General features: G+C 72.6%; 50 protein-coding genes (1 of these 50 cut by a window edge). 34 read left to right on the top strand and 16 right to left on the bottom strand.

Annotated features, from left to right (window positions below; all coding sequences use genetic code 11):
* Nucleotide 1: 1 nt before the first annotated feature.
* The 7 genes from AMK31_RS12405 (at nt 2) to AMK31_RS12375 (ending at nt 6,130) form a co-directional block, all read left to right on the top strand.
* Nucleotides 2-373, top strand: a complete 372-nt coding sequence (locus AMK31_RS12405; RefSeq protein ID WP_073940781.1) for a holo-ACP synthase — start codon at nt 2-4, stop codon at nt 371-373.
* Nucleotides 374-683: 310 nt separating this feature from the next.
* Nucleotides 684-989, top strand: a complete 306-nt coding sequence (locus tag AMK31_RS42300; RefSeq protein WP_073940513.1) for a hypothetical protein — start codon at nt 684-686, stop codon at nt 987-989.
* A 154-nt stretch (nt 990-1,143) separates the two neighbouring features.
* Nucleotides 1,144-2,580: a bifunctional ADP-dependent NAD(P)H-hydrate dehydratase/NAD(P)H-hydrate epimerase gene (locus AMK31_RS12395; RefSeq protein WP_073940512.1), complete on the top strand. Its 1,437-nt coding sequence runs from the start codon at nt 1,144-1,146 to the stop codon at nt 2,578-2,580.
* A gap of 217 nt (nt 2,581-2,797) precedes the next feature.
* Nucleotides 2,798-4,000, top strand: coding sequence for an alanine racemase (alr, locus tag AMK31_RS12390; protein ID WP_198948476.1), 1,203 nt, complete (start codon nt 2,798-2,800; stop codon nt 3,998-4,000).
* A gap of 47 nt (nt 4,001-4,047) precedes the next feature.
* Entirely contained in the window at nt 4,048-5,289 is a 1,242-nt protein-coding gene (locus AMK31_RS12385) for an alpha/beta fold hydrolase (protein ID WP_073940511.1), read from the top strand.
* Nucleotides 5,255-5,779 (top strand): tRNA (adenosine(37)-N6)-threonylcarbamoyltransferase complex ATPase subunit type 1 TsaE, encoded by a 525-nt coding sequence (gene tsaE / locus AMK31_RS12380; protein ID WP_073940510.1) that lies wholly within the window; start codon nt 5,255-5,257, stop codon nt 5,777-5,779. The genes AMK31_RS12385 and tsaE overlap by 35 nt, the downstream gene beginning before the upstream one ends.
* A gap of 168 nt (nt 5,780-5,947) precedes the next feature.
* The gene (locus tag AMK31_RS12375) at nt 5,948-6,130 is read left to right on the top strand and encodes a hypothetical protein (protein WP_073940509.1); all 183 of its coding nucleotides are present in this window, start codon (nt 5,948-5,950) and stop codon (nt 6,128-6,130) included.
* A 5-nt stretch (nt 6,131-6,135) separates the two neighbouring features.
* Here the strand turns inward: AMK31_RS12375 and AMK31_RS12370 are convergent, their stop codons facing one another.
* A complete protein-coding gene (locus AMK31_RS12370) occupies nt 6,136-6,690 on the bottom strand; it encodes a hypothetical protein (RefSeq protein ID WP_073940508.1) in 555 nt (184 codons plus the stop codon).
* Between the two features lie 121 nt (nt 6,691-6,811).
* On the opposite strand from AMK31_RS12370, the gene tsaB reads away from it, so the two are divergent.
* The 4 genes from tsaB to AMK31_RS12350 are packed head-to-tail and all read left to right on the top strand — an operon-like array spanning nt 6,812 to nt 9,354.
* On the top strand, nt 6,812-7,465 hold the full coding sequence (tsaB, locus tag AMK31_RS12365) for a tRNA (adenosine(37)-N6)-threonylcarbamoyltransferase complex dimerization subunit type 1 TsaB (RefSeq protein ID WP_073940507.1): 654 nt from the start codon (nt 6,812-6,814) through the stop codon (nt 7,463-7,465).
* Nucleotides 7,462-8,007 carry a ribosomal protein S18-alanine N-acetyltransferase gene (rimI, locus tag AMK31_RS12360; RefSeq protein WP_385312711.1) on the top strand — a complete coding sequence of 182 codons (546 nt, stop codon included), beginning with the start codon at nt 7,462-7,464 and terminating at the stop codon, nt 8,005-8,007. The genes tsaB and rimI overlap by 4 nt, the downstream gene beginning before the upstream one ends.
* On the top strand, nt 8,000-9,091 hold the full coding sequence (gene tsaD / locus AMK31_RS12355; RefSeq protein ID WP_073940506.1) for a tRNA (adenosine(37)-N6)-threonylcarbamoyltransferase complex transferase subunit TsaD: 1,092 nt from the start codon (nt 8,000-8,002) through the stop codon (nt 9,089-9,091). The genes rimI and tsaD overlap by 8 nt, the downstream gene beginning before the upstream one ends.
* Nucleotides 9,088-9,354 carry a hypothetical protein gene (locus tag AMK31_RS12350; RefSeq protein WP_073940505.1) on the top strand — a complete coding sequence of 89 codons (267 nt, stop codon included), beginning with the start codon at nt 9,088-9,090 and terminating at the stop codon, nt 9,352-9,354. Before tsaD ends, AMK31_RS12350 begins: the two co-directional genes overlap by 4 nt.
* A 103-nt stretch (nt 9,355-9,457) precedes the next feature.
* Here the strand turns inward: AMK31_RS12350 and AMK31_RS12345 are convergent, their stop codons facing one another.
* Genes AMK31_RS12345 through AMK31_RS12330 form a run of 4 tightly spaced genes read right to left on the bottom strand, consistent with a single transcriptional unit; the run spans nt 9,458 to nt 14,940 of the window.
* Nucleotides 9,458-11,770 carry a glycoside hydrolase family 3 N-terminal domain-containing protein gene (locus AMK31_RS12345; RefSeq protein WP_073940504.1) on the bottom strand — a complete coding sequence of 771 codons (2,313 nt, stop codon included), beginning with the start codon at nt 11,768-11,770 and terminating at the stop codon, nt 9,458-9,460.
* A 38-nt stretch (nt 11,771-11,808) separates the two neighbouring features.
* A complete protein-coding gene (locus tag AMK31_RS12340) occupies nt 11,809-12,711 on the bottom strand; it encodes a carbohydrate ABC transporter permease (protein WP_073940503.1) in 903 nt (300 codons plus the stop codon).
* Between the two features lie 4 nt (nt 12,712-12,715).
* Nucleotides 12,716-13,612, bottom strand: a complete 897-nt coding sequence (locus AMK31_RS12335; protein WP_073940502.1) for a carbohydrate ABC transporter permease — start codon at nt 13,610-13,612, stop codon at nt 12,716-12,718.
* A complete protein-coding gene (locus AMK31_RS12330) occupies nt 13,609-14,940 on the bottom strand; it encodes an ABC transporter substrate-binding protein (protein WP_073940501.1) in 1,332 nt (443 codons plus the stop codon). Before AMK31_RS12330 ends, AMK31_RS12335 begins: the two co-directional genes overlap by 4 nt.
* A 153-nt stretch (nt 14,941-15,093) precedes the next feature.
* Here AMK31_RS12330 and AMK31_RS12325 point away from each other — a divergent pair, with 153 nt between their 5' ends.
* The 3 genes from AMK31_RS12325 (at nt 15,094) to AMK31_RS12315 (ending at nt 18,809) form a co-directional block, all read left to right on the top strand.
* On the top strand, nt 15,094-16,149 hold the full coding sequence (locus tag AMK31_RS12325) for a LacI family DNA-binding transcriptional regulator (RefSeq protein WP_073940500.1): 1,056 nt from the start codon (nt 15,094-15,096) through the stop codon (nt 16,147-16,149).
* Nucleotides 16,150-16,320: 171 nt separating this feature from the next.
* Complete coding sequence (locus AMK31_RS12320) at nt 16,321-17,682, top strand: endo-1,4-beta-xylanase (RefSeq protein WP_079186814.1); 1,362 nt, start codon at nt 16,321-16,323, stop codon at nt 17,680-17,682.
* 77 nt (nt 17,683-17,759) lie between these two features.
* On the top strand, nt 17,760-18,809 hold the full coding sequence (locus AMK31_RS12315; protein ID WP_073940498.1) for an LCP family protein: 1,050 nt from the start codon (nt 17,760-17,762) through the stop codon (nt 18,807-18,809).
* A gap of 16 nt (nt 18,810-18,825) precedes the next feature.
* Here AMK31_RS12315 and AMK31_RS12310 read toward each other — a convergent pair whose 3' ends face one another.
* Nucleotides 18,826-20,046, bottom strand: coding sequence for a class I SAM-dependent methyltransferase (locus AMK31_RS12310; protein WP_073940778.1), 1,221 nt, complete (start codon nt 20,044-20,046; stop codon nt 18,826-18,828).
* A 102-nt stretch (nt 20,047-20,148) separates the two neighbouring features.
* Between AMK31_RS12310 and AMK31_RS12305 the strand changes: the two genes are divergently transcribed.
* The 4 genes from AMK31_RS12305 (at nt 20,149) to groL (ending at nt 24,135) form a co-directional block, all read left to right on the top strand.
* Nucleotides 20,149-21,081 carry a polysaccharide deacetylase family protein gene (locus AMK31_RS12305; RefSeq protein ID WP_073940497.1) on the top strand — a complete coding sequence of 311 codons (933 nt, stop codon included), beginning with the start codon at nt 20,149-20,151 and terminating at the stop codon, nt 21,079-21,081.
* Nucleotides 21,078-21,887: a polysaccharide deacetylase family protein gene (locus AMK31_RS12300; RefSeq protein ID WP_073940496.1), complete on the top strand. Its 810-nt coding sequence runs from the start codon at nt 21,078-21,080 to the stop codon at nt 21,885-21,887. The genes AMK31_RS12305 and AMK31_RS12300 overlap by 4 nt, the downstream gene beginning before the upstream one ends.
* A 188-nt stretch (nt 21,888-22,075) precedes the next feature.
* Complete coding sequence (gene groES, locus AMK31_RS12295) at nt 22,076-22,384, top strand: co-chaperone GroES (protein ID WP_043443103.1); 309 nt, start codon at nt 22,076-22,078, stop codon at nt 22,382-22,384.
* Between the two features lie 122 nt (nt 22,385-22,506).
* On the top strand, nt 22,507-24,135 hold the full coding sequence (gene groL / locus AMK31_RS12290; protein WP_073940495.1) for a chaperonin GroEL: 1,629 nt from the start codon (nt 22,507-22,509) through the stop codon (nt 24,133-24,135).
* Between the two features lie 82 nt (nt 24,136-24,217).
* On the opposite strand, the gene AMK31_RS12285 is transcribed toward groL, so the two are convergent.
* From AMK31_RS12285 to AMK31_RS12275, 3 genes are all read right to left on the bottom strand, one after another.
* The gene (locus tag AMK31_RS12285; RefSeq protein ID WP_073940494.1) at nt 24,218-24,925 is read right to left on the bottom strand and encodes an ester cyclase; all 708 of its coding nucleotides are present in this window, start codon (nt 24,923-24,925) and stop codon (nt 24,218-24,220) included.
* 108 nt (nt 24,926-25,033) lie between these two features.
* On the bottom strand, nt 25,034-25,822 hold the full coding sequence (locus tag AMK31_RS12280) for an SDR family NAD(P)-dependent oxidoreductase (protein ID WP_073940493.1): 789 nt from the start codon (nt 25,820-25,822) through the stop codon (nt 25,034-25,036).
* Between the two features lie 51 nt (nt 25,823-25,873).
* On the bottom strand, nt 25,874-26,554 hold the full coding sequence (locus AMK31_RS12275) for an MOSC domain-containing protein (RefSeq protein WP_073940777.1): 681 nt from the start codon (nt 26,552-26,554) through the stop codon (nt 25,874-25,876).
* A 79-nt stretch (nt 26,555-26,633) separates the two neighbouring features.
* Between AMK31_RS12275 and AMK31_RS12270 the strand changes: the two genes are divergently transcribed.
* The gene (locus AMK31_RS12270; RefSeq protein ID WP_073940492.1) at nt 26,634-27,530 is read left to right on the top strand and encodes a LysR family transcriptional regulator; all 897 of its coding nucleotides are present in this window, start codon (nt 26,634-26,636) and stop codon (nt 27,528-27,530) included.
* A 32-nt stretch (nt 27,531-27,562) separates the two neighbouring features.
* Here AMK31_RS12270 and AMK31_RS12265 read toward each other — a convergent pair whose 3' ends face one another.
* The gene (locus tag AMK31_RS12265; protein WP_073940491.1) at nt 27,563-27,892 is read right to left on the bottom strand and encodes a WhiB family transcriptional regulator; all 330 of its coding nucleotides are present in this window, start codon (nt 27,890-27,892) and stop codon (nt 27,563-27,565) included.
* A 380-nt stretch (nt 27,893-28,272) separates the two neighbouring features.
* On the opposite strand from AMK31_RS12265, the gene AMK31_RS12260 reads away from it, so the two are divergent.
* The 4 genes from AMK31_RS12260 (at nt 28,273) to AMK31_RS12245 (ending at nt 32,906) form a co-directional block, all read left to right on the top strand.
* Nucleotides 28,273-28,884 carry a response regulator transcription factor gene (locus AMK31_RS12260; RefSeq protein WP_003948568.1) on the top strand — a complete coding sequence of 204 codons (612 nt, stop codon included), beginning with the start codon at nt 28,273-28,275 and terminating at the stop codon, nt 28,882-28,884.
* Between the two features lie 545 nt (nt 28,885-29,429).
* The gene (locus AMK31_RS12255) at nt 29,430-30,017 is read left to right on the top strand and encodes a sigma-70 family RNA polymerase sigma factor (RefSeq protein WP_073940490.1); all 588 of its coding nucleotides are present in this window, start codon (nt 29,430-29,432) and stop codon (nt 30,015-30,017) included.
* A 152-nt stretch (nt 30,018-30,169) separates the two neighbouring features.
* Nucleotides 30,170-31,675: an IMP dehydrogenase gene (guaB, locus tag AMK31_RS12250; RefSeq protein ID WP_073940489.1), complete on the top strand. Its 1,506-nt coding sequence runs from the start codon at nt 30,170-30,172 to the stop codon at nt 31,673-31,675.
* Nucleotides 31,676-31,781: 106 nt separating this feature from the next.
* Nucleotides 31,782-32,906, top strand: a complete 1,125-nt coding sequence (locus AMK31_RS12245; RefSeq protein WP_073940488.1) for a GuaB3 family IMP dehydrogenase-related protein — start codon at nt 31,782-31,784, stop codon at nt 32,904-32,906.
* Nucleotides 32,907-32,975: 69 nt separating this feature from the next.
* On the opposite strand, the gene AMK31_RS12240 is transcribed toward AMK31_RS12245, so the two are convergent.
* Complete coding sequence (locus AMK31_RS12240) at nt 32,976-33,470, bottom strand: hypothetical protein (protein ID WP_073940487.1); 495 nt, start codon at nt 33,468-33,470, stop codon at nt 32,976-32,978.
* Between the two features lie 134 nt (nt 33,471-33,604).
* Nucleotides 33,605-34,813, bottom strand: coding sequence for a nucleotide sugar dehydrogenase (locus AMK31_RS12235; protein WP_073940486.1), 1,209 nt, complete (start codon nt 34,811-34,813; stop codon nt 33,605-33,607).
* A 277-nt stretch (nt 34,814-35,090) separates the two neighbouring features.
* On the opposite strand from AMK31_RS12235, the gene AMK31_RS12230 reads away from it, so the two are divergent.
* The 6 genes from AMK31_RS12230 (at nt 35,091) to AMK31_RS12205 (ending at nt 46,812) form a co-directional block, all read left to right on the top strand.
* A complete protein-coding gene (locus tag AMK31_RS12230; protein WP_073940485.1) occupies nt 35,091-36,797 on the top strand; it encodes a glycerol-3-phosphate dehydrogenase/oxidase in 1,707 nt (568 codons plus the stop codon).
* 244 nt (nt 36,798-37,041) lie between these two features.
* Nucleotides 37,042-39,060 (top strand): serine/threonine-protein kinase, encoded by a 2,019-nt coding sequence (locus AMK31_RS12225; protein ID WP_073940484.1) that lies wholly within the window; start codon nt 37,042-37,044, stop codon nt 39,058-39,060.
* 178 nt (nt 39,061-39,238) lie between these two features.
* A complete protein-coding gene (locus tag AMK31_RS12220; protein ID WP_073940483.1) occupies nt 39,239-42,076 on the top strand; it encodes a protein kinase in 2,838 nt (945 codons plus the stop codon).
* A 159-nt stretch (nt 42,077-42,235) separates the two neighbouring features.
* Nucleotides 42,236-43,822: a serine/threonine-protein kinase gene (locus AMK31_RS12215; RefSeq protein ID WP_073940482.1), complete on the top strand. Its 1,587-nt coding sequence runs from the start codon at nt 42,236-42,238 to the stop codon at nt 43,820-43,822.
* Nucleotides 43,823-43,909: 87 nt separating this feature from the next.
* Nucleotides 43,910-44,971, top strand: coding sequence for a serine/threonine-protein kinase (locus AMK31_RS12210; RefSeq protein WP_073940481.1), 1,062 nt, complete (start codon nt 43,910-43,912; stop codon nt 44,969-44,971).
* An 80-nt stretch (nt 44,972-45,051) separates the two neighbouring features.
* The gene (locus AMK31_RS12205; protein ID WP_073940480.1) at nt 45,052-46,812 is read left to right on the top strand and encodes a serine/threonine-protein kinase; all 1,761 of its coding nucleotides are present in this window, start codon (nt 45,052-45,054) and stop codon (nt 46,810-46,812) included.
* A gap of 16 nt (nt 46,813-46,828) precedes the next feature.
* Here AMK31_RS12205 and AMK31_RS12200 read toward each other — a convergent pair whose 3' ends face one another.
* Entirely contained in the window at nt 46,829-47,716 is an 888-nt protein-coding gene (locus AMK31_RS12200; protein ID WP_073940479.1) for an AraC family transcriptional regulator, read from the bottom strand.
* Between the two features lie 100 nt (nt 47,717-47,816).
* On the opposite strand from AMK31_RS12200, the gene AMK31_RS12195 reads away from it, so the two are divergent.
* The 3 genes from AMK31_RS12195 to AMK31_RS12185 all read left to right on the top strand — a co-directional run bounded on the left by AMK31_RS12195 (nt 47,817) and on the right by AMK31_RS12185 (nt 52,315).
* Nucleotides 47,817-48,764, top strand: a complete 948-nt coding sequence (locus AMK31_RS12195) for an MBL fold metallo-hydrolase (protein ID WP_073940478.1) — start codon at nt 47,817-47,819, stop codon at nt 48,762-48,764.
* Nucleotides 48,765-48,879: 115 nt separating this feature from the next.
* The gene (locus AMK31_RS12190) at nt 48,880-50,499 is read left to right on the top strand and encodes a succinic semialdehyde dehydrogenase (RefSeq protein WP_073940477.1); all 1,620 of its coding nucleotides are present in this window, start codon (nt 48,880-48,882) and stop codon (nt 50,497-50,499) included.
* Between the two features lie 40 nt (nt 50,500-50,539).
* Nucleotides 50,540-52,315 (top strand): GMC family oxidoreductase N-terminal domain-containing protein, encoded by a 1,776-nt coding sequence (locus tag AMK31_RS12185; protein WP_073940476.1) that lies wholly within the window; start codon nt 50,540-50,542, stop codon nt 52,313-52,315.
* Nucleotides 52,316-52,415: 100 nt separating this feature from the next.
* On the opposite strand, the gene AMK31_RS12180 is transcribed toward AMK31_RS12185, so the two are convergent.
* The gene (locus AMK31_RS12180) at nt 52,416-53,447 is read right to left on the bottom strand and encodes an LPXTG cell wall anchor domain-containing protein (protein WP_073940475.1); all 1,032 of its coding nucleotides are present in this window, start codon (nt 53,445-53,447) and stop codon (nt 52,416-52,418) included.
* Nucleotides 53,448-54,237: 790 nt separating this feature from the next.
* Complete coding sequence (locus AMK31_RS12175) at nt 54,238-54,519, bottom strand: chorismate mutase (protein WP_073940474.1); 282 nt, start codon at nt 54,517-54,519, stop codon at nt 54,238-54,240.
* Nucleotides 54,520-54,822: 303 nt separating this feature from the next.
* Here AMK31_RS12175 and guaA point away from each other — a divergent pair, with 303 nt between their 5' ends.
* Nucleotides 54,823-56,403 (top strand): glutamine-hydrolyzing GMP synthase, encoded by a 1,581-nt coding sequence (gene guaA, locus AMK31_RS12170; RefSeq protein ID WP_073940473.1) that lies wholly within the window; start codon nt 54,823-54,825, stop codon nt 56,401-56,403.
* A gap of 20 nt (nt 56,404-56,423) precedes the next feature.
* Here the strand turns inward: guaA and AMK31_RS12165 are convergent, their stop codons facing one another.
* Nucleotides 56,424-56,912: a pyridoxamine 5'-phosphate oxidase family protein gene (locus AMK31_RS12165; RefSeq protein ID WP_073940472.1), complete on the bottom strand. Its 489-nt coding sequence runs from the start codon at nt 56,910-56,912 to the stop codon at nt 56,424-56,426.
* A gap of 148 nt (nt 56,913-57,060) precedes the next feature.
* Here AMK31_RS12165 and AMK31_RS12160 point away from each other — a divergent pair, with 148 nt between their 5' ends.
* A protein-coding gene (locus tag AMK31_RS12160; protein ID WP_073940471.1) for a class II aldolase/adducin family protein crosses the window boundary here: on the top strand, nt 57,061-57,137 show its start. 727 nt of this gene lie beyond the right edge of the window; only the first 77 of its 804 coding nucleotides appear in the window; it begins with the start codon at nt 57,061-57,063; its stop codon lies off the right edge, out of view.

Here is a 57,137-nt window from a genome sequence, read left to right as displayed (position 1 = left end):
CATGAGCATCATCGGAGTCGGTATCGACGTCGCCGAGATCGACCGCTTCGCGGCGGCCCTGGAGCGCACCCCCGGCCTGGCGCAGCGCCTCTTCCGGGACAGCGAGTTGCTGCTGCCCGGCGGCCAGCGCCGCGGCATCGCCTCCCTCGCCGCCCGCTTCGCGGCCAAGGAGGCCGTCGCCAAGGCCCTGGGCGCACCGCCCGGCCTGCACTGGACGGACGCCGAGGTGTACGTCGAGGACAGCGGGCAGCCCCGGCTGCGGGTGACCGGGACCGTGGCGGCCCGCGCGGCGGAACTCGGCGTACAGAGCTGGCATGTGTCCCTCAGCCATGACGCGGGGGTGGCTTCGGCGGTGGTGGTGGCGGAGGGGTGAGGGCGGGGTAGGAACGTTTTTTCGGCCCTCGGAAGGGTGAACGGATCTCCGTTGCCCGGAATTCGCGTCGCGTGGCAACGCAGAGTCGGGCCCATGGTGACATCCACCCACGAGGCCTCCCACCGGATCTTTCAGGACCATCCGGAAGTCCTCGCACCCATCTTCGAGGCGCTGGGCCTGCCGCCGCCCGTGAAGGCGAACATCGAGGCCATCACCCCCGACACCACGGAACTGAAGCCGCTCGTCGGAACTGCTGGAAGTCGGCCTGGAGGACACTCCGGCCCGGGAGACGTGGAGAGAGCTGGAGAAAATGGTCATCAGTTACTTCCCCGGCAGGGGCACCCTCTTCGAGGAGACGTACCTGGAGGGCCAGGCCGAGGGCATGGCCGAGGGCATCGCCAAGGGCATCGCCACGGGCAAGGCCCAGGGCGTGGCTGAAGGCAGGGCCGTGGGTAGGGCCGAGGCCGTGCTGCGTGTCCTTCAGGCCCGCGGTTTCACCGTCTCCGACGCCGTACGCGATCGCCTGTTCGACTGCTCGGATCTCTCCCGCCTCGACGACTGGCTCGTACGTGCCGTGAAGGTCGAGCAGGCGGAGGACCTGTTCGGCGAGGACTGACCCTCTACGTCGCCGGTCGCCCCCGTGACGCGGGGCGACCGGCGACGCTGTTCAGCGGATCGACCGCGTGCTGTCGACCGGAGTGCTGTTGCGGAAGTCCGTGTACTCGCCGCAGGGTTCCAAGTGGTCGACGAGGTGCGGGAGAGGTGGACGGATGCGGACCGCGTACGGCGTGGAGACGGTCAGGGCGGCGGAGCGGGAGCTGATGGCCCGGTTGCCGGAGGGGACGCTGATGCAGCGGGCGGCGGCCGGACTCGCCACCGCCTGCGCGCAGGTGCTGGGACGGGTGTACGGCAGCCGGGTCGTGCTGCTGGTGGGCAGCGGTGACAACGGGGGTGACGCCCTGTACGCCGGGGCGCGGCTCGCGCGGCGCGGCGCGGGTGTCACCGCCGTGCTGCTGTCGCCGGGGCGGGCGCACGCCGGAGGGCTCGCGGCGCTGCGGCGGGCCGGAGGCGCCGTCGCGGCGGCCGGTGCGGGGGAAGCGCTGATCGAGCGGGCCGACCTCGTCGTCGACGGGATCGTCGGCATCGGGGGGAAGGGCGGGCTGCGGGCCGAGGCCGTACCGCTCGCCGAGGCCGCCGCGCTGGCCCGGGCCGCCGTCGTCGCCGTCGACCTGCCGAGCGGCGTCGACGCGGACACCGGTGAGGTGCGGGGCGCGGCGCTGCGGGCCGATGTGACGGTGACGTTCGGGACGCACAAGCCGGGGCTGCTGATCGACCCGGCGCGGGAGTACGCCGGGTCGGTACGGCTCGTGGACATCGGGCTGGAACTGCCCGCCGACGCCGAGGTGGAGGCGTTGCAGCACGCGGACGTCGCGGCGCTGCTGCCGGAGCCGGCGGGGGAGAGCGACAAGTACCGGCGCGGAGTCGTCGGCGTCGCCGCCGGGTCGGCCCGGTACCCCGGGGCGGCGGTGCTGGCCGTCGCGGGCGCGCTGCGGGGCGGGGCCGGGGCGGTGCGGTACGTGGGGCCCGCCGGGGACGCGGTCATCGCCCGCTTCCCCGAGACGCTGGTGTCCGACGCGGGGCCGAAGCGGGCCGGGCGGGTACAGGCCTGGGTCGTGGGGCCGGGGGCCGGGGACGACGCGGGGACGGTCGCGGAGGTGCTGGCGGCCGACGTGCCGGTGCTGGTCGACGCGGACGGGCTGCGGCTGGCCGACGCCGGGGTGGTACGGGCGCGTACCGCACCCACCCTGATGACGCCGCACGCCGGGGAGGCGGCCGCGCTGCTCGGGGTGAGCCGCGAGGAGGTCGAGGGGGCTCGGTTGTCGGCGGTGCGGGAACTGGCGGGGCGGTACGGGGCGGCCGTGCTGCTGAAGGGGTCGACGACGCTGGTCGCCGGGGCGGGGGGCCGGGGCGTGGTGCGGGTGAACCCGACCGGCACCGCCTGGCTGGCCACCGCCGGCAGCGGGGACGTGCTGTCCGGACTCGCCGGGTCGCTGCTGGCAGCCGGGCTGCCGGCGGTCGACGCGGCCAGCGTGGGCGCGTACCTGCACGGCCTCGCCGGGAGGTTCGCGGCGGAGGGGGCGCCGGTGGGGGCGGGGGATGTGGCGGAGGCGGTGCCCAGGGCTTGGCGGGGGGTCAGGGGGGATTGAGCTGGGTCGGCCGGGGCCGGTTGCTTCGTGCTCGGCGTGCGGGCCGGCCGGGGGGTGTTCGCGCGGCCCGGCGCCGGCGGGGTGCCGCCGCGCCCACCCGTGCCGCCCTTGGCGGCACGTATGCCCGCGGCTCACCGGGACTGGTGCGACACGCCCATGTCGTGCCTGGCCTGTGCGGCCGCCCGGGGCGGTGGGGGCCTCTGAGAGACTGGCCCCGATGAGTACGACTGCACATCTGCCGACCGCCCCGTTGCGCGCTCGTGCCGAGATCGATCTGGGCGCGCTGCGCGCCAATGTGCGGGCCCTGCGCGGCCATGCTCCCGGTGCGGCTCTGATGGCCGTGGTGAAGTCCGACGCGTACGGGCACGGGGCGGTGCCGTGTGCCCGGGCGGCCGTCGAGGCGGGGGCGACCTGGCTGGGTACCGCCACGCCCGAGGAGGCGCTGGCGCTGCGCGCGGCCGGGGTGGTGCCCGCGGAGGTGCGGATCCTGTGCTGGCTGTGGACGCCGGGCGGACCGTGGCGGGAGGCCGTCGAGGCCGACGTCGACGTGTCGGTGAGCGGGATGTGGGCGCTGCGGGAGGTCACCGAGGCCGCTCGGCTCGCGGGGCGGCCCGCGCGGGTGCAGCTGAAGGCGGACACCGGGCTCGGGCGCAACGGGTGCCAGCCCGGCGGCGACTGGCGGGAGCTGGTCGGCGCCGCGCTGCGGGCAGAGCGCGAGGGCCTGGTGCGGATCACCGGGCTCTGGTCGCACTTCGCCTGCGCCGACGAGCCCGGCCATCCCTCGATCGCCGCGCAGTTGAACCTGTTCCGGGAGATGGTGGCGTACGCGGAGGAGCAGGGGGTGCGCCCCGAGGTGCGGCACATCGCCAACTCGCCGGCGACGCTCACCCTGCCCGAGACCCATTTCGACCTGGTCCGTACGGGTATCGCTCTCTACGGCGTCTCGCCCAGCCCGGAGATCGGCACCCCCGCCGACTTCGGACTGCGCCCGGTGATGACCCTGGTGGGCTCGCTGGCCCTGGTGAAGCACGTCCCCGGCGGGCACGGCGTCAGCTACGGCCACCACTACACGACGCCCGGGGACACCACTCTCGGTCTGGTCCCGCTCGGTTACGCGGACGGCATTCCGCGGCACGCCTCGGGGACCGGTCCGGTGCTGGTCGGCGGCAAGTGGCGCACGGTGGCGGGGCGGATCGCGATGGACCAGTTCGTCGTGGACCTCGGCGGTGACGAGCCCGCGCCCGGTGACGAGGCCGTGCTGTTCGGGCCGGGTGACCGCGGGGAGCCCACCGCCGAGGACTGGGCGCAGGCCGCGGGGACCATCGCGTACGAGATCGTCACCCGCATCGGAACCCGCGTTCCCCGCGTCTACGTGGACGGCGATGTGAACGGCGATGTGAACGGCCCGGGGAACGGGTAATCGATAAGCGACCGGTCAGTAGTGCGTGAGTCCGTGAGGAGCGGTACGTGAGCGAGAGCAGCGCGGAGGCCGTCGCGGACGTCGTCTCCGCCGCGGGGGCGGCCGGGAGCTGGCGCCGGGCGACCGGGATCGCGGGCGCCGCGATAGGCGTACTGGCCGCCGGCGCGGCCGCCGGCGTCGCCGTGGAGCGGATGACGGTCGGACGCGGCATGCGCCGCAGGGCCCGGCTCGCCCTCGACTCGACCGGGCCGTACGGGGCGCTGCGCGGCACCCCCGGCAAGGCGTACGCCGACGACGGCACCGAGCTGTACTACGAGGTCGACGACGTCCAGCCCGACACGGGTGCCGCCGTCAGCCCGCGCCGGCGACGGCTCTTCGGCCGCAAGGCGCCCGCTCCCGTCACCGTCGTCTTCAGCCACGGCTACTGCCTGACCCAGGACTCCTGGCACTTCCAGCGGGCCGCGCTGCGGGGCGTCGTACGGACCGTGCACTGGGACCAGCGCAGTCACGGGCGGTCCGGGCGCGGGGCGGCGCAGCTGACGGAGGGGGTGCCGGTCAGCATCGACCAGCTGGGCCGCGACCTGAAGGCCGTCATCGACGCGGCCGTGCCCGAGGGGCCGATCGTGCTGGTCGGGCACTCCATGGGCGGGATGACCGTGATGGCGCTGGCCGACCAGTACCCGGAGCTGGTCCGGGAGCGGGTGGTCGCGGTGGCGCTCGTGGGGACGTCGTCGGGAGGGCTCGGCGAGGTCAACTTCGGGCTGCCGGTGGCCGGGGTGAACGCGGTGCGGCGGGTGCTCCCCGGGGTGCTGAAGGCGCTCGGGCAGCGGGCCGAGCTGGTGGAGAAGGGGCGGCGGGCGACCGCCGATCTGTTCGCCGGGGTCATCAAGCGGTACTCGTTCGCGTCCCGGGACATCGACCCGGCCGTCGAGCGGTTCGCCGAGCGGATGATCGAGAGCACGCCGATCGACGTCGTCGCCGAGTTCTATCCGGCGTTCACCGAGCACGACAAGACGCAGGCGCTGGCCCATTTCGCGGAGCTGCCGATGCTGGTGCTGGCCGGGGTCCGGGACCTGGTGACGCCCAGCGAGCACAGTGAGGTCATCGCCGATCTGCTGCCGGACGCCGAGCTGGTGCTGGTGCCGGACGCCGGGCATCTGGTGATGCTGGAACACCCGGAAGTGGTCACCGACCGGCTCGCCGACCTGCTCACCCGCGCGGGTGCCGTGCCCGCAGGGGCTACCGTGGGTGGCTATGGAAGCACCAGCGGCACCGCACAACCCGGCTGAGCGCTCGGCTGAGACCGAGCTGACCGTCACCTCCCCCGACCAGATGCGCGAGCTGGGCCGCCGGCTCGCCAAGCTGCTGCGCGCCGGCGACCTGGTGATGCTCACCGGTGAGCTGGGCGCCGGCAAGACCACGCTGACCCGCGGACTGGGCGAGGGGATGGGCGTGCGCGGCGCGGTCACCTCCCCGACGTTCGTGATCGCCCGGGTGCACCCCTCGCTCGGCGACGGCCCGCCGCTCGTCCACGTGGACGCCTACCGGCTGTCCGGCGGGCTGGACGAGATGGAGGACCTGGACCTCGACGTCTCGCTGCCCGATTCGGTGATCGTCGTGGAGTGGGGCGAGGGCAAGGTCGAGGAGCTGACCGACGACCGGCTGCACGTCGTCATCCACCGGGCCGTGGGCGACACCACCGACGAGGTGCGGCACGTGACGTTCACCGGGATCGGGGAGCGCTGGACGGCGGCGGACCTGAGCGCGCTGTCCGCCTGAGCGGTGATTCCGAGCCGCCCCCCACGACGGCTTCCGAAGGCCCGGTGACGGTTTCCGACAGGACGTCGGGAAGATATTGCGCTGGGCCCGTCGGGCGTGGTCACATGGTATCCCGTCCGTAGTTAGGTCAACCTAACTACGTCCGCCCCCAGATCCCAGGAGGCGTCCATGTCGGCCACGGAACGAGACGAGACACCGCCGCGCGCGGCTGCCCCCCTGTCCCCGGTCCCGCCGGTGTCCATGCGTGACCTGCTGGCGTCCTGCGCCGCGGCCACCGCCGTCTCGACCCCGCCCCGCGAGCCCCGCCTGCCGGAACCCGAACGGCTGACCCGGCAGCGGAAGGCCGCGTAGTCGCCCTACCGGATGACGACGACCTGCTGGCCGATCGTCGCGAAGTTCCACATCGCGTTCCCGTCGGCACGGGACTGCCGGATGCCGCCGGTCAGCGTGCCCGGCTCCGGGGGCGGGGTGGAGCCGTCCACCGCCGCGCTGAAGCCGATGGTCACGTGGTCGACCGAGGCGAACCGGACGACGTGCTCGATGGGGGTGCCGTCGGAGCCGGTGGTGCGGTTCGAGCGGGACGTCACCTCGTACACGCCGGGCACCGGGTCCAGCTCGCTCGGGGTGACCTCGAAGGTGCGCCGGACCTTGTTGTCCGCGCCGACCAGCCACACCCGGTCGTCGTCCAGCGAGTACACGACGCGCTTGCCCCGGCCGGAACCCGCGGGCAGCGCGGCCGGGTTCAGCTCGTCGCGGGGCGCCTTCGAAGCCGCCGCCGCCGGGAGGGTGCCGCGCGCGTGCTTCCCCAGCACCGGAGGCACGTTCGCCGCCGCCTGGAAGGCGAGGAACCCGACCGTCCCGATCGCCGCCGCCGTCAGCCCGGTCACGAGTCCGGCGCTGCTGCTGGCCACGGGCGTCCACCTCCGCCTCGTATGTCCACAGACGTACCGTAACGGGACGTGACGGTAGCAGTCGGTGAGTGAGGGAACCGGGACTTCCGACACGGGCCGCCGGGAGCCGTAGGCTGTTGGCGTGCTCTTGCTCGCTCTGGATACCGCCACGCCCGCCGTCACCGTCGCCCTGCACGACGGAACGGATGTCATCGCCTCGTCCAGCCAGGTGGACGCGCGACGGCACGGTGAGTTGCTGCTGCCCGCCGTCGACCGTGTGCTCGGCCAGGCGGGGCTCGCGCTCGACGCCGTGACCGGCATCGTCGTAGGGACCGGGCCCGGTCCGTACACCGGGCTGCGCGTCGGCCTGATGACCGCCGACACCTTCGGGCTCGCCCTCGGCGTCCCCGTGCACGGCCTGTGCACGCTCGACGGCCTCGCCTACGCCACCGACCTCGAAGGCGCCTTCGTCGTGGCGACCGACGCCCGGCGCAAGGAGGTCTACTGGGCGCGGTACGCGGACTCCCACACCCGGGTCACCGACCCGGCGGTGGACCGCCCCGCCGACATCGCCGAGCAGGTCCAGGGCCTGCCCGCGGTCGGCGCCGGGGCGCTGCTGTACCCGGACACCTTCCCCAGCGCGCACGAGCCCGAGCACGTCTCCGCCGCGGCGCTCGCCTCCCTGGCCGCCCGCAGGCTGGCCGCGGGGGAGGAGCTGCCCGCACCCCGGCCGCTGTACCTGCGCCGGCCCGACGCCCAGGTCCCCAAGAACTACAAGGTGGTCACCCCCAAGTGACCGGCACCGAGACCCCCCGACTGCGCGAGATGCGCTGGTGGGACATCGACCCCGTACTCGAACTGGAGCGGGACCTCTTCCCCGAGGACGCCTGGTCGCGGGGCATGTTCTGGTCCGAACTGGCCCATGCCCGCGGGCCCGGGGCCACCCGGCGGTACGTCGTCGCCGAGGAGGAGACGGAGCAGGGCGGCAGCCGGATCGTCGGCTACGCCGGACTCGCCTCCGCCGGTGACATCGGCGACATCCAGACCATCGCCGTCGCCCGCGACCAGTGGGGCACCGGCCTCGGCGCCCGGCTGCTCACCGAACTGCTGCGGGCCGCCACCGCGTTCGAGTGCGCCGAGGTGATGCTGGAGTGCCGGGTGGACAACGTCCGCGCGCAGAAGCTGTACGAGCGCTTCGGCTTCGAACCCATCGGCTTCCGGCGCGGCTACTACCAGCCCGGCAACGTGGACGCCCTCGTGATGCGCCTGACCACAGCGCCTGACAGCGGCCCGGCCGCGGGCACCGAAACCGAAGAAGGAACCCAGAGCAATGGCTGACGAACCCCTCGTCCTCGGTATCGAGACCTCCTGCGACGAGACCGGCGTCGGCATCGTCCGCGGCACCACTCTGCTCGCCGACGCCGTCGCCTCCAGCGTCGACGAGCACGCCCGTTTCGGCGGTGTCGTCCCCGAGGTCGCCTCCCGCGCCCACCTGGAGGCGATGGTGCCCACCATCGACCGCGCCCTGAAGGACGCCGGGATCAGCGCCAGGGACCTGGACGGCATCGCCGTCACCGCCGGTCCGGGCCTCGCGGGCGCGCTCCTGGTCGGCGTCTCGGCGGCGAAGGCGTACGCCTACGCCCTCGGCAAGCCGCTCTACGGCGTCAACCACCTCGCCTCCCACATCTGCGTCGACCAGCTGGAGCACGGCCCGCTGCCGGAGCCGACGATGGCGCTGCTGGTGAGCGGCGGACACTCGTCCCTGCTGCTCTCCTCCGACATCACCTCCGACGTCCGCCCGATGGGCGCCACCATCGACGACGCGGCCGGCGAGGCCTTCGACAAGATCGCCCGGGTGCTGAACCTCGGCTTCCCCGGCGGCCCGGTCATCGACCGGTACGCCCGCGAGGGCGACCCGGAGGCGATCGCCTTCCCGCGCGGGCTCACCGGGCCGCGCGACCCCGCCTACGACTTCTCCTTCTCCGGTCTGAAGACCGCCGTGGCCCGCTGGATCGAGGCCAAGCGGGCGGCGGGCGAGGAGGTGCCGGTGCGCGACGTGGCGGCCTCCTTCCAGGAGGCGGTCGTGGACGTGCTCACCCGCAAGGCCGTGCGGGCCTGCAAGGACGAGGGCGTCGACCACCTGATGATCGGCGGCGGGGTGGCCGCCAACTCCCGGCTGCGGGCGCTCGCCCAGGAGCGGTGCGAGGCGGCCGGGATCCGGCTGCGCGTGCCGCGCCCCAAGCTGTGCACGGACAACGGCGCGATGGTGGCCGCGCTGGGCGCCGAGATGGTCGCCCGCAACCGGGCCGCGTCCAGCTGGGACCTGTCGGCGGACTCGTCCCTGCCGGTGACGGACCCGCACGTCCCCGGGCACGACCACGACCACGTGCACGAGGTAAGCAAGGAGAACCTGTACTCGTGACGGTCGCGTTGATGTGGGAGGCGCGGGCGGTCCCCGGCAAGGGCGGGGAACTGCTCGCCTGGGCCCGCGCCCAGGAGCTGACCCCCGCCCCGCTGCGGCGGGAGACCTTCCGCGCCCCGCAGGACCGGGTGCTCGTCGTCACCTGGTGGGACGCCGGCTACGACGCCGAACTGCCCGAGCTGCCGGAACCGACCGGTGAGCTGGTCACCCGCGCGGTGCACCGCTGGCGGTTCGAGTCGGTCGGCGTCGCCCCCGCCGGCTGACCGCCGCTCAGACCCCCGGCAGCCGGCCCAGCGACCGGTTCCGCATCCGGCCCCGGTCCACCGGCTCGCCCGCGATGCCCGCTGCGCGTTGGATATGAACGCGTCAATCCAGCCGGTGCACCTCCGTCTCGCAGCGCAGTCGCCGCTCCGGCCCCAGCACCCGTTCCGGCCCGGTCAGGGTCAGGAACGCCGTGTGCCGTACGTCCGCGCTGGACGCCGCCAGCCGGAGCTGGAGGGCACCCGGTTCGACCACGCGGCGGCCGGTGCGGTCGGTGAACGCGGAGAGGTCGGCGGGGAAGCGGAACGTCACGCGGGCCGCCTCGCCGGGCTCCAGGGCCAGGCGCTGGTAGCCGACGAGCCGCATGTCCGGGCGGGTGACGCGGGCGACCGGGTCGTGCAGATAGAGCTGGACGACCTCCGCGCCCGCCCGGTCACCGGTGTTGCGGACGGTGACGGACAGGTCGTACGAGCCGTCCGTGCCGATCTCCGGGCTGCCGCCGGTGACGTCCTCCCAGGCGAACGTCGTGTACGAGCGGCCGTGGCCGAAGGGGTACAGCGGCGTCGGGTCGAGGTTGCTGACCTCGCCCGCGAGGCCCAGTGGCGGCTGGAGGTACGTCCACGGCTGGCCGCCCGGGTCGCGGGGCACGCTCACCGGGAGCCGGCCGGACGGGTTCACCCGGCCCGACAGGACGCCCGCCAGCGCCGGGCCGCCCTCCTCGCCGGGGAAGAAGGCCTGGACGGCCGCGCCGAGCCGTCCGTCCCAGCGGCCGAGCGCGTAGGGGCGGCCGGTGAGCAGGACCAGGACCACCGGGACGCCCGTCGCGACCAGGGCGTCCAGCAGTTCGCCCTGCACTCCGGGAAGCGCGAGGTCCAGGGCGTCGCAGCCCTCGCCGGAGGTGCCGCGCCCGAACAGGCCCGCCCGGTCGCCGAGCACGGCCACGCAGACGTCGGCCTCCGCGGCCCGGGCCACCGCCTCCTCGAAGCCGGAGGTGTCCGGGTCGGAGGTGTCGCAGCCCCGTGCGTGGGTCACCTTGGCGTCGGGGAGTTCGGCGCGCAGGGCCTGGAGCAGGGTCGGGATCTCGATGCCCATCGGGATCTCCGGGTGGTGGGCGCCCACATGGGAGGGGAAGGAGTAGCAGCCCAGCATGGCCAGCGGGTCGTCGGCGCGCGGGCCGACCACCGCGATCCGGGTGTCCGGCGGCAGCGGCAGCAGGCCGTCCGGGTCGGACAGCAGCACCACCGACTCCTCCGCCAGGCGGCGGGCCAGGGCGCGGTTCGCCGCCGAGTCCAGGTCGATGGGCCCGGCCGGCTCGGGCGTCCAGTCCTCGTCGAGCAGGCCCAGCTCGCACTTCTGGGTCAGCACCCGGCGCACGGCGCGGTCGACGAGTTCCTCGGGGACCTCGCCCGCCCGGACCGCCTCCAGCAGCGGCTTGCCGTAGCACTTCACCGTCGGCAGCTCCACGTCGATGCCCGCCGCGAGCGCGGCGTGCGCCGCCTCGGCGTCCGAGCCGGCGACGCGGTGCAGGCTCTGCAGGAAGCCGACGGCGAAGTAGTCGGCGACCACCGTGCCGGTGAAGCCCCACCGGTCGCGCAGGAGTTCGGTGAGCAGCCCGGGGTCCGCCGAGGCGGGCACGCCGTCCGTCTCGGTGTACGCGGCCATCACCGAGCGCGCCCCGCCCTCGCGCAGCGCGTGCTCGAACGGCGGCAGGGTCACGTCCGCGAACTCCCGGACCCCGGCCCGTACCGGGGCCAGGTTGCGCGCGCCCGCCGAGGACGCGTACCCGGCGAAGTGCTTCAGCGTGGCCACGATCCCGGCCGACTCCAGGCCCCGCACATAGGCGGCGCCGACCGTGCCGACCAGGTACGGGTCCTCGCCGATGGTCTCCTCCACCCGGCCCCAGCGCAGATCCCGTACGACGTCCAGGACCGGGGCGAGGCCCTGGTGGACGCCGACCGAGCGCAGGTCACGGCCGATGTGCCGGGCCATCTCCTCCACCAGCGCCGGGTCGAAGGCGGCGCCCCAGGCCAGCGGCACCGGGTACGCCGTCGCGCCCCACGCGGTGAAGCCCGCCAGGCACTCCTCGTGGGCCAGCGCCGGGATGCCGAACCGGCCGGCCTCGGCGATCCGGCGCTGCGCGCCGGCCAGGGAGCGGGCACCGGCCTCCGGGTCGACGGGGGCGGTGCCGAAGGGGCGGGTGAGCTGGCCGAGGCCGTGGGTGATCAGCTCGGCCCATCCCTCCTCGGAGGAGTCGACGGTCATGTCGTGCTGGTGGGGTGCGACACCGGCGCCGTCCGTGGCCGCGCCCACCCACACGCCGTACAGCTGAGCCGTCTTCTCCTCCAGGGTCATCCGTGCGAGCAGGTCCTCGACGCGGGCGGCGGTGGGCAGGGCGGGGTCACGCCAGGGGCTGGTCATGGAACTCCTGTCGGTAAGGGCGGATGCGCGGGCCGGGTTCACTTGCCGCCCACTCCCATCAGGCCGCTGACGAGGGCGCGGCGGGCCACCAGGTACACGGCGAAGATGGGGATGCCGGAGAGGACGACCGAGGCGAGCAGCGCGGGGACGTCGACCCCGAACTGGCTGACGTAGTTGAAGAGTCCGAGGGTGAGGACCCGGGGGCCGTCCGACTGGGTGAAGATCAGCGGGAAGAGGAAACCGTTCCAGGCCTGGAGCGCGGAGTAGATCACCACGGTGCTGATGCCGCCCTTGGCCAGCGGGATGACCAACTGGAACAGCATCCGCAGCGAGGAGGCACCGTCCAGGGCCATCGCCTCGTACAGCTCCTCCGAGATGTCCCGCAGGGTGCCGGTGAGGATCAGCACCGAGACGGGCATCGCGAACGCCGCCGTCGGCAGGATCACGGCGGGCAGGGTGTCGTACAGGCCCAGCTTGGCGATCAGCAGGTACAGCGGGACGACGACCGCCTGCGCCGGGATCGCCACGCCCAGCAGGAACAGCCGGAACGCGGCCCCGGACCAGCGGTCGCGGGTGCGGACCGCCACGTACGCCAGCGGCACCGCCAGCACGAGGACGAGGCCGACGACGGCGATCGCGGCGATCGCCGTGTTGGCGAGCAGATGGCCGAAGCCGCTGTTCAGGACGGTGCCGTAGTTGTCGAGGGTGGGGTCGCCCGGCGGTTTGAGGGGGTTGCCGGTCAGGGACTGGTCCTGCCGGGTCAGCGAGGCCGAGAGCATCGCGTAGACCGGGACGAGGACGACCACCAGCCAGATCAGGGCCCCGAGGCCCGCGACCGGGTTGGCGCGCTTCGTCCAGTGCCGTCGGCGCCGCGGGGACCTCGCCGGCTGCCGGGCGGGCTCCCGGAGCTTCGCGGGACGCGGCAACGTATCGTGTGACACTCCGTCACATCCCTTCGCGGGTGCTGCGCATGCTGCCGAAGCCGGTCAGCCTGACCAGCAGCAGGGACAGACCGGTGGCGGCCAGCACCAGGAACGAGGCGATGGCGCTGGCGTAGCCGAAGTCGTACGTCTTGAAGCCCGCCTCGTACATCAGGTACGGCAGGATCGCCGTGTCCGTGCCGGGGCCGCCCTTGGTGAGGATCAGGACCGTCTCGAAGTACGTCAGCGAACCGACGACGATCAGCACGCTGGACGTGGTGACGGTGTGCCGCAGCTGCGGCAGGGTGATCGAGAAGAACTGGCGGTAGCGGCCGGCGCCGTCGATGGCCGCCGCCTGGTAGAGGACCGCGGGGATCTGGCGGGCGCCGCCCTGGTAGATCAGCGTGTGCAGCGGCATGAACTGCCAGCCGCCGACGAACACGATCGCCAGGAACGCGCCGCTCGACGAGCCCAGGGTGTCCTTCTGGATGATGCCGAAGTTCGGGTCGAGCAGGGCGTAGAAGAGCACCGCGATCGCCGTGGAGGACAGCAGCAGCGGCAGGAAGAAGATCGCGGAGAGGACCGCCCGGTTGCGCTGCGGGCCGGCCGCCCAGACGCCGAGGAGCAGGGAGACGACCGTCTGGAAGAGCCAGCTGCACACCGTCAGCAGGACCGTCAGCCACAGGGACTGGGTGATCCGGGGATCGTCGAGCAGCCTTTGCCAGTTGTCGAGGCCGACCGGCCGGGGGTCGCCCAGGCCGTCCCACTCGGTGAAGGACAGGTAGAAGGCCAGCGCCATCGGGACGACCGCGAAGAAGGCGAAGAAGAGCACCCCGGGCAGGGCCCAGGCGGCGTGTGGACGCCCCGCCCGGGCCTTGGCCGTCCGCGTCGGCGTGGACTTCACGGGGGTGGTGCCGCTCACTTCAGCCCCTTGCAGGCCGCCACGAACCGGCTCGGCGACGACTTCCCCGCGAACAGCTTGCCGATCTCGGTGTGCATCCTCGTGCCCAGCTCGTCGCCGAGCGCCTGGTCCCAGGACAGGGTGAACGCCGGGGCGCTCTCGACCATCTGGTACTGGAAGCGGGCGTACTCCGGGTTGGGCGCGTCGCCCAGCAGCAGCGCCGCGTTCGAGGTCGTCGGTACGTCGCCGTTGGCCACCAGCGCCTTGGCGTACTCGCGGGACGCGCTCTCCTTCAGGAAGGCGATCGCCGCGTCCTGGTTGCCGGTACGGGCGTTCACCGACCAGTAGTTGGTGGGGTTGCCGACCACGTTGCGGGCGTCGCCGGAGCCGCCCTCGATCTTCGGGAACGCGGCCCAGCCCAGGTGCTTCTTCGCGAAGTCGGGGAACTTGCCGAGCTGCGTGGAGTACTCCCACGAACCCATCAGGTGCATCGCCGCCTTGCCCTTGGCGAACACGGCGGGGGCGCCGCCGTTGACGTACGACACCGAGGTGAACTTCGAGCCGAACGCGTCGGCGTCGATCAGCTCCCTCACCATCTCGGCCGCCTTCAGCACCGCCGGGTCGCCCCAGCCCTCGGCGTCGCCGTCCTGGATGCGCCGGAAGACCTCCGGGCCGCCGAGACGGTCGACCAGGTACTCCAGCCACATCAGTTCCGGCCAGATGTCGGAGCCGCCGAGCGCGAAGGGGGTGATGCCCGCCTTCTTGAGCTTGGTGTTGACGTCGAGCAGCTGGTCCCAGGTGGTGGGCGGCTGCAGCTTGTGCTCGGCGAACACGGACTTGTTGTAGAAGAGGATCACGGGCTGCATGCCGCGCATGGGGATGCCGTAGTGGCGGCCCTTCAGGTCGCCGGCCGCGAGCACCGAGGGCAGGAAGCCGTCCTTCAGGACCGGGTCGCCTTCGATGATGTCGGTCAGGTCGACGAGCTTGTCCGCCTCCACGTACGGCTTGATCGAGCCGCCGCCCCAGTTGAAGAACACGTCCGGGGCGCTGGGCGAACCCATGGCCGTGCGCAGCTTGGGGGGGTAGTCCGAGCCGGGGATCTTCTGCAGCTTGATCTTGCCGCCCGCCTTCTTGGCGGCGGCCGACTTGTTGAACCGGTCCACGGCCGCCTGCTGCACCTTCGCCGCGTCGTCGCCGTAGACGAAGGCGGTGAGCGTGCCGCCGTCGCCGCCGGAGCCGCTGCCGGAGCCGCAGGCTGTCAGACCGGTGGTGAGCAGGGTGGTGGCGCCGGCGCCGAGCACCCAGCGTCTGCTGAACGAACGTCCGCCGTTGGACGTGTGGGACCCCATGGCAGCAACCTCTCGGCTTGCGTGGACACCCGGATCGGGCGAGACCGGGCGACTGTTTTCAGCGAATGTTTCGAGCTGGATCACGAATGTTCCGGGAAACTATGGCGCCGCGCGGGGTCCGTCAAGAGGTCGCGCAGAGATACGATCGCGGGCATGACTCCACCGGAACGCGCTCAAACCCAGACGGCACGGCGGTCCACGCAGACTGCGACGCTCGCCGAGATCGCCCGCGAGGCGGGCGTGTCCGCGCCGACTGTTTCGAAGGTCCTCAACGGGCGGGCGGACGTCGCCCCGGCGACCCGCAACCGAGTGGAGGAGCTGCTGCGCACCCACGGATACCGGCGCCGCCGGGCCGAGGCGACCCGGTCACCCCTCATCGACCTCGTCTTCCACGAGCTGGAGAGCGCCTGGGCGCTGGAGGTCATCCGGGGCGTGGAGAACGTGGCCCGGGACGCCGGGCTGAGCGTCGTGCTGTCCGAGAGCGCGGGACGGCTCAGCCCCGGCCGGACCTGGGCCGACCAGGTCGCGGCGCGGCGGCCGCACGGGGTGATCCTGGTGCTGTCCGAGCTGGACGAGTCGCAGCGGGCGCTGCTGACCAGCCGGTCGATCCCGTTCGTGGTGATGGACCCGGCCGGCGACCCGGGGTCCGACGTGCCGTCGATCGGTGCGACGAACTGGCAGGGCGGCCTCGCCGCCACCCGGCACCTCGTCGACCTGGGGCACCGCCGTATCGGGGCGATCAGCGGGCCGTCGCGGATGATGTGCAGCCGGGCCCGGATCGACGGGTACCGGGCGGCGCTGGAGACCGCCGGGGTGCCGGTGGACCCCTCACTGATCAAGGACGGGGACTTCCACCACGAGTCCGGCTACCGGCTGGGCCTCGAACTCCTGCGCCGCCCGGACCGCCCGACCGCCGTCTTCGCGGGCAACGACCTCCAGGCGCTCGGCCTGTACGAGGCGGCACGCGAGCTGGGCCTGCGGGTGCCGGAGGACCTGAGCGTGGTGGGCTTCGACGACCTGCCGGTCGCCCGCTGGGTGGGCCCACCCCTGACGACCGTACGCCAGCCCCTGACCGAGATGGCCGAGGCGGCGGCACGGCTGGTCCTGGAACTGGGCCGCGGCGACGACGCGACACCGGCGGCCACACGGGTGGAACTGGCCACGAGCCTGGTGGTCCGCAGCAGCACGGCGGGGCCGGTGGGGCGCTGAGGCGGCTGCCGAGCCGGGGGGCTGCCGCCGAGCCGGGGGCTGCCTGAGCGGGGCGGCGCGGCCCGTGCCGGCGCCTTGGCTGAAAGTTGCCGTATTGACGCCTGGCCTCCCGCACCCAACACTCCTCCGCAGCCAATCGGTTGTACGACCGAAACTTTCGGAGGCACCCGCATGAGATCTCTGAGATCCGGCTTCTCCCTGGCGTCGGCGGTGGCCGGCGTCGCCGCCGCTCTCGGCGCCCTGCTCGCCGCCGCTCCTGTCGCGCAGGCCGCCGACGTGCCGTTGCGCGACCTGGCCGACGCCAAGGGCAAGGTCATCGGCACCGCCATCGGCGGATCCCACCTCACCGGCACACGCGGCGAGATCGCCGCGCGGGAGTTCAATTTCGTCACTCCCGAGAACGCCATGAAGTGGGAGGCGGTGGAACCCAGCCGAGGCTCGTTCAACTGGGCCGAGGCCGACCAGATCGTGAACTTCGCCCAGGCCAACGGGCAGCAGGTGCGCGGTCACACCCTCGTATGGCACAGCCAGAACCCCAGCTGGCTGGCCAACGGCTCCTTCACCCCCGCCGAGCTGCGGACCATCCTGCAAGACCACGTCACCACCGAGATGACCCGGTACAAGGGCAAGATCGCCGCCTGGGACGTCGTCAACGAGGCGTTCAACGAGGACGGCACCTACCGGCAGTCCCTCTGGTACGACAACCTCGGCACCGACTACATCGCCGACGCCCTGACCTGGGCCCGCGCCGCCGACCCGGGCGCCGAGCTCTACATCAACGACTACAACGTCGAGGGCGTCAACGCGAAGAGCACCGCCCTGTACAACCTGGTCAAGTCGCTGAAGGAGCGCGGCGTCCCGATCGACGGCGTCGGCCTCCAGGCGCATCTGATCCTCGGCCAGGTCCCCTCCACCCTGCAGCAGAACATCCAGCGCTTCGCCGACCTCGGCGTCGACGTGGCCATCACCGAGCTGGACATCCGGATGCAGCTGCCGGCGACCGAGGCCAAGCTGACCCAGCAGGCCGCCGAGTACAAGGCGGTCATGAACGCCTGTCTCGCCGTCGACCGCTGCACCAGCGTCACCGTCTGGGGCTTCAACGACGCCGACTCCTGGGTCCCGGACGTCTTCGACGGCTACGGCGCGGCGACGCCGTACGACGAGAACCTGGCGGCGAAGCCGGCTTACCGCGCCATCGCCGAGTCGCTGGGCGGAACCGGTCAGGAGCCCGGCCCCGGCGACGGGTGCACGGCGACGTACAGCGTCGTCAACCAGTGGAACACCGGGTTCACGGGCCAGGTGCGGATCGACTGCGACGGTGCCGCGCTGTCCTCCTGGAAGGCGAACTGGACGTTCGCCGCGGGCCAGCGGATCAGCCAGGCCTGGAACGCGAACTGCACCCAGTCCGGCACCGCCGTCAGTTGCTCGAACCTGTCCTACAACGGAACGGTCCCGTCCGGAGGTTCGGTGACATTCGGGTTCAACGGCACATGGAGCGGGAGCAATCCGGTGCCCGCGGTGACCCTGGGCTGACGCGGAATCTGAGATTTTCCCAAGAAAAGGCGGCCTGGCGTTCCTGCTCGTAATAATTCGGACTTACGTTCCTGTCTGTGGCGGGACTTGACGAACAAGGGGACGAGGGCAGACCAGTGGGCCGGCGGTCGGGATTGCTGAAGACCGCCGGCCTCACCCTCGCGGCCCTGCTGGTGCTGGGCGCCGGAGCGGCCGGCTGGGTCTACTGGCAGCTCGACGACAACATCACCGGCGTCGACATCAACAGCGCCCTCGGCGACGACCGCCCCCCGCGGGCCCTGGTCACCCCGTCCGCCGGCGCCTCCGCCTCCCCGCTGCCCAGCGGCGCCCTGAACATCCTGGTGCTGGGCTCGGACTCGCGGGACGGCGCCGAGAACCGGGAACTGGGCGGCGGCGAGGGCGGCAGCGCCCGGTCCGACACGGCGATGGTCGTCCACCTCGACGCGGGGCGCACCGCGGCGACCGTGGTGAGCATCCCGCGCGACACCCTGGTCACCCGGCCGTCCTGCCCGCTGGAATCCGGCGGCGAGTCGGCCGAGACGTACGGCGCGATGTTCAACAGCGCGTACACGGTGGGCGGTCCGGTGTGCGCGGTGAAGACCGTGGAGACGCTGACCGGCGTCCGCATGGACCACTACCTGGAGATCGACTTCTCGGGCTTCGCCGACCTGGTCGACGCCCTCGGCGGGGTCACCGTCACCACCGAGGAGGACATCGACGACGAGCAGAGCCATCTGCGCCTGGACGCCGGCACCCACCACCTCGACGGCGAGCAGGCCCTGGGCCTGGCCCGCACCCGGCACGGCATAGGCGACGGCAGCGACCTGGGCCGGATAGAGCTCCAGCACACCCTGGTCAAGGCCCTGCTGGAGCGGATCTCGGCCCTCGGCCTGCTCACCGACGCCACGCGGCTCTACGACGTCGCCGACGCGGTCACCGGCAGCCTCACCACCGACACCGGCCTGGATTCGCTCGGCGAGCTGATCGACCTGGGGCGGAGCCTGCACGGCCTGTCCGCCGACGACGTCACCACGGTGACCATGCCGGTCGTCCCGGCCCCCTCCGACCGCAACCGGGTCGTCGCGGACGAACCGGAGGCGGGCGAGCTGTGGGAGTCGCTGCGCTGAGCCGAGCGCGGAGGGCTCAGGCGGGCCGGCCGAGCAGCATGGCCGGCGCGCCCGCGACCCGGGTGAGGAACACCGTGGCCGACCCGGGCCCGTGCGGCTTGGGCAGGACCTTGCGGCGCAGCTCCTCCGGCTCGACCGCCGAGCCGCGCTTCTTCACGGTCAGCACGCCCACCTCCCGTTCCCGCAGCAGCGCCTTCAGCTTCTTGACGTTGAAGGGCAGATGGTCGGTGATCTCGTACGCCGATGCGTACGGCGTCGGCCGCAGCTCGTCCGCCGTGACGTACGCGATGGTCGCGTCGAGCAGCCCGCCGCCGACCTCCTCGGCCACCTCGGCGACCAGATGCGCGCGGATGACGGCCCCGTCCGGCTCGTAGAGGAAGCGTCCGACGGGCCGTACGGCCGGGTCGGCGAGGCCGCGTCCGGTCAGCGTGCGCGGCCCCGGCAGCAGGGTGGCCCGCACCAGTCCGGGCTCCGTGCCGAACCACAGCACGGCCTCCTTCACGTCCCCGCCGTCGGAGATCCACTCGGCCTCGGCGGTGTCCGGCACCGCCTCGTGCGGGATGCCGGGCGCCACCTTGAGGGCGGCGTGCCGGGCCTTCCCGGCGGCCTCCACGGCCCAGGACAGCGGCGGCGAGTAGGCCTCCGGGTCGAAAATCCGCCCGCCCGTCGCCCGGCCACCGCCCCTCACGGACGCGCTGCGCGCGGCCCCCCTCGATGGTCCACCGCGCCGGGCCGGGTCGACGAACACGGCGTCGTATCCGGCCGTGTCCACCTCGGTGACGTCCGCCTCCCGCACCTCGACCAGGTCCGCCAGCCCCAGTTCCTCGGCGTTCGCCCGCGCCACCGCCGCCGTCAGCGGGTCCCGGTCGACGGCGAGCACCCGGATCCCGGCCCGCGCCAGCGCGATCGCGTCGCCGCCGATCCCGCAGCACAGGTCGGCGACGGAGGTCACGCCGAGCTCGCGCATCCGCCGCGCCCGGTACGCGGCGACGCTCGCCCGGGTGGACTGCTCGACTCCGTTCGGCGTGAAGAACATCCGCCCGGCGTCCTCGGTCCCGAACTTCGCCGCCGCCCGCTGCCGCAGCCGCGCCTGGCCGAGCGCCGCCGAGACCAGCTCGGCCGGGTGCTCGCGGCGCAGCCGGGTGGCGACGGCGAGTTCGTGGGCGGGGTCGGTGCCGCGGACCTCGTCGAGGAGGGCGGTGCCTTCCGGGGTGCGCAGCGCGTTCAGGTCGTTCACCGGGTTGTTCACCGGCTCATTGTCGGCCAGTCGGTGGACGGTGGCCCGTCGGTGGCGGTGTCGGCGGGGGATCGGGGGTGCCTGCTGGGAAGATCCGGCCTCATGCGACTAGTAGTACAAAATGAAAAAAGCGGGGCATATGCCCGACGTCTCCGTGCCGGCGCCGCCGTCCTCGCCGCCGCGGCCGTCGCCTCCGGCTGCACCCTGATCGGCGACACCACACGCGGCAACCCCGCCCCCGAGCGGGAGAAGCCCCTCCAGGCGCCCGAGGCCCGCGCTCTCGACGGCTACGCCTCCCGGCTGCGGACCGACCACGCCGCCCGCGCGGCCGCCGCCAGACGCTGGGGCCTGGAACAGGTCCCGCTGCAAGCCCCGCCACCCCCGGCGAGAAAGCCGAGGATCACCACCCGCGAGGGATTCGAGGTCACCGGACACGACGAACTCGGCCTCCCCCCGGTCTTCACCACCGTCCCCACCGAGCACAAGGTCGTCTTCCTCACCATCGACGACGGCGCCGAGAAGGACCCGGCGTTCCTGCGGATGATGAGCGAGCTGGGCGTCCCGTACACCGCCTTCCTCAGCGACTACCTCGTCAAGGACGACTACGGCTACTTCAAACGCATGCAGGAGCGGGGCGCGCCCCTCAACAACCACACCCTCCACCACCCCTACCTGCCGGGCCTGTCCCGCTCCGGCCAGCTGCGCGAGATCTGCGGCATGCAGGACGTCATGGAGGAGAAGTTCGGCAAGCGCCCGCGCCTGTTCCGCCCGCCCTTCGGCAACTACAACCGGGACACCCTGCGTGCCGCCAAGGCCTGCGGGATCACGCATGTGCCACTGTGGAACGAGGAGGTCTTCGTCGACCGCTGGGAGTACCGCGAGTGGGATCAGCGGATCCGCCGCGGCGACATCGTCCTCACCCACTTCCGGGGCGAGGACCACTGGGAGGGATCCATGCCCGACATGATCCGGCGGTTCCTCGACAAGGTCACGGCCGAGGGGTACGCCGTGGCCCGCCTGGAGGACTACCTGTGAGGCCGCGCTGGGCCGGTCCGGCCGTCGCCCTGCTGCTCCTGCTGTGCGGCTGCACGGCCACGCACGGGCTGCGGGGCGCACCGGGCCCGGCGCCCGACCGTCCGGAGCCGTCCTCGCCCCCGTACCTCCGCTGGGGCCTCACCGAGCCGCTCCGCACACCCCCGAGGACCCCACGGCGGCCCACCCTGCCCGCCGACGGAGACCTCCCCCCGGTCCTCGACCGCGTCCCCACCCGCGACAAGGTCGTCTTCCTCACCTACGACGACGGCGCCGAGAAGGACCCCCGCTTCGTCGACCTGGTCCGCGAACTGCGCCTGCCCGTCACCATGTTCCTCACCGACAGCGTCGCCGGCCCCGGCTACGGCCACTTCGCCCGCCTGCGCTCGGTCGGCGCCGGCCTGCAGAACCACACCCTCGACCACGCCGCCCTGCGCGGCCTGCCGTACGCCGGGCAGCGCGCCGAGATCTGCGGCCAGCAGCACAAACTCCGCGCCCGCTTCGGGGTGCGCCCCCACCTCTTCCGCCCGCCCTACGGCACGTACGACCGCACCACCCTCCGCGCGGCCGCCGACTGCGGTGTCCGCGCGGTGATCCTCTGGCGCGCCGCGATGACCGGCACCGACCTCACCTTCACCACCGGCACCCACCGCCTCCGCCCCGGCGACATCATCGCCGTACCGGCGACGGAGACGCTGACGCCGAGTCTGAGGGAGCGGACGGTACGCCTGCTGCGCCGCGTCCAGGAGGCGGACCTGACGGTCGGAAACCTGGAGGACTACGTGGGCGTTCACGGGCGATCCCGCTGACGCGCCGCACGGTGATTGGCACTCCGCTTGACCGAGTGCTAACCGCGGTCATAGTCTCGGCTCTGGCACTCCCCCCTGGAGAGTGCCAAACAAGCGACGGGCAGGTCCGGCACCCGCGACGACGGATCCACCTGGTCGCCACCTCAGACAGTTAACCCCGTGAGATCTCCGAAGGGGGAGGTCGGATCGTGACGACCGCCAGCTCCAAGGTTGCCATCAAGCCGCTCGAGGACCGCATCGTGGTCCAGCCGCTCGACGCCGAGCAGACCACCGCCTCTGGCCTGGTCATTCCGGACACCGCCAAGGAGAAGCCCCAGGAGGGCGTCGTCCTGGCCGTGGGCCCGGGCCGTGTCGAGGACGGCAAGCGCGTCGAGCTCGACGTCAAGGTCGGCGACGTCGTGCTCTACAGCAAGTACGGCGGCACCGAGGTGAAGTACAACAACGAGGAGTACCTCGTTCTCTCGGCTCGCGACGTCCTCGCGATCATCGAGAAGTAAGCCGCTTCACCGAAGCACATTTGCCTTGAGCTGCGCCCCTGGCCCCCGCGACCGATAACGAAGCCGGGCGCCCGGGGCGCAGTCGCTTTACACCCGAGATTTCCGAGAGGGCTCCCGCTGCCATGGCGAAGATCCTGAAGTTCGACGAGGACGCCCGTCGCGCCCTCGAGCGCGGCGTCAACAAGCTTGCCGACACGGTCAAGGTGACGATCGGCCCCAAGGGCCGCAACGTCGTCATCGACAAGAAGTTCGGCGCCCCCACCATCACCAACGACGGTGTCACCATCGCCCGCGAGGTCGAGGTCGAGGACCCGTACGAGAACCTCGGCGCCCAGCTGGTGAAGGAGGTGGCGACCAAGACCAACGACATCGCTGGTGACGGCACCACCACCGCCACCGTCCTGGCCCAGGCCCTGGTCCGCGAGGGCCTGAAGAACGTCGCCGCCGGCGCCTCCCCGGCCGCTCTGAAGAAGGGCATCGACGCCGCCGTCAAGGCCGTCTCCGACGACCTGCTGGCGACCGCCCGCCCGATCGACGAGAAGTCCGACATCGCCGCCGTGGCCGCGCTGTCCGCCCAGGACCAGCAGGTCGGCGAGCTGATCGCCGAGGCGATGGACAAGGTCGGCAAGGACGGCGTCATCACCGTCGAGGAGTCCAACACCTTCGGTCTGGAGCTGGACTTCACCGAGGGCATGGCCTTCGACAAGGGCTACCTGTCGCCGTACTTCGTGACGGACCAGGAGCGCATGGAGGCCGTCCTCGACGACCCGTACATCCTGATCCACCAGGGCAAGATCTCCGCCATCGCGGACCTCCTGCCGCTGCTGGAGAAGATCATCCAGGCGAACGCCTCCAAGCCGCTGCTGATCATCGCCGAGGACGTCGAGGGCGAGGCCCTCTCCACCCTCGTCGTGAACAAGATCCGCGGCACCTTCAACGCCACCGCCGTGAAGGCCCCCGGCTTCGGCGACCGCCGCAAGGCGATGCTCCAGGACATGGCGGTCCTCACCGGCGCCACGGTCATCTCCGAGGAGGTCGGCCTCAAGCTCGACCAGGTCGGTCTGGACATCCTCGGCTCCGCCCGCCGCGTCACCGTCACCAAGGACGACACCACGATCGTCGACGGTGCCGGCGCCAAGGCCGACGTCGAGGGCCGCGTCGCCCAGATCAAGGCCGAGATCGAGGCCACGGACTCCGACTGGGACCGCGAGAAGCTCCAGGAGCGCCTCGCCAAGCTGGCCGGCGGCGTGTGCGTGATCAAGGTCGGCGCCGCCACCGAGGTGGAGCTGAAGGAGAAGAAGCACCGTCTGGAGGACGCCATCTCCGCGACCCGCGCCGCGGTCGAGGAGGGCATCGTCTCCGGTGGTGGCTCCGCCCTGGTCCACGCCGTGAAGGTCCTGGAGGACAACCTCGGCAAGACCGGCGACGAGGCCACCGGTGTCTCCGTCGTCCGCCGCGCCGCCGTCGAGCCGCTGCGCTGGATCGCCGAGAACGCCGGCCTGGAGGGTTACGTCATCACCTCCAAGGTCGCCGAGCTCGACAAGGGCCAGGGCTTCAACGCCGCCACCGGCGAGTACGGCGACCTGGTCAAGGCCGGCGTCATCGACCCGGTGAAGGTCACCCGCTCCGCCCTGGAGAACGCCGCCTCCATCGCCTCCCTGCTGCTCACGACCGAGACCCTGGTCGTCGAGAAGAAGGAAGAGGAGCCGGAGCCGGCGGGCCACGGCCACGGTCACGGCCACGCGCACTGACGCACCGCTCACGCAGGAAGGCCCGGCACCCGATGAGGTGCCGGGCCTTCCCGTTTCCCCTCGCGGGTCTCTCCGGCGGCTCTCAGCGCTCCATCTCCTCGAAGACGCCGAGCTGCTCCATCAGCCCCATCCGGTCGTACTCCCACCAGCCCTCGGCGAGCTTCCCGTCCACACCGCACCGGAAGACGGTCGTACCGCTCATCGAGACTTCCTTCCCGGTCGCCGTGATCCCCAGGAACTCCCCCTTGTGGGTGCCCTTCCAGAACCAGCGCGCGCACACCCGGTCGGCCTCCGCGATCAGGTCCTCGATGCTGAACTGGAAGTCGAAGCCGTCCCGCCACACCCGGATCTCGCGCCGGATGTGATCCATCCCGATCGCGTCCTCCGGGTTCCCCGGATTGTGGTCGTGATAGTGCTCCACCATCACCTCGTCCAGCGGCGGCAGCTCCCCGGGCGCGGCCACCAGCTCGAAGAACCGCCGGACCGTCGCCGTGGACAACTGCTCGTCCCGCACCACGTCCAGATCGGTGAACGTCGGCATCTCGTCACAGATCGAGACCATCTCCCGGAAGATCCGATCGGTCTCCGGCAGCTCGGAGTTCCGCATCGCCTCCTCGTACGACGGAAACTCCACGATCTCGATGAAGTGCGACGCGTCCGACCGGTCCTTCCCGATCAGACTGTGCGTCGCCGTGCGTTTTCCCTTGGTCTGCTCGACCCACCTGTCCATCAGCCGGTCGATCTCGTCGAAACGGCTGGTCTTGCAGTCGATGACCTGCACAAATGTCATGGCGCAGCCTCCGGCCCCCCTGGGTCCGGGTGAACAGCTACATTCTCCCACCGGCCCGGGCAACCGGCGGCCGGGCCACGGACCGGTGCGGGCCGAAGGGCCGTTCCGCTAGCGCTGCGCCCGGTGCTCCGGCCCGTACTTGCGCCCCGCCCGCGAGCTGATCCCCCCGAGCATCCCCCGCGGCACCAGCTTGGTCGCGCCCATCAGGACCTTGTAGCGGGGGTCCGGGATGGACAGGGACTTGCCGCGGGAGAGGTCCGTGAGCGCCGACGCGACGAGTTTGTCCGCGTCGAGCCACATCCAGCCGGGGATGTTGTCGGTGCCCATGCCGGCCCGCTGGTGGAACTCGGTGCGGACGAAGCCGGGGCAGAGGGCCATGAGGCGGACGCCGCTGCCGGCCAGGTCCTTCGCGGCGCCCTGGGTGAACTGCACGACCCACGCCTTGGAGGCGCCGTAGGTCCCGCGCGGGAGGAAGGCGGCGACGGAGGCGACGTTGATGACACCGCCCCGGCCGCGCTCGCACATGGCCTGCGTCGCGGCGTAGGTGAGGCGCAGCACCGCCTCGCAGTGCACCTTGAGCATCTTCAGCTCGTCGGCCATCGGCACGTCGAGATAGCGGCCCTTGTTGCCGAAGCCTGCGTTGTTGACCAGCAGGTCGACGGGGTTCTTGCGGTCGGCGAGGCGCGCGGCGACCGCCTCGATGCCGTCGTCCTGCGCCAGGTCCGCCGTCAGCACCTCCGCCTCGATGCCGTGCCGGTCGTGCAGTTCGGTCGCCTGCTCCCTGAGGCGCTTGGTGTCCCGCGCCACCAGGACGAGGTCGTGTCCGTCAGCCGCCAGCCGTCGTGCGAAGGCGGCACCGATTCCCGCGGTCGATCCCGTAATCAGAGCCGTTGTCATGCGCCAAGGGTAGTGACCTGGACGGACGGCGTCCGCTCCCGTGACGTCCGTTCAGGAGCTGTTCGCGCGAGGGTGTTCGGCCACGTACGTCCGGGCCGCCGCCAGCGACTCGGGGTGCAGCGCCTCGCCCGCCGCGAGCAGCCGCGGCAGCAGCTCCCGCTCGGTGGTGACCGCGCGGAACTGGAGCGCGACCGTCACCTCGTGGCCGGGGCGGTGGACGATCTCGACGGGGTCGCCCGCGCGGATCTCGCCCGGTTCGATCACCCGCAGGTACGCGCCGGGCGCCCCGCGCAGCGTGAACCGCTTCACCCAGCCCTGTTCACCCAGATGGCCCTGGAAGGTGCGGCAGGGTATCCGGCCGCAGGTGACCTCAAGGACCACCTCGCGGCCGATCCGCCAGCGCTCACCGATCAGGGCGCCGGAGACGTCGAGGCCCGAGGTGGTCAGGTTCTCGCCGAACGCCCCGTCGGCGAGCGGGCGGCCCAGCTCCCGCTCCCACTCGTCGAGGTCCTCGCGGGCGACCGCGTACACGGCCTGGTCGTTCCCGCCGTGGTGGCGGGTGTGGCAGACCGCGTCCCCGGCCAGTCCGCTCGCCCCGACGCCCTTCGGACCGGGCGCCGCCACCCGCACCGGCCCGTCGACCGGGCGCATGTCGATGCCGGTCAGACCCTGCGGGTGGTCGGTGTACGGAACGGTCCGCGGCCGGCCCAGGTTCACGGAGAGAAGCCTCATGGCGGCACGGTAGGCCGCGTCGACCAAAGTGTCGACGCATTATTCGCCCTCGTATCCAAGACTCGCTTATGCTCGAAGGGTGATCGAGGCCCGTCATCTGCGCGTGCTGCGCGCCGTCGCCGCCACCGGCTCCTTCTCCGCCGCGGGGCGCGAGCTGGGCTGCACGCAGCCCGCTGTCAGCCAGCAGATGAAGGCCCTGGAGACGTCCGTGGGCACCCCGCTGCTGGTGCGCAGCGGGCGTGAGATGCGGCTCACGCAGGCCGGTGAGGCGCTGGTGCGGCACGCGGCCGGGATCCTGGCCGGGCTCACCGCGGCGGAGGAGGAGGTCGCCGCCATCGCGGGCCTGCGCGCGGGCCGGGTGCGGCTCGTGTCCTTCCCGAGCGGCAGCTCCACCCTGGTCCCCACCGCCCTCGCCGCGCTGCGTGCCGCGCACCCCGGTACCCGGGTGTCCCTGGAGGAGGCGGAGCCGCCGCGTTCGGTGGAACTGCTCCGCGAGGGCGACTGCGACATCGCGCTCGCCTTCCGCTACGAGGGGGCCGCGGGCGCCGAGGAGTGGGACGACCTGGTCGTACGGCCGCTGCTGACCGACCCGCTGGTCGGCCTGGTCCCGGAGCGGCACCGGCTGGCCGGCGCGGCCTCCGTCCCGATCGCCGAACTGGCCGACGAACCGTGGATCGCGGGCTGCCCGCGCTGCCGCGGTCAGCTGGTGGAGGTGTGCGAGGCGGCCGGCTTCACGCCCCGTATCGACTTCGCCACCGACGACTACCCGGCGGTGGTGGGCCTGGTGAGCGCCGGTCTGGGCGTGGCCGTCCTGCCCCGGCTGGCGATCGAGTCGGTACGGCCCCGGGGGGCCCGGACGGTGTCGCTGGAGCCGGCGGTGCGGCGGGAGATCGTCGCCCTCACCCTGCCCGACCTGGCACAGGTGCCGGCGGTGGCGGCGACGCTGCGGGAGCTGGGGCACGCCGCGGCGCGCTGACGCCGGGCCCGAGAGTGTGCAGAAACGTTCCTTCAGGTGTTCGAGGCGGCGCTCCCGCCGGCCGTCGACGCCGACACCAGGCGGTGGCGTGCCCGCCCCATGAGCTCTTCGCGCTCGTCTTCGGTCAACCCGCCCCACACGCCGTACGGTTCGCGCACCGCCAGCGCGTGAGCCGCGCATTGCGCGCGGACCGGGCACCTCATGCATACCTCTTTGGCCGAGTTCTCGCGGGCGCTCCGTGCAGCCCCGCGCTCACCCTCCGGATGAAAGAAGAGCGAGCTGTCCACCCCGCGACAGGCAGCCAGCAGCTGCCAGTCCCACAGGTCCGCGTTCGGTCCGGGAAGGCGGGAGAAATCTGCCATTGCGTGACCCCTTGCAGCCGTTCTGAGCGGATACGGTGCCCACGACCGTACATCTACGATCTAAGGAGATGAAAATATGACTCATTGCGAATCTAGCCCCAGACACCACCAGATAGGAAGAAATAGGGCCAAATGGGGCATGGTTGTGATGAAACCTTGAGGGTCTGCCCCGCGTGTCTGCACCGTGTCCGCGCCCTCACGTAGAGTGCCGAAGATGACACACAGCCCCGTAACTCTTTCGAGTGACCATCGTTGAGAGGGCGGAGGCGGTTGAAAACACAAGCGCTCGGGCAGGCGTCCGAGACGGTCGACCGCACAGGTGACGATTTCGTACCAGCCTGGAGGCTCAAGGTGACGCGCATCAGCTGCGGAGGGCGGCCATGACTTCCGTCCTCGTCTGCGACGACTCCCCGCTTGCCCGAGAGGCGCTTCGCCGCGCGGTCGCGACCGTGCCCGGCGTGGAGCGCGTGACGACGGCGGCCAACGGCGAGGAAGTCCTCCGCCGCTGGGGCGCCGACCGCTCGGACCTGATCCTGATGGACGTACGCATGCCCGGTCTGGGCGGCGTCGAGACCGTGCGGCGGCTGCTGTCCGCCGACCCCGGTGCGCGCATCATCATGCTCACCGTCGCCGAGGACCTGGACGGTGTGGCCCTCGCGGTCGCCGCCGGCGCCCGCGGCTACCTGCACAAGGACGCGTCCCGCGCCGAGCTGCGGGCCACGGTGACGCAGGCCCTCGCCGACCCGACCTGGCGCCTGGCGCCGCGCCGGCTGCGCTCCGCCGAGATGGGGGCCGCGCCGACGCTCACCGCGCGTGAGATCCAGGTCCTCGAAGGCATGAGCCACGGCCGCTCCAACGCCGAGATCGGCCGCGAGCTGTTCCTCTCCGAGGACACCGTCAAGACCCACGCCCGACGGCTCTTCAAGAAGCTCGGCGCCTCGGACCGGGCGCACGCCGTGGCACTCGGCTTCCGCTGGGGTCTGGTGCGCTGAGGCGCCGCGTTCGGCCGGACCGACCGCGGTCCGGGCCGGCGACGCCCGGCCGCGCGGTCGAGCGGGGGCCATCGGCCGCCCCCGCGCGAGCGGTCCGTACGGCGCGGGAGCATCCGGCCGCGAGGCGGAGGAGGGAGTCGACGCGATGGGGACATCCCTCTGCGCCGGCCGTGCCCCGAGCGGGCGCGCGACGGCACCCGCCGATGACCCGCGCGGGGCGGGCCGCGGACGCGGCGGCCTCCGCGCGGTGCGTGTCCGAGCCCCGCGAGTCGCACCCGGCGGTGCTCCGCCGAAGCCGGACGACCGCTGGTCGGCGGCGTGCGGGGGCCGTGGGAGCGGGGCCGGTGAGAGGGTGCTGAGGGTGCCCGCTGCTCGTTTCGCCGCGGATGCCGCATCCTTGAGGTGTGGAGTTCCTCGGGGACGAGTCGGTCGAGCGGAAGGGGAGGGCGCAGGGGATGAGTTCCGGCGCACCTGCTCATAACGCTTCGGTGCACAACAACGGAGGCGGTGCCGCGGAGCGCGCGGCCGCAGGGCACGATGGACCGATGCGCGACGACGAGGCGGTCACTGCCCCCGGATCGTTCGGTGCGCTCGTCCACCGCGCCGTCGACGGGGACGAGCAGGCCACGCACGATCTGCTCGCCCATGTCCATCCGCTCGCGCTGCGCTACTGCCGGACCCGGCTGTCCCGGCTGCCGGGCGACGCGCGGCACTTCGTGGAGGACCTGGCGCAGGAGGTCTGCGTCGCCGTCCTGCTCGCCCTGCCGCGCTACCGGGACACCGGCCGCCCGTTCGAGGCGTTCGTGTTCGCCATCGCCGCCCACAAGGTCGCCGACCTGCAGCGGGCCGCGATGCGGCACCCGGGTTCCACGGCGGTGCCCTCCGACGAGATGCCGGAGCGCCCCGACGACTCCCTCGGGCCCGAGGAGCGCGCGCTGCTCAGCAGTGACGCCGAGTGGGCCAAGAAGCTGCTGGCCAACCTCCCCGAGAACCAGCGCGAGCTGCTGCTGCTGCGGATCGCGGTGGGCCTCACGGCGGAGGAGACCGGCCAGATGTTGGGAATGTCACCCGGCGCCGTCCGGGTCGCCCAGCACCGCGCGCTGAGCAGGCTGCGCGCACTCGCCGAGCAGTAAGCGGCGCCGTACCGGCCCCTGATGAACCGGCCGGACCATATTTCCGTACGAACATACGAAGCCGCAGGGTGCCTCGTACCGTGGAATGAGACGGGTTCATCTCCCGTTAGCATGGACATCCGCACCGATCAAGGCCATTTGGGGAAGGTGTCATGACTGCCAACGTCGACGGAGTGCCCGGAAAATTCGCGACACTCGGGCTGACCTACGACGACGTGCTGCTGCTGCCGGGCCCGTCGGACATGGCACCCGACGAGATCGACACCGCCTCGTACGTCTCCAAGAACGTGCGGGTGAACATCCCGCTGCTGTCCGCCGCCATGGACAAGGTCACCGAGTCGCGCATGGCGATCGCGATGGCCCGCCAGGGCGGTGTGGGCGTGCTCCACCGCAACCTGTCCATCGAGGACCAGGCCAACCAGGTCGACCTGGTCAAGCGCTCCGAGTCCGGCATGGTGGCCGACCCGATCACCATCCACCCGGACGCCACGCTCGCCGAGGCCGACGCGCTGTGCGCCAAGTTCCGCATCAGCGGCGTCCCGGTCACCGACGGCGACAAGAAGCTGCTCGGCATCGTCACCAACCGCGACATGGCCTTCGAGACCGACCGCGCCCGCCGGGTGCGCGAGGTCATGACGCCGATGCCGCTGGTCACCGGCAAGGTCGGCATCTCCGGCGCGGAAGCGATCGAGCTGCTGCGCAAGCACAAGATCGAGAAGCTGCCGCTGGTCGACGACGAGGGCGTCCTCAAGGGTCTGATCACGGTCAAGGACTTCGTCAAGGCGGAGAAGTACCCGAACGCCGCCAAGGACGCCGAGGGCCGGCTGCTCGTGGGCGCCGCGGTCGGTGTCGCCGGTGACGCGTTCGAGCGCGCCCAGGCGCTGATCGAGGCGGGCGTCGACTTCATCGTCGTCGACACCGCGCACGGCCACTCCCGGCTGGTCGGCGACATGATCGCCAAGATCAAGTCGAACTCCTCCGGCGTCGACGTCATCGGCGGCAACGTCGCCACCCGCGACGGCGCCCAGGCCCTGGTCGACGCGGGCGCGGACGGCATCAAGGTCGGTGTCGGCCCCGGCTCCATCTGCACCACCCGCGTGGTCGCCGGCGTCGGCGTCCCGCAGGTCACCGCGATCTACGAGGCCGCGCTCGCCGCCAAGGCGGCCGGTGTCCCGGTCATCGGCGACGGCGGTCTGCAGTACTCCGGCGACATCGCCAAGGCCCTGGTCGCGGGCGCCGACACGGTGATGCTGGGCTCGCTGCTCGCGGGCTGCGAGGAGTCCCCGGGCGAGCTGCTGTTCATCAACGGCAAGCAGTTCAAGTCGTACCGCGGCATGGGCTCGCTGGGCGCCATGCAGACCCGCGGCGACCGCCGGTCGTTCTCCAAGGACCGCTACTTCCAGGAGGGCGTCGCCTCCGACGAGCAGCTGATCCCCGAGGGCATCGAGGGCCAGGTGCCCTACCGCGGCCCGCTCGCCTCCGTCGTCCACCAGCTGGTGGGCGGTCTGCGCCAGTCGATGTTCTACGTCGGCGGCCGGACCGTGCCGGAGCTCCAGGACAACGGCCGGTTCGTCCGGATCACCTCGGCGGGTCTGAAGGAGAGCCACCCGCACGACATCCAGATGACGGTCGAGGCGCCGAACTACAGCCGCAAGTAGTCACGAGGCTCGGTCAGGGGCGGCTCCGGTAACTCCGGGGCCGCCCTTGTCGTACCCGTCGGGGATACTGGAAGGCGCTGAAACGCATCAGGGAAAGGCCACACACGTGACTGAGATCGAGATCGGGCGCGGCAAGCGCGGCCGCCGGGCGTACGCCTTCGACGACATCGCCGTCGTCCCCAGCCGCCGTACGCGGGACCCGAAGGAGGTCTCGATCGCCTGGCAGATCGACGCCTACCGCTTCGAGCTGCCCTTCCTGGCGGCCCCCATGGACTCGGTCGTCTCGCCGGCCACGGCCATCCGGATCGGCGAGCTGGGCGGCCTCGGCGTGCTGAACCTCGAAGGCCTGTGGACGCGGTACGAGGACCCGCAGCCGCTGCTGGACGAGATCGTCGGCCTGGACGCCGAGACGGCGACCCGCCGCCTCCAGGAGATCTACGCGGCGCCGATCAAGGAGGAGCTGATCGGGCAGCGCATCAAGGAGGTGCGCGACGCGGGCGTGGTCACCGCCGCCGCGCTCTCCCCGCAGCGCACCGCGCAGTTCTCCAAGGCCGTGGTCGACGCGGGCGTGGACATCTTCGTCATCCGCGGTACGACCGTGTCGGCGGAGCACGTCTCCGGCTCGCACGAGCCGCTCAACCTGAAGCAGTTCATCTACGAGCTTGACGTCCCGGTGATCGTCGGCGGCTGCGCCACCTACACCGCCGCCCTGCACCTGATGCGCACCGGCGCGGCGGGCGTGCTCGTGGGCTTCGGCGGCGGCGCGGCGCACACCACGCGCAACGTGCTGGGCATCCAGGTCCCGATGGCGACCGCCGTGGCGGACGTGGCGGCGGCCCGCCGTGACTACATGGACGAGTCCGGCGGCCGGTACGTGCACGTGATCGCGGACGGCGGCGTCGGCTGGTCCGGCGACCTGCCCAAGGCGATCGCCTGCGGCGCCGACGCGGTCATGATGGGCTCCCCGCTGGCCCGCGCGACGGACGCGCCCGGCCGGGGCCACCACTGGGGCATGGAGGCCGTCAACGAGGAGCTGCCGCGCGGCAAGAAGGTCGGTCTCGGCACGGTCGGCACCGTCGAGGAGATCCTCACCGGTCCGTCCCACACCCCGGACGGCTCCATGAACTTCTTCGGCGCCCTGCGCCGCGCCATGGCCACCACCGGCTACAGCGAGCTCAAGGAGTTCCAGCGGGTCGAGGTCACGGTCGCGGACTCCCAGCACAGCCGGTAGTCCACGCATCGGGAAGGGGCCCGTCCACCTGGTGTGGACGGGCCCCTTCCGGGTTCCCGCGCAGTCTTCCTACGCCGCTGCCTTCTTCGCACCCGAGAACGCCGCGACGGCGCCGATGGCGAAGAACAGGAAGGTCATGGCGTCGGCCGTCTCCTTCCAGGCGTCGGTGAGGAGGCTGAAGTTCTCGGTGAACATCTCGACGGCGGAGATGCCGGTGATGTCGGCGGCCAGCATCGCGACGCCGATCAGCTGGCCCAGGTAGACCGCGCCGAGCGAGAGGACCGCGCTGATCACGGGCAGTACCGGGTGGGAGCCGCCGACCTTGCCCGAGGCGAAGCCGACGAGGAAGCCGACGCCGATGGCGGCGTAGCCGATCTCGTACTCGGTGGCGCCGACGATCGCGCCGTAGACACCGGCCGTGACCAGGGCCACGACGACGGCGGTGACCACGCCTAGGGCGATGTTGCCGCCGCGGGCCGGGGCGGCCGGGGCCGGGGGAACGGCGCCCGGCTGCTGGGCGAACGGGTTGCCGTCGGTCGGCTGCGGCGGAACTGACTGGGTCATGACAGAGATCCCCCCACGGGACTGGTGCACGAGCGGAGTGTGCGCACGGCTGTGCGACGAAGACGCCGCAGGTTAGCAGGCGCACCGGCTCCGGCCACCAGTGAATTCCGCGGCGGACGGCCGCGTGCGGGGCCTCAGAGCCGGTGCGCGGCGCCCGTCGGGGTCGCCCCCCGGGTGTCCAGCAGCAGCTGCGCCTTCACGGACAGGCCCTGGAGGTCGTACGTCCGGTGGTGCTGGAGGAGGATCGTCAGGTCGGCGTCGGCGGCGGCCTCGTAGAGGGTGTCCGCGCGGGGCACCGGCCGGTCCAGGACGCTCCAGGACGGCACGTGCGGGTCGTGGTAGCTGACGGCGGCGCCCAGCTCCATCAGCCGTACGGCGATCTCCCGCGCGGGCGTGCCCTGCCGGTCGCCGAGGTCGGGCTTGTAGGCGACGCCGAGCAGCAGCACGCGCGCGCCGCGGGCCGACTTGCCGTGCTCGTTGAGCAGTGTGGCCGCGCGCTGGACGACGTACCGGGGCATGTGCTCGTTGACCTGCCGGGCCACCTCCACCACGCGCAGCCCGCGCCCCGCCTGGCCGATCAGGTCCTGCGGGACGGCGTGGCCGCCGACGCCGGGGCCGGGGCGGAACGCCTGGAAGCCGAAGGGCTTGGTCTCCGCGCAGCGGATGACGTCCCACAGGTCGACGCCGAGGTCGTGGCAGAGCACGGCCATCTCGTTGACCAGGGCGATGTTGACGTGCCGGTAGTTGGTCTCCAGGAGCTGGACGGTCTCCGCCTCGCGGGTGCCGCGCGCGCGGACCACCTTGTCGGTGAGGCGGCCGTAGAAGGCGGCGGCCGACTCGGTGCAGGCGGGGGTGAGGCCGCCGATCACCTTGGGGGTGTTGGCGGGGGTGAACGCGCGGTTGCCGGGGTCGACACGGCTGGGGGAGTAGGCCAGATGGAAGTCGCGGCCCGCGCGGAGCCCGGATCCCTTCTCCAGCAGCGGGCGCAGGAACTCCTCCGTGGTGCCCGGGTGCACGGGGGACTCCAGGATGACCGTGGTGTGCGGGCGCAACCGCGGGGCGAGGGTGCGGGCGGCCGACTCCACCTGTCCGAGGTCGAGCCCGCCGTCCTCGCCGCGCGAGGTGGGCGCGCAGATGACCGCCGTGCGCACCCGGCCCAGCTCGGCGGCGCCGACGGCGTGCCGGAAGCCCCCCGAGAGCATCCGGCGCAGCTCGGCGGGGCTGAGGGAGTCGGGCTCGGGGCCGGTCCGGTAGCCGACGGTGGGGATGCCGGCGGCGACGGCGGCCTGGGCCAGCGGCAGGCCGAGCGGGCCGAGTCCGATGACGGCGAGATCTGCGGGCATGGCGTGGGCCGTCCTTCCCAGTAACCGAAACGGGACAGGTGCGCAAGCCGTGTGGACAGGAAGAGCGAGCGCGCAATGTCAGACTAGGAGTAAATATGACCGTTTTGCGGTATTGGGCGCCCGAGTTTCGGTGAGTGTTTCCGTGAGTGTTGTCCACAGGCTGGGGGCGAGTGGTGGCTGAAGTCGGGCATCCCGGTGAGAATCTGGGCAGGGGGTAACCGAACCGGGCCCGCCCCGAGTGGTGCGGCCGGCGCGACGCGATGAGCGGGAGGCAGCGGTGAGGACAGGGACCCTGGGGCCGGCGCAGCGCGCCGAGTCACTGGCATCGATGGCCGAGCGCGAGCTGGACGTTCTGGTCGTGGGCGGCGGAGTGGTCGGCGCGGGCACCGTGCTGGACGCCGCCACCCGCGGCCTGTCCACCGGCCTGGTCGAGGCGCGCGACTGGGCGTCCGGCACGTCGAGCCGGTCCAGCAAGCTGATACACGGCGGCCTGCGCTATCTGGAGATGCTCGACTTCGCGCTGGTGCGCGAGGCGCTGAAGGAACGCGGACTGCTGCTGGAGCGGCTGGCCCCGCACCTGGTGAAACCGGTGCCGTTCCTGTACCCGCTCCAGCACAAGGGCTGGGAGCGGCTGTACGCGGGCTCCGGCGTCGCGCTCTACGACGCGATGTCGATGGCGCGCGGCCACGGCCGCGGCCTGCCCCTGCACCGGCACCTGACGCGCGGTCGAGCGCTGCGCGTGGCACCCTGCCTGAAGAGGGACGCCCTCGTCGGCGCCCTGCAGTACTACGACGCGCAGATGGACGACGCCCGCTTCGTGGCGACCCTCGTGCGCACGGCCGTGGCGTACGGCGCGAAGGCCGCCAACCGCGCGCGGGTGACCGGCTTCCTGCGCGAGGGCGAACGGGTCGTCGGCGCGCGCGTGCAGGACGTCGAGGCGGGCGGGGAGTACGAGATCCACGCCAAGCAGATCGTCAACGCCACCGGCGTGTGGACCGACGACACCCAGGCCATGGTCGGCGAGCGCGGGCAGTTCCACGTACGGGCCTCCAAGGGCATCCACCTGGTCGTCCCCAAGGACCGCATCCACTCCACCACCGGCCTGATCCTGCGCACCGAGAAGTCCGTGCTGTTCGTCATCCCCTGGGGCCGGCACTGGATCGTCGGCACCACCGACACCGACTGGGACCTCGACAAGGCCCACCCGGCCGCCTCCAGCGCCGACATCGACTACCTGCTGGAGCACGTCAACTCCGTGCTCGCGGTGCCGCTCACCCGCGACGACGTCGAGGGCGTCTACGCCGGCCTGCGCCCGCTGCTGGCCGGCGAGTCCGAGGCCACCAGCAAGCTCTCACGCGAGCACACCGTCGCCCACACGGTGCCGGGGCTGGTCGTGGTGGCGGGCGGCAAGTACACGACGTACCGGGTCATGGCCAAGGACGCGGTCGACGAGGCGGTGCACGGACTCGACATGCGGGTCGCCGAATGCGTCACCGAGGACATCCCGCTGCTCGGCGCGGAGGGGTACCGCGCGCTGTGGAACGCGCGGGCGCGCATCGCCCAGCGCACCGGCCTCCATGTCGTCCGTGTCGAGCACCTGTTGAACCGGTACGGCTCACTGGCCGAGGAGCTGTTCGAACTCGTCTCCGGCGACCCGTCCCTGGGCGAGCCGCTGCCCGGCGCCGAGGACTACCTGCGCGCCGAGGTCGTCTACGCCGCCTCCCACGAGGGCGCCCGCCACCTGGACGACGTGCTGACCCGCCGCACCCGCATCTCCATCGAGACCTTCGACCGCGGCACCCGCTGCGCCGGCGAGGCGGCCCGGCTGATGGCTCCCGTCCTCGGCTGGGACGAGGGCCAGATCGAACGCGAGGTCCAGCACTACGAGAAGCGGGTGGAGGCCGAACGCGAGTCGCAGCGTCAGCCCGACGACCTGACGGCCGACGCGGCACGCCTGGGCGCCCCGGACATAGTGCCGTTGTAGCCCGGTCCGGCGGGCCTCGGGAACGGCGCGGGACGCGCGGCGAGCGCCGCCCGCGCCCAAGTCCCTTCCGGAACTCACTCGAACGAGTGTGGCGAATCGGGATCTCTGTTCGGAACCGTCTCGTTCTACGGGTGCGGGGACAGAACCCCGCAGCGCGAGGGGCGGGGAGCCACCCTGGGCGTCGAGCACTTGTCGGGTGAGGGACAATGGAGGCTCTGTCAGGGCGGGTTGTATGAGGGGACGCATGTCGGAGGCGGAGCGGGCGGGGACATCCCGTCAGGACACTCGTCAGGACAACCGCGAGCGTCTCCTCGCCGGTCGGTACCGGCTGGGGGACGTGCTCGGCCGCGGCGGCATGGGCACGGTCTGGCGCGCCGTGGACGAGACCCTGGGCCGGACGGTCGCCGTCAAGGAGCTGCGGTTCCCGTCGAACATCGACGAGGAGGAGAAGCGCAGGCTCATCACGCGCACGCTGCGCGAGGCCAAGGCCATCGCGCGGATCCGCAACACCAGCGCGGTGACGGTCTACGACGTGGTCGACGAGGACGACCGCCCCTGGATCGTGATGGAGCTGGTCGAGGGCAAGTCGCTCGCCGAGGTCATCCGCGAGGACGGCCTGCTGGACCCCCGGCGCGCCGCCGAGGTCGGCCTCGCCATCCTCGACGTGCTGCGCTCCGCGCACCGCGAGGGCATCCTGCACCGCGACGTGAAGCCGTCCAACGTGCTCATCGCCGACGACGGCCGGGTCGTGCTCACCGACTTCGGCATCGCCCAGGTCGAGGGCGACCCGTCCATCACCTCCACCGGCATGCTCGTCGGCGCCCCCTCCTACATCTCCCCGGAGCGCGCCCGCGGCCACAAGCCCGGCCCCGCGGCCGACCTGTGGTCGCTCGGCGGCCTGCTCTACGCCTCGGTGGAGGGCACCCCGCCGTACGACAAGGGCTCCGCGATCGCCACCCTCACCGCGGTGATGACCGAGCCCCTGGAGGAGCCGAAGAACGCCGGCCCGCTCCGCGACGTCATCTACGGCCTGCTCACCAAGGACCCCGCCCAGCGGCTCGACGACGCGGGCGCGCGGGCGATGCTCAAGGCCGTCGTCAACGCCCCCGACGAGACGGAGCCGGAGCCCCCGGCCGACGCCACCAAGGTGGTCCCGCTGCCCGCCCAGCCCGACGCCCCGGCGTCGACCGGGAGCAAGCGCGGCGAGGAGGCGGCCGACCGGCTGCGCGGGGCGCTGCGCTCCGCGCGGAAGGCGGCGGCAGCGGCGGGCACGGCCGGCGCGGCGGCGGTGAGCCGCGGCTCGTCCGGCACGCCCACGACATCCGGCACGCCCGCCACGGCGGCCTCCCCGTCGGCGTCCGACGCGGCCGGCACCTCCGGCACGGCGAGCGGCGGCAGCGGCGCCCGCAGTTCGGGCTGGCCCGTCGTGCCCCCGCCGGACCTGCCGCCGCGGCCCGCGCCCCGTGCGCCGCTCACCGACGTGGTGCCGCGGCGGACGCTGCTGATCATCGCGGTCGCCGTGGTCGTCGCGGTGCTCGGCATCGTGCTGGCGCTCACCCTCGGCGGTGACGACGACGGCTCGGCGCAGTCGCGGGGCAGCGGCAAGGAGACCGCCGCCGGCGCGAACGCGGGCAGCGACACCAAGGACGACACCGAGGGCGGCGTCCACACCGACGGCGCGGCGTCCGGCTCGGCCGGCGCCGGCCCGGACGGCACACCGAGCGCCGCCGAGTCCGGCGACACGTCCGACGAGGACGCCTCCGCGGGCGATGAGTCCGGCAAGGAGTCCGGCGAGGGCAGCGGCAAGGAGTCCGGCAAGGACGACGGCATCGCCGCCGACTCGACCCACCAGGGCGGACAAGGCTACTCGATCGGCCTGCCCGAGGGCTGGAAGTACCAGTCGTCGGACCGGGCTGGCGACCGCTTCACCGGCCCCGAGGGCCAGAAGCTGCTCGTCGCCTGGACCAGCACGCCCAAGGGCGACCCGGTCGCGGACTGGAAGAACCAGGAGCGCTACATGGTGCGCTCGCAGTACGACAGGATCCGTATAGAGAAGGTCGACTACCGCGGCTGGAACACGGCCGACTGGGAGTTCACCTACGTGGACGGTGGCACCAAGTACCGGACCATCGACCGCGGGTTCGTCGTCGACGACGACCAGGGCTACGCGCTGATGTACACGGCGAAGGCCGCCAAGTGGGACGGCGAGCTGCGCAGGATCACCTGGCGGACGCTCACGAAGACCTTCGAACCCAAGGCGTGACCGGGCCCGCGGCCGGGTGGGGCATGTGATATCTCCGATCCCCTCCGTGTGAGTTGCCTCCGGCACGTATCGTGAGTGCTTGCGAACCGTACGCATCCGGAACCGGCGTATCCGCAACGGGCCGGAACGGGGCGCCGGACGAGCGGAATTGACCAGCAGGGCGGCCGGGGGAGGCAACGTGGACGACTATGCGGGACGGGTCCTCGCCGACCGCTACCGCCTGCCCCTGCCCCCGGCCGACGAGTACGAACTCACCGAGACCCGCGCCTTCGACACCTACAGCGGGCAGGAAGTCCTGGTGCGCCAGGTGCCGTTGCCGGAAGTCGTCGAGGCGGAGGTGCTGGACGCCGACGGACTCCCGGAGGGCTTCACGGCACGGGACCGCGGGGTCCGGCGACCCGACCGGGGGCGCGCAGCGGGGGGAGTGCGGCGGCCGGCGGATCCGGCGGTGCGGCGGGCGGTGGAGGCCGCGCAGGCCGCGGCCCGCATCCCCGACCATCCGCGACTCGACCAGGTGTTCGATGTGTTCGCCGAGGGCGGCTCGCTGTGGATAGTGAGCGAATTGGTGCCCGCGCGGCCGCTGGCGGCACTTCTCGCGGAACAGCCGCTCACGCCGTACCGGGCGGCGGAGGTCGCCTCCGACGTCCTCATGGCCCTGCGCGTGCTGCACGCCCACGGCTGGGTGCACCGCAACATCACCGCCCGCACGGTCCTCGTCTGCGACGACGGCCGGGTCATGCTGACCGGGCTCGCGGTCGGCGCGGCGGAGGAGGCGCTGTGCGGGTACGACCCGGTGCCGTCGGAGGAGACCGAGGAGGGCGACGAACCCGGGGGCGGCGGCTGGGGCGGCCCCGCCGGGCCGCAGGGGCACGGCGGAACGGGCGGCCCCGACCGCGGACCCGGACGTGAGCTGGAGCGTGGCGCCCCGGGCGGGCCCGGTGGCTTCCGTGGCGTGGCCGGCAGCCTGCCCGGCGCCGACCCCGAGGCCGCGCGGCGCGCCGCGATCGAGGCACGGGCGGCCGGTGGACTGCCGGGCGCCGACGCGGGCAACGGCACGGGCATGCCGGGCGGTGCGGGAGTGCCCGCCCGCGGGACGCCCGAGACCGGCGGGGACATCAGGGCCGCGCGGGCCGGGGCGATCGCCGCCTACCGCGCGGGAGCCCGGGCCGCGGCCCGCGTCCAGGAGGGGCAAGCCGGCCGCGCCGCCCTGCCCGGCGCCCGCCCCGCCTCCGACGACGGCCACGGAACGGCGCAGGGGCAGCCGTACGAGGGCGCCCCCGGCACGCCCCGCACACCTGGTGCACCCCGCACACCTGGCGATGCCACCGGCACCCCGCCCGGGCAGATCGCCGACCCGTACGGCGTCCGCGCGACGCCGTGGCACGGGGCGTCCCCGCGCGGACAGGGCGCCCCCGGCGCTCACGGCACCGGCCGGCCACCGGCCCTCGGCCAGGCAGGGCCCAATGGCCAGGCAGGGTCCAACGGGCAGGCGGCCCAGGGCTACGCCCGGCAGCCGGGCGAAAGGCAGGCACTGCCGTACGTCCCGCAGCCGCAGCCGCAGCCACAGCCGTACACCACCGGACCCGGCACCGGCACGCCCCGGACCGGCGACCCGGCGGGCGTCCACGGTCACCCGGCGGCCCCGCACAGCCGCGCCGCGCTCCCCGCGAGCGGCGACCCGGGTTTTACCCCAGCCGGTGGCCCCGCGCAGCCGACCGGGCGTTGGGACGAACCGGCGGCCGGTGCCCCCGCGCGCCGCGGGCCCGCCACCGCGCTCGCCGCCGAGCGGGCGCGGCAGGCCCGGATGGCGGTGGTCGGGCCGGTGACGGAACGCTGGGCGCCCGAGCAGGCCGGCCCGGTGCACGAGAACTGGCAGCTGGCGCCGCCCATCGGCCCCGCGACCGACCTGTGGGCGCTGGGCGCGCTGCTCTTCCGCGCCGTCCAGGGGCACGCGCCGTACCCCGAGGAGTCCACGGCCGAGCTGGTGCAGCTGGTGTGCGCGGAGCCGCCCGCCTTCGCCGAGGAGTGCGGCCCGCTGCGCCCCGTCGTAGAGTCGCTGCTGCGTCAGGACCCCACCGAACGCCTGGACTTCGAGGAACTGCGCGGCTGGCTGCGCTCCCTGGTGCGTTCGGCGCCCGAGCCCGAGGCCGGGGTGCATGTGGTCGCCGCGCCGCCCGTCGGCACCGGCCGGCTGCCCGTCGTACGCCGCCGGGGCGAACTGGTGCGCAGGCGGCGCGCCGGGCTGCCCGTGCACCACGGCCGGCACAAGCGGGACAAGGAGAGGGAGCGTTCGCCCCGCAGCCTCGGCCGGACCCTGCTCCTGCTGGTGCTGCTCGGTCTGGGCGCGGCGATCGCGTACGCGATGCTGTTCATGCCGAAGGCCGAGTCGAGCGGCGGCGCGGACGGGGCGGAGCGGACCGGCGCCGCGGGACAGGCGAGCCAGGCGCCCGCCGAGTCGCCCGGCACCGGCAGCGAGCCCACACCCGACCAGGCCGGACCCACCACGGGTGGCCCGTCCGGGTCGGGCGGTTCCACCCACACGCAGACCACCGGCCCGGAGGTCGCCGACGGCTTCACCCTGCGCACGGACGAGGAGGGCTTCGAGGTCGCCGTCGCCGAGGGCTGGCAGCGCACGCCGAAGAACGGCAGCGGTCAGGTGGTCTACACGAAGGGCGACTTCGAACTGGTCGTCGTCCCCGGACGGGACGCGGCCGACGAGTACGGGAACGACCCGATGGCCTACCAGCGGGAGAGCGAACCGGAGTTGCGGCCGTACCGCGAGTCGAGCTGGGCGACCGCCACCGGCCTGAAGTCGATCCGGGTCGGCGAACGGAACATGGCCGAGGGCCAGTTCACCTGGACCGGCGAGGACGGCACCGAGCTGTTCGTGCGCAACCTCGCCGTCCTGACCGGCGGGCGCTACCACGTACTGCAGGTGCGCGGCCCGGAGTCGGAGCGCGACGAGGTGACCCGGCTGTACGAGCAGGCGGCGGCGACCTATCAGGTCACCGGCTGACCACACCGCCGTAAAGCGGAGTTGGGCAATCGGTTCCCGGTCGGCGGCGAAAGCGAAAACCGTCACAGTGCGGTTTCCGTGCCGCCCCCGCGGTTCCCCGGACGGGTGCGGGTCCTTACGCTGACCCTGTCAAGTGCATTGCGGGGAAACGTGTATCAGATGCAGGGCCTGCTCCTGGGGGGCCGCTACCGGCTCGAAGACGCCATCGGCAGCGGTGGCATGGGCCGGGTGTGGCGCGCCCGCGACGAGGTGCTGCACCGGGCCGTCGCCATCAAGGAGTTGACCGCGGCGCTCTACGCGTCCGAGAGCGACCAGGCCGTACTGCTGGCCCGCACCCGCGCCGAGGCGCGCGCGGCAGCCCGCATCAACCACTCCGCCGTCGTCACCGTGCACGACGTCCTGGAGCACGACGGCCGCCCGTGGATCGTGATGGAGCTGGTCGAGGGCCGTTCGCTCGCCGACGCCGTCAAGGCGGACGGCCGCCTGGAACCCGCCGAGGCCGCCCGCATCGGCCTGTGGGTGCTGCGCGCCCTGCGCGCCGCGCACACCGCCGGTGTCCTGCACCGCGACGTCAAGCCCGGCAACGTCCTGCTCGCCCACGACGGCCGGGTGCTGCTCACCGACTTCGGCATCGCGCAGATCGAGGGCGACACCACCATCACCCGCACCGGCGAGGTCGTCGGCTCGGTCGACTACCTCGCCCCCGAACGCATCCGCGGCCACGACCCGGGCCCCGCCTCCGACCTGTGGGCGCTCGGCGCGGCGCTGTACACGGCGGTCGAGGGCACCTCGCCGTTCCGCCGCACCTCCCCGCTGTCCACCATGCAGGCCGTCGTCGAGGAGGACCTCGGCGAGCCGCGTCATGCGGGCCCGCTCGCACCCGTCATCGCCGCGCTGCTCCGCAAGGACCCCGCCGCCCGGCCCGACTCGGCCGGAGCCGAACGCCTGCTCGCCGAGGCGGCCGAGGGCCGGCGGCCGCAGGTCGCGGCGTACGAGGTGACGCGCCCCGTGCAGCCGGCTCCCACGGGGCCGGACACGCGGGCCCACACCTGGCCGGGCGCGCCGGTGCCCGCCGCCGCTCCGCCCCGGCGCCGCCGGCTGCGCACGCTCGCCCTGGTCGTCGCCGTCGCCGCGATCGTCGGCGGCGGAAGCGTCGCGGCGTGGCAGGCCTGGGGCGGCGGCACCGAGGGCGGGGCCGCACCGTCGCCGTCCCCCTCCGTGTCCGTGCCGGACTCGTCGTCGCCGGGCCCGGTGACCGGCAGCCCCGTCCCCGACGGGTGGGTACGGACGGACGACCCGGTGGGTTTCGGCCTCTCGCTGCCGAGCGCCGACTGGAAGCGGAGCGTGTACGGCGACGACGGCGAGCTGACCCAGATCGACTACTCGCCCGACGGCGGGGTGCACCTGCTGCGCATCGCCGTCGACCGCGCGCCCGACTTCGACGACGCGCGCGAACACCAGCTCGACCTGGAGGAGCAGGTCCGGCGGCTCGCCGAGTACCAGCGGGTCTCCTTGCGGGAGAACGTCTACCGGGACCGGCAGGGATCCCTGTGGGAGTACACGTGGACCGCGTTGGAGAAGGACCCCGGCACGTACGTCGGCCCGCGCCGCGCCGTCGACCAGATGTACCTCACCCGGGACGGCGTCGAGTACGCCATCTACATGGCCGGTCCGGTGTCCGACTGGGAGACCACGAGGGAACAGTTCGACACGGTGCTGCGGAGCTGGCGGCCCGGCCACAGCTGAGCCGTTTGGCTGACGGACCGTCGGTTGTCGGCCAACCTGCGTCTTTTCCCCCGGAGGGGGTGCCTCCGGCTGGGGCATCATGGGCGCATGGGGACCGAGCGGACGGACGGCCGGGTCATCGCGGGGCGGTACCGGCTGGAGGCGTTGCTCGGACGCGGCGGCATGGGCGTCGTATGGCAGGCCACCGACCAGCTGCTCCGGCGCCGGGTCGCGGTCAAGGAGATCGCCCAGGACGCCTCCCTCTCCCCGGAGGAGGCGCGGCGCCAGTGCGACCGCATCCTGCGTGAGGCCCGCGCGGTGGCCCGCTTGAGCCATCCGCACGTCATCGTGGTCCACGACGTCGTCGTCCACGAGGAGCGCCCGTACATCGTCATGGAGTTGATCGAGGGCGGTTCGCTCGCCGACCGGATCTCGGCATGCGGGCCGGTCGACGCGGACGAGGCCGCCCGGATCGGCGTCGATCTGCTCGGCGCGCTGCGCACCGCGCACACGGCCGGTGTGCTGCACCGCGACCTGAAGCCGGCCAACGTGCTCATCGAGTCCGGCACCGGCCGGGTCGTGCTCACCGACTTCGGTGTCGCCCAGGTGCCGGGCGCCACCACGCTCACCGAGTCCGGGTCCTTCGTCGGTTCGCCCGAGTACACCGCGCCGGAACGGATGTCCGGGGCCGGTACCGGGCCCGCCTCCGACCTGTGGTCGCTGGGCGTGCTGCTGTGCGCGGCGGTCGGCGGCCGCTCGCCGTTCCACCGGGACACCCTGGGCGGCATCCTGCACGCGGTGGTGGACGACGAGATCCGCCCGCCCGCGCAGGCCGCGCCGTTCCTGCCCGTCGTGCAGGGCCTGTTGGAGCGCGACCCGCAGCGGCGGCTGGACGCGGCCGAGGCCGAGCGGATGCTGCGGGCCTTCCGGGAGACGGGGCGGGTGCCGCCGCCCCGGACGGGACGCGCCCCACGGGACAGGCTGATGACCGCGCTGCTGGTCGCCGCGATGGCCGCGGCGGGCGTGTCCGCGGCGGCGCTGCTGATGACCGGGGGCGGCGGTGACGGCGGCGGTACCCCGTCGAGTCCCACGCCGAGTGTGACGGTGACGGAGACGGTCACGTCGTCGGCCTCCTCCAGCTCCTACGACTCTCGTATAAACGGGAGATAAGCCACGTCCTGGGTCACGGCTCTGTGACTGCGCACCCCCGCGCTGGATGCCTGAGCGCCCGGCGCGATATGCATGACCGTATGAGCAACAACGGGGGAGCCCGCTACGGGGCTGACGAGCCGACGAGTTTCGGACTGCAACCACCGAACCCGAACCCGCCCACCGGCGTGCCGCATCCGGGAAACCCGTACGCGGCGCCGACCCGGGTCGTGCCGCAGCAGCACCCCGCGGCGCCGCCGGGAGCTGGGCACCAGGCGTCGCAGCCGCCCGCGCAGCCGCCGGCACAGTCGCCCTCGCAGCAGCCTGCGCAGCCGGCCGCCGCCCCCGACCCCGGTACCGGTCGGCTGATCGCCGGGCGCTACCGGCTGCTCGCCAAGCTCGGGCACGGCGGCATGGGAACGGTGTGGCGGGCCAAGGACGAGACGGTGGACCGCGAGGTCGCCGTCAAGGAGCCCCGGGTTCCGGACCATCTTCCCGACCGGGAACGCGACAACGCCTTCGAGCGGATGCGCCGCGAGGCGCGCGCCGCGGCCCGGCTGGACCACCCGGCGGTCGTCAACGTGCACGACGTGGCCGTGGTCGACGGCCGGCCGTGGATCGTGATGGAGCTGGTCCAGGGCCGCTCCCTCGGTGACGCGCTCCGCGAGGGCACGCTCGGCGCGCGCGACGCCGCCCGGATCGGCCTGGAGGTGCTGGGCGCGCTGGAGGCCGCGCACGCGGCCGGGATCCTGCACCGCGACGTCAAGCCGGACAACGTCCTGCTGGGCCGGCACGGCCGGGTCGTGCTCACCGACTTCGGCATCGCCCAGATCGAGGGCGAGACCAATCTGACCGACACCGGCGGCTTCGTCGGCTCGCCCGAGTACATCGCCCCGGAGCGGGTGCTGGGCCAGCGCCCCGGCCCTGCCGCCGACCTGTGGTCGCTGGGCGTCGTGCTGTACGCGGCGACCGAGGGCGTCTCCCCGTTCCGCCGCAGCAACACCCCGGCCACCCTGCAGTCCGTCCTCAACGCCACGCCCGCGCCGCCCGCCTCCGCACAGGGCCCGCTCGCCGAGGTGATCAACGGCCTGCTCCAGAAGGACCCGGCGCACCGGCCGGGCGCCGTGCAGGTGCGCGCCCTGCTGGAGGCCGCCGCGAACCCGCCGGCGCCCTTGCCGCCCGCCCCGACGCAGGTGGTGTCCGCCCCCGGTGACTCCGGCCCCCGGGACGGCGTCCGGATCAGCCGCAAGACGCTGTTCGGGCTCGGCGCGACGGTGGTCGCGGCGGTCGTCGCGGCGGCGGTGACGGCGTATCTGGTCATCGCCGACCCGTTCGCGGGCCCGCTGCCGGAGCACTGGGAGACGAAGGAGGAGAAGGCGCTCGGCGCCACGCTGGCGGTGCCGGAGGGCTACAAGCGCGGCGTGCCCGAGGAGGACGACGACAGCCACTGGGTGTCGTACACCGATCTGAGCGGCAGCATCTCGCTCGGCCTCAGCCTCGACAAGAAGGCGGAGGACACGGGCGGCGAGATCGCGGGCTCGGCCGAGGCCGAGATGTACGAGGACGAGGCCGCCTACAAGGAGAGCGGCAACTACGACCTCGGCATGCCCGAGAACCCGAAGACCAAGCCCGACGACGGGGCCACGTACAAGGACCGGCCCGCCGCCGAGAACACGATTCGCTACACCACCACCGACACCCAGAACCCCCGCCCCCGCGAGCTGCGGATCTTCTACTACAAGACCAAGGGCGGCGACATGTACAAGCTCACCGTCGGCTACCCGGGCGGGGGCGACTTCACGGAGCGCGGGCGCGAGGTGGCCGAGACGGCGATCGCCAACCTGGAGATCACCGAGCCCTGACCCTCGCCGCGGGCCCTCACCGGACCTCCGCCCGGTACCTTCCCGGCGTCACGCCGAACTCCCGGACGAACGCGTGGGACAGGGCGTACGGGCTGCCGTACCCCGCCCCGCGGGCGATCGTCGCCAGCGGGGCGTCCGTGGCCCGCAGCTGGGTCGCCGCGCGGTTCAGGCGCCACCAGGTCAGGTACGCCATCGGCGGCCGGCCGACCAGCGTGGTGAACCGCCGCGCCAGGGTGGCCCGGGAGACGCCCGCCGCCTCGGCCAGGCGGTCGTTGGTCCAGGGCGCGGCCGGGTCGGCGTGCAGTGCGCGCAGCGCGGCGGCCGCCACCGGGTCGTTCAGCACCGCCGGCCAGGCGCCCGTCTCCGCCTCCGTCATCCAGGCGCGGATCATGTACACGAGGAGCAGATCGAGCAGGCTCGGCAGCGCCAGAGTCGCCCCGGGCCGCGGCTCGGCCAGCTCACGGGCCAGCAGGTCGACGGCCGAGCGCAGTTCGGGGTGCCGTCCGACGCGGTGGGGCAGATGGACGACCTGCGGCAGCTCCGCCATCAGGGGATGCGTGCGGCTGCGGTCGAGCCGGTACTTGCCGCACAGCATCTCCACCTCGGGCCCGTCGCCGCCGCTCACGTGCCGCATCTCCTCGAAGGGCACCGCCTCCGCCGGGTCGGCCGGCCCGTCGGCGAGCACATGTCCGGCCCCGTGCGGCAGCAGGACGACGTCTCCCACGCCCAGCGGCACCGGCTCCCCCTCCTCGGGCAGGAGCAGGCACCGCCCGGCGAGGACGACGTGGAATCCGGCGCCGTCGTAGGACGCGAGCCGGGTGCACCAACGTCCCCGGACCCGCAGTCGGTTGGAGAAGGGCCGGCCGATCCGCACGGCCGAGATGGCGTCGCTCACCACGTCCATGCGGGCATCTTAGCCGCCGGGCCAGGAGTGAGACGTACGCGTATTCGGATGAGGCCGTCGGGCATTGGAACGCTCATCCGGTGGCCCTAGCGTCGTCGGCATGACTGATGAAGACGACAGTGTGCAGAGGTTCGTCCTGGGGGACGTCGAGATCGTCCGCGTGGTGGAGTGGCAGGCGCCCTTCGCACCCGCCCGCGACCTCGTCCCGGACTGCGAACCCGAGGTGTGGCGGCGGCACCGGGACCTCCTGGCCCCCGACCACTGGGACCCGGACGGCGACCGGGCCGTCGCGGCGCTGCAGACCTGGGTGATCCGCAGCGGCGGGCTGACCGTGCTGGTCGACACGGGTGTCGGCGCGGGACGCGAGCGGCCCGGCAACCCGGAGTTCCACCAGCGGCAGGGCGATCTGCCGGGGCGTCTGGCGCGGGCCGGGGTGCGGCCCGAGGACGTCGACGTCGTGGTCAACACCCACCTCCACGCGGACCACGTCGGCTGGAACACCCGGGACGCGGACGGCGCGTGGGTGCCGGCGTTCCCCCGCGCGCGGTATCTGATCCCCGCCGCCGACGACGCCCACTTCGGCCCGGCCGGCGGCTACGGCGGCGGCGTGCGCGTCGACGACCGGCTGGTCTACGAGGACAGCGTCGCGCCCGTGCACCGGGCCGGGCAGGCCGTCCTCTGGGAGGACGAGCACCGCGTCGACGCCAGCCTCACCCTGGAGGCGGCCCCCGGGCACACCCCCGGCTCGGCCGTGCTGCGGCTCGCCTCCCGGGGTGAACGGGCCGTGTTCGTCGGCGACCTGCTGCACAGCCCGGTGCAGATCCTGCGCCCTGACTGCAGCAGTTGCTTCTGCCTCGACCCACAGCGGGCGGCGGCCAGCCGGCGCCGGGTCCTGGAGCGGGCGGCGGACGAGGGCGAGCTGGTGATCCCGGCGCACTTCGCGGGGGCGGGGGTCGCGGAGGTGCGCAGGGAGGGTGCGGGGCTGATGCTCGCGCCGGGCTTGCGCAGGTCGCCTGGAACTGCCCGTACCTCCGCCTCGCCCTCTTGAACAACCCCTGATCAGCACCTTTGCCGCCAGTGATCACTGGCGGCATGTGTGCACTCCGTGAATCCCGATTACCGACGGGTACACAAAGCCCGCGCCGGGGCATACCCTGCGGCTCATGACCGACGCGCAGGCTCCTGAGAAGGCCGGTACCGGCACCAACCCCGTCGCCCCCGCCCCGGAGGGCGTCCGCACCGCCGCCGATGTGGTCACCCCCGAGCTGGTAGCCCAGCTCACCAAGGGCGTGGTCGGCTCCGGACGGACCGCCAACCACACGCCGTTCACCGGCGAGAAGCTGGCCGACCTGCCCGAGTCGACGCCCGAGGACGTGGAGAAGGCGTTCCAGGCGGCCCGCGCCGCGCAGCCGGTCTGGGAGCGCACGCCGGTCCGGGACCGCGCCGCCGTCCTGCTCCGCTTCCACGACCTGGTGCTGGAGCGCCAGGCCGAGGTGCTGGACCTGATCCAGCTGGAGACCGGCAAGGCCCGGCTGCACGCCCACGAGGAGGTGCAGGCCGTCGCGATCGCCGCCCGCCACTACGGCCGCAAGGCCGCCTCGTACCTGCGTCCCAAGCGGCACGCGGGCGCCATGCCGACCCTGACCAAGGTCGTCGAACTGCGCCACCCGCGCGGGGTGGTCGGTCAGATCGCCCCCTGGAACTACCCGCTTGAGCTCTCCGTCGGTGACGCGCTGCCGGCCTTCGTCGCGGGCAACGCGGTCGTGATGAAGCCGGACACCGAGACCTGCCTCACCGCCCTGTGGGCCCGCGACCTGCTCATCGAGGCCGGACTGCCCGCCGAGGTCTTCCAGGTCGTCCTCGGCGACGGCCCGGTCGTCGGCCCCGAGGTCGTCCGCCACGCCGACTACGTCTCCTTCACCGGCTCCACCCGCACCGGCCGCGAGGTCGCCCAGAGCGCCGCCGCCCGCCTCGTCGGCGTCTCCCTGGAACTCGGCGGCAAGAACGCCATGCTGGTCCTGGAGGACGCCGACATCGAGAAGGCGGCGGCCGGAGCCATCCGCGCCTGCTTCTCCTCCGCGGGCCAGCTGTGCATCTCCATCGAGCGGCTGTACGTCCACGAGTCGGTCGCCGACGCCTTCGCGGAGCGCTTCGCCGCCCGCACCAAGGCCATGCGGCTCGGCAAGTCCCTGGCGTACGGCGCCGAGATGGGCTCCCTGGTCGGCGAACGCCAGCTCGAAACCGTCAAGCGGCATGTCGAGGAGGCCGTCGCCAAGGGGGCGAAGGTGCTGGCAGGCGGGGTGGCCCGCCCGGACGTCGGCCCGTACTTCTACGAGCCGACCATCCTCGACGGCGTGACCGAGCCGATGGCGGTGTGCACCGAGGAGACCTTCGGCCCGGTCGTCTCCCTCTACCGGTTCAAGACCGAGGAGGAGGCGATCGCCCACGCCAACTCCACGCCGTACGGCCTGAACTCGTCGGTCTGGACGAAGGACGCCCGCCGCGGCCGCGCCGTCGCCGCCCGGCTGCGCACCGGCACCGTCAACATCAACGAGGGTTACGCCCCCGCGTACGGCAGCGTCCAGTCCCCGATGGGCGGCATGAAGGACTCCGGCCTGGGCCGCCGCCACGGCGCCGAGGGCATCCTCAAGTACACGGAGGCCCAGACCGTGGCCCACCAGCGCCTGCTGCCGATGGCGCCGTCGCTCGGCATGGACGACGAGAAGTACGCCGCGCTGATGAGCCGCAGCCTCCGGCTGATGAAGGCGTTCCGGTTCCGGTAGACCCCAGCCCCACCCGGCCAGTTCTCAACGAGGAGAGCACGTGTACGACTACGACGTCATCGTCGTCGGATCGGGCTTCGGCGGCTCGGTCACCGCCCTGCGCCTGACGGAGAAGGGCTACAAGGTCGGCGTACTGGAAGCCGGCCGCCGCTTCACCCGCGACACGCTGCCCAGGAACTCGTGGGACCTGAAGAACTACCTCTGGGCGCCGAAGCTCGGCATGTACGGCATCCAGCGCATCCACCTGCTCGGGAATGTCATGGTCCTGGCAGGAGCGGGGGTGGGCGGCGGGTCGCTGAACTACGCCAACACGCTGTACGTTCCGCCGAAGCCCTTCTTCGACGACCCCCAGTGGCGGCACATCACCGACTGGCAGGACGAGCTGAAGCCGTACTACGACCAGGCCCAGCGCATGCTCGGCGTACGGCTCAACCCGACGATGACCCCCTCCGACGTCCACCTGAAGGACGCCGCCCAGCGCATGGGCGTCGGCGACACCTTCCACATGGCGCCGGTCGGGGTGTTCTTCGGCGACGGCAAGGACGCCGACGGAAAGGTGAGGGCCAGGCCCGGCGAGGAGGTCGCCGACCCGTACTTCGGCGGCGCGGGCCCCGCCCGCAAGGCCTGCGCCGAGTGCGGCGAGTGCATGACCGGCTGCCGCCACGGCGCCAAGAACACCCTCAACGAGAACTACCTCCACCTCGCCGAGAAGGCGGGCGCGGTCGTCCACCCGATGACGACGGTCGTCTCCGTCACCGACGACTCCCGCGGCGGCTACGCCGTCGCCACCCTCCCCACCGACGACAGGAAGAAGGGCAAGGGCCGCGTCCTCACCGCCCGCCAGGTCGTCCTCGCGGCCGGCACCTACGGCACCCAGACCCTGCTGCACCGCATGAAGGCCAGCGGCCGGCTGCCGTACATATCCGACCGGCTCGGCATGCTCACCCGCACCAACTCCGAGGCCCTGGTCGGCGCCCAGACCACCGACCGGCGCTACCGCAAGGCCACCGGCGAGCGGCGCGCCGACTTCACCCGCGGCGTCGCCATCACCTCCTCGATCCACCCGGACGACAGCACCCACATCGAACCGGTGCGCTACGGCAAGGGCTCCAACTCGATGGGCGGCCTGTCCATCCTCCAGGTCCCCTACGCCGAGGGCTCCTCCCGCGTCCTCGCCTGGCTCGGCAACGCCGCCCGCCACCCGGTGCTCGTGCTGCGCTCCCTCTCCAACCGCCGCTGGTCCGAGAAGACGATCATCGGCCTGGTGATGCAGTCGCTGGACAACTCCCTGACGACGTATCTGAAGCCGTCCGGCGTCGGCAAGGGCCTGCTCACCGCCCGCCAGGGCCACGGCGCCCCCAACCCCAAGCAGATCAAGGCCGCCGCCGAGGGCGCCTCGGCACTCGCCGCCTCCATCAACGGCTTCGCCGGGTCCAACGTCGGCGAGCTGATGGGCACCCCGCTCACCGCGCACTTCCTCGGCGGCTGCCCGATCGGCGACTCCCGTGAGACCGGCGTCATCGACCCGTACCACCGGCTCTACGGCCACCCCGGCATCTCGGTCGTCGACGGCGCGGCCGTCTCCGCGAACCTCGGCGTCAACCCGTCGCTGACCATCACCGCGCAGGCCGAGCGGGCGATGTCGTACTGGCCCAACAAGGGCGAGGCCGACCCGCGTCCGTCCCAGGGGGCGGCGTACGAACGCCTGAAGCCGGTCGAGCCGAAGCAGCCGGCCGTGCCCGCGGACGCGTTCGGCGCGCTGCGGCTGCCGTTCCTGGGGATGCCGGCGATGCCGCCGAAGAAGCAGGACGCCTGAGCGGCGGGCCCGCCCGGGCAACACGCTTGAACGCATGTAAAGAGGGACCTGTGCCCCCCTCCGAGCGCAGGTCCCTCTTCGTCTTTTACGGCCGTGAGGCTTACGCCTCCGCCTTCTTCCGGCGCACCACGTACACCGCGCCCGCACCGGCGACGACGGCGAGACCGCCGGCCAGGCCGATCATGGGCAGCGCGGAGCCGGCGCCGGTCTCGGCGAGGCTGCCGGTGGCCTCGACCTGGCTGACCTCGTCGAGGTCGGACATGCCGCCCTGCGGCTTCGGCTTGGCCTCGCCCGGGTCACCGGCGTCGGAGCCGGCTTCCAGGATGGCGAACTCGTAGATCCAGCCGTTCGGGTCGTCGGCGAGCCAGCAGCCCTCGTCGTCCGAGTACTGCGCGAAACCGCCGGTCAGGCCGATCGCGTCGGGCACGTCACCGCTGACGCTCAGGCGCATCGGGAACGAGACCGACTCGCCCGCGCCGAGCGAGAACGCCGGGAAGGTGCCCCCCTCGCCCGCGGCGCCGGCGATGGTCTGCCAGCCGTTGGCCTTGTCGTAGACCTGGACGGTGATCTCGCCCGAGTAGTCCTGCTCGTCCCAGCCGATGGCGGCGACGCCGATCAGCGGCACGATGTCCTTGATCTCGTCGTCCCCGCTGTTGGAGACGTCGAAGGAGAACTCCTCCCAGCCGCTGCCCGCGACGATCGTGTCGGCCAGGCCGGACAGACCGCTGCTGAGGTCCTCGCTGAGACCCATGGAGTCTTCGTCGGGGTCGGCGCAGAAGTCGGGCTCCGGGTCGGTGGACTCGCTCGCGGACGGCGAGGGCGAGGCCGACGTGGAGCCGGTCGGCTCGGGGGCCGACTCGCTGGCGGAGCCGGTCGGCGCCGGGGCGGACTCGCTGGCCGAGCCCGTCGGGGCCGGGGCGGACTCGGTGGCGGAGTTGGTCGGGTCGGGCGTGGCCTCGCCGGTCGACGTGGTCGGGGACGGCGTGGCGGACTCGGACACCGTCTCCGTCGCGGTCACGCTCGGAGACGCAGACGGCTCGTCGGACGCGAACGCGGCCGGTGCGGCGAGCAGGGCCAGCGGGGCTATCGCTGCCGTCGCGGCCGCTGCCGCCATGGCACGGCGAAGCTTCATGAAGACCTCGAGATGTCCGGTGCTGCGTCACGCAGCACGCGTGGGGCGGAGGGCCCCGCGTGTGGGGCGCGGTTGGTGACCCTGGATTCAGGAGGTTTGATCCACGAGCCGTGGGAATGGTTGTCCCTCGTTTCACAGAATTCTTATGTGGCTTGAGTCACATGTGGATGCCGTGCGTGACGCCGGGGGCTCGCGGGGCGCGGGGCGTGCCCTTGAGGTCGGCGCCCGGGCATGGAGAAGGGCCCCGCGGGACGGAGCCGCGGGGCCCTTCTTTGGTCAGCACCGGCGTCAGGGCAGCGCCGGTGCCTGGGAAGCGGCGCCGGGGGGTTGCGCCGCTGGTCTCGATCCATGGCGGTTGCTGACGGGATGGCACCGGGGTGCGCATGCGGGGCCTGTGAGATGCAAAGCCTCTGTCCGATCCGGGACTTGAGGGGACGAAGGCTGCTCTCGGGCTTTCTCCGCATCGTGCTGGATCGTCATGGTCTGCGCAACCTTCCGGCCCAGCTTCGGACGATTCCGCCGGCCGGCCCCGGGCGTCCCCGGGGCCGACCGTTCTCTTGGGTGACCGGGCTGCTGTCCCCTGCCGTCCGGTCACTTCCCTGGAGCGAGGTCCCACGACGCACAGCACGATCCGTACGCCTCATCGCTCCAGCGAGCCACGCGTGGTTCTTTCGGGCCCGCCCCTGGCTGGCACGGACACCGGGACCAACGAAGGGGTGCCGGTGCCGGTCACGCGCCGTACGGGTGAGAGGTGATGCGTACGTACGTACAAGCAACGTGGACTTCCCTGTCAGATCTTGCCCCGGCAGAGCTCCAGCAGCGTCATCGCGAGGGCGGTGCCGGGCTTGCCCAGCTCCCGCCGGAAGCGGTCCAGGATCTCCATCTCGCGGGAGAGGTTCACCCGGCGGCCGCCGGAGGTGATGCGGGCCTCCTGGATGACGGCCGAGACGGCCATCCGTTCCTGGATCAACCCGATGATCCGGTCGTCGAGCGCGTCGATGCGCTCGCGGGCGCCGCTGATCACGTCGGCGGCCTCGGAGGTACGGGCACCGGTGACGTCGAGGGCGGTCATGAGGAGCTCCTTGGGGGAAGGGGGGCCCCGGAGCGGCAGGACCCGGAAACGACAGACGCCCCGGGCCTTGTCGGCCCGGGGCGCCTGGGAAGTCGCTTGTCAGTTGCTCAAGCAGCACGACCGTGGCAGCCGGCGGGCCGGATGCCATAGGTAAAGAGGAAGGTCGAGTGCGTGAGCATGGGGTCAGTATGCCGTGGCCCTCGGTGAGCGCCAACCCGGTTCGTATCCTGAGACGAGAGTCGTCCGCCGCCACCCCGGTAGAATCGGACACACAGCCCTTGTCAAGCCGCCGGAAGGCAACCCGTGTCACCAGCGACCCCCGCTGCCGCCGCCCCCGACACCGTTCTGGTCGTCGACTTCGGCGCGCAGTACGCACAGCTCATCGCCCGTCGAGTCCGCGAGGCCCGGGTCTACAGCGAGATCGTGCCGAGCACCATGCCGGTCGACGAGATGCTCGCCAAGAACCCGGCGGCGATCATCCTCTCCGGCGGCCCCTCGTCGGTGTACGAGGAGGGCGCCCCGCAGCTCGACCGCGCACTCTTCGAGGCCGGCGTCCCCGTCTTCGGCATGTGCTACGGCTTCCAGCTGATGGCGCAGACCCTCGGCGGCACCGTCGACAACACCGGCGCCCGTGAGTACGGCCGCACCGATCTGCACGTCTCCCGCTCGTCGTCCACCCTCTTCGAGGGCACCCCGGCCGAGCAGGACGTGTGGATGTCGCACGGCGACGCCTGCTCCGCCGCACCCGAGGGCTTCTCCGTCACGGCGTCCACGGACGTCGTCCCGGTCGCCGCCTTCGAGAACGACGAGAAGAAGCTCTACGGCGTCCAGTACCACCCCGAGGTCATGCACTCCACGCACGGCCAGCAGGTCCTGGAGCACTTCCTGTACCGCGGCGCCGGCCTGAAGCCGAACTGGACGACCGGCAACGTCATCGAGGAGCAGGTCGAGGCGATCCGCGAGCTGGTCGGTGACAAGCGGGCCATCTGCGGCCTGTCCGGCGGTGTGGACTCCGCCGTCGCCGCCGCCCTGGTCCAGAAGGCCATCGGCTCCCAGCTCACCTGCGTCTACGTCGACCACGGCCTGATGCGCAAGGGCGAGACCGAGCAGGTCGAGAAGGACTTCGTCGCCGCGACCGGCGTCCAGCTGAAGGTCGTCGACGCGGAGGAGCGGTTCCTGAAGGCGCTCGCCGGGGTCAGCGACCCCGAGGAGAAGCGCAAGATCATCGGCCGTGAGTTCATCCGCGTCTTCGAGCAGGCGCAGGCCGAGATCATCGCGGACGAGGGCCCGGCCGTCGAGTTCCTGGTCCAGGGCACCCTGTACCCCGACGTCGTCGAGTCCGGCGGCGGCACCGGCACCGCCAACATCAAGTCCCACCACAACGTGGGCGGCCTGCCGGAGGACCTCGAGTTCAAGCTGATCGAGCCGCTGCGCAAGCTGTTCAAGGACGAGGTCCGGATGGTCGGCCAGGAGCTGGGCCTGCCGGAGGAGATCGTCCAGCGCCAGCCGTTCCCGGGTCCCGGCCTCGGCATCCGGATCGTCGGCGAGGTCACCAAGGAGCGCCTGGACCTGCTCCGCGAGGCCGACGCCATCGCCCGCGAGGAGCTGACCGCGGCCGGCCTCGACCGGGACATCTGGCAGTGCCCGGTCGTCCTGCTCGCGGACGTCCGCAGCGTCGGCGTCCAGGGCGACGGCCGCACCTACGGCCACCCGATCGTGCTGCGCCCGGTCTCCTCCGAGGACGCCATGACCGCCGACTGGTCGCGGCTGCCCTACGACGTCCTCGCCCGGATCTCCACCCGGATCACCAACGAGGTCCGGGACGTCAACCGGGTCGTCCTCGACATCACCTCCAAGCCGCCGGGGACGATCGAGTGGGAGTGACTCCCGCGTGCGCTTGACCCCTACGTGCGCTTGACCGTGCGCAGGGCAGCGCCGGGCTTCCAGACCTGGAGGACGAGGTACTTGTCGTCCTCCACGTAGGTCCGTGTGACCTCCGTCAGCTCGGCGCGGAAGAGGTGGAACGGCTCCGGCGGTTCCACCTCTTTCGTGTACGCGGCCTTCACCCGCGGATCGTCCACCTCGACCGCCCGCCCGCTGATCCGGACGTCCCCGCCGCCCTCCCCGGGGTTCGCCTGGAGCGCGAACCGCGGGTCGCGGCGCAGGTCGAGCGCCTTCAGCGAGTCCGGCATCATGCCGAGCCACAGCTCACCGCCGAGAAAGCGCACCTCCAGCCCGGTCGTCCGGGGCGAGCCGTCCTTGCGGAGCGTCGCGAGGACGTGATGGGTGAACGCGCCGAAGCGCGCCTCGACGGTTGCCGCCAGCTCCGGTTCCGCCGCGGCGAAGGCCGCCCAGTTCGATTCCGTGGTCTCTGCTTTCGTGGTTTCCGCCATACGACGAGTGTGGCGGCGAAACCCGACACCTTCTGTCCGATATCCGTCCGGTGCCGCATGTGTCGGACGAGAGCTGTTCACTCGGGCTGACCGGGGGTAACTTCCGCCTCGTACCGCAACCCGGCAAACACCCAGCGCTGGAGGACGTATGCACGGGACGCCCCGGCCCACTCCGCCCCCGCCCCTGCCCACCGACCGGCTGCAGTTCGCGATGCCGCCCATGCA

Origin of the sequence: Streptomyces sp. TSRI0107, assembly GCF_001905845.1 — a bacterium.
Classification (GTDB): domain Bacteria; phylum Actinomycetota; class Actinomycetes; order Streptomycetales; family Streptomycetaceae; genus Streptomyces.
This window is presented reverse-complemented; position numbering and strand designations above follow the sequence as displayed.

Excerpts from the sequence above, each read along its gene's own strand:
- AMK31_RS12405 (WP_073940781.1), top strand. The coding sequence starts at position 2 with ATGAGCATCATCGGAGTCGGTATCGACGTCGCCGAGATCGACCGCTTC.
- AMK31_RS42300 (WP_073940513.1), top strand. The coding sequence starts at position 684 with ATGGTCATCAGTTACTTCCCCGGCAGGGGCACCCTCTTCGAGGAGACG.
- AMK31_RS12395 (WP_073940512.1), top strand. The coding sequence starts at position 1,144 with ATGCGGACCGCGTACGGCGTGGAGACGGTCAGGGCGGCGGAGCGGGAG.
- alr (WP_198948476.1), top strand. The coding sequence starts at position 2,798 with ATGAGTACGACTGCACATCTGCCGACCGCCCCGTTGCGCGCTCGTGCC.
- tsaE (WP_073940510.1), top strand. The coding sequence starts at position 5,255 with ATGGAAGCACCAGCGGCACCGCACAACCCGGCTGAGCGCTCGGCTGAG.
- AMK31_RS12375 (WP_073940509.1), top strand. The coding sequence starts at position 5,948 with ATGTCGGCCACGGAACGAGACGAGACACCGCCGCGCGCGGCTGCCCCC.
- tsaD (WP_073940506.1), top strand. The coding sequence starts at position 8,000 with ATGGCTGACGAACCCCTCGTCCTCGGTATCGAGACCTCCTGCGACGAG.
- AMK31_RS12345 (WP_073940504.1), bottom strand. The coding sequence starts at position 11,770 with ATGACCAGCCCCTGGCGTGACCCCGCCCTGCCCACCGCCGCCCGCGTC.
- AMK31_RS12330 (WP_073940501.1), bottom strand. The coding sequence starts at position 14,940 with ATGGGGTCCCACACGTCCAACGGCGGACGTTCGTTCAGCAGACGCTGG.
- AMK31_RS12325 (WP_073940500.1), top strand. The coding sequence starts at position 15,094 with ATGACTCCACCGGAACGCGCTCAAACCCAGACGGCACGGCGGTCCACG.
- AMK31_RS12320 (WP_079186814.1), top strand. The coding sequence starts at position 16,321 with ATGAGATCTCTGAGATCCGGCTTCTCCCTGGCGTCGGCGGTGGCCGGC.
- AMK31_RS12305 (WP_073940497.1), top strand. The coding sequence starts at position 20,149 with ATGCGACTAGTAGTACAAAATGAAAAAAGCGGGGCATATGCCCGACGT.
- groL (WP_073940495.1), top strand. The coding sequence starts at position 22,507 with ATGGCGAAGATCCTGAAGTTCGACGAGGACGCCCGTCGCGCCCTCGAG.
- AMK31_RS12285 (WP_073940494.1), bottom strand. The coding sequence starts at position 24,925 with ATGACATTTGTGCAGGTCATCGACTGCAAGACCAGCCGTTTCGACGAG.
- AMK31_RS12280 (WP_073940493.1), bottom strand. The coding sequence starts at position 25,822 with ATGACAACGGCTCTGATTACGGGATCGACCGCGGGAATCGGTGCCGCC.
- AMK31_RS12275 (WP_073940777.1), bottom strand. The coding sequence starts at position 26,554 with ATGAGGCTTCTCTCCGTGAACCTGGGCCGGCCGCGGACCGTTCCGTAC.
- AMK31_RS12265 (WP_073940491.1), bottom strand. The coding sequence starts at position 27,892 with ATGGCAGATTTCTCCCGCCTTCCCGGACCGAACGCGGACCTGTGGGAC.
- AMK31_RS12260 (WP_003948568.1), top strand. The coding sequence starts at position 28,273 with ATGACTTCCGTCCTCGTCTGCGACGACTCCCCGCTTGCCCGAGAGGCG.
- AMK31_RS12255 (WP_073940490.1), top strand. The coding sequence starts at position 29,430 with ATGCGCGACGACGAGGCGGTCACTGCCCCCGGATCGTTCGGTGCGCTC.
- guaB (WP_073940489.1), top strand. The coding sequence starts at position 30,170 with ATGACTGCCAACGTCGACGGAGTGCCCGGAAAATTCGCGACACTCGGG.
- AMK31_RS12240 (WP_073940487.1), bottom strand. The coding sequence starts at position 33,470 with ATGACCCAGTCAGTTCCGCCGCAGCCGACCGACGGCAACCCGTTCGCC.
- AMK31_RS12235 (WP_073940486.1), bottom strand. The coding sequence starts at position 34,813 with ATGCCCGCAGATCTCGCCGTCATCGGACTCGGCCCGCTCGGCCTGCCG.
- AMK31_RS12225 (WP_073940484.1), top strand. The coding sequence starts at position 37,042 with ATGTCGGAGGCGGAGCGGGCGGGGACATCCCGTCAGGACACTCGTCAG.
- AMK31_RS12215 (WP_073940482.1), top strand. The coding sequence starts at position 42,236 with ATGCAGGGCCTGCTCCTGGGGGGCCGCTACCGGCTCGAAGACGCCATC.
- AMK31_RS12210 (WP_073940481.1), top strand. The coding sequence starts at position 43,910 with ATGGGGACCGAGCGGACGGACGGCCGGGTCATCGCGGGGCGGTACCGG.
- AMK31_RS12205 (WP_073940480.1), top strand. The coding sequence starts at position 45,052 with ATGAGCAACAACGGGGGAGCCCGCTACGGGGCTGACGAGCCGACGAGT.
- AMK31_RS12200 (WP_073940479.1), bottom strand. The coding sequence starts at position 47,716 with ATGGACGTGGTGAGCGACGCCATCTCGGCCGTGCGGATCGGCCGGCCC.
- AMK31_RS12195 (WP_073940478.1), top strand. The coding sequence starts at position 47,817 with ATGACTGATGAAGACGACAGTGTGCAGAGGTTCGTCCTGGGGGACGTC.
- AMK31_RS12190 (WP_073940477.1), top strand. The coding sequence starts at position 48,880 with ATGACCGACGCGCAGGCTCCTGAGAAGGCCGGTACCGGCACCAACCCC.
- AMK31_RS12180 (WP_073940475.1), bottom strand. The coding sequence starts at position 53,447 with ATGAAGCTTCGCCGTGCCATGGCGGCAGCGGCCGCGACGGCAGCGATA.
- AMK31_RS12175 (WP_073940474.1), bottom strand. The coding sequence starts at position 54,519 with ATGACCGCCCTCGACGTCACCGGTGCCCGTACCTCCGAGGCCGCCGAC.
- AMK31_RS12165 (WP_073940472.1), bottom strand. The coding sequence starts at position 56,912 with ATGGCGGAAACCACGAAAGCAGAGACCACGGAATCGAACTGGGCGGCC.